General features: G+C 40.7%; 40 protein-coding genes and 2 pseudogenes (1 of these 42 running past the window's edge). 23 read left to right on the plus strand and 19 right to left on the minus strand.

All coding sequences use genetic code 11. The features are described from left to right. From AACQ81_RS03325 to AACQ81_RS03335, 3 genes are all read right to left on the minus strand, one after another. The coding region (locus tag AACQ81_RS03325; RefSeq protein WP_237386292.1) for a non-ribosomal peptide synthetase at positions 1–2,219 on the minus strand (2,219 nt) is incomplete at its 3' end. Between the two features lie 3 nt (positions 2,220–2,222). After that, entirely contained in the window at positions 2,223–16,403 is a 14,181-nt protein-coding gene (locus AACQ81_RS03330; RefSeq protein WP_237386293.1) for a non-ribosomal peptide synthetase, read from the minus strand. A 915-nt stretch (positions 16,404–17,318) separates the two neighbouring features. Next, positions 17,319–18,074, minus strand: coding sequence for a CDP-diacylglycerol diphosphatase (locus AACQ81_RS03335; protein WP_237386294.1), 756 nt, complete (start codon positions 18,072–18,074; stop codon positions 17,319–17,321). A 602-nt stretch (positions 18,075–18,676) separates the two neighbouring features. Here AACQ81_RS03335 and pdxY point away from each other — a divergent pair. After that, entirely contained in the window at positions 18,677–19,555 is an 879-nt protein-coding gene (gene pdxY / locus AACQ81_RS03345; protein ID WP_237386295.1) for a pyridoxal kinase PdxY, read from the plus strand. Between the two features lie 223 nt (positions 19,556–19,778). Here pdxY and gstA read toward each other — a convergent pair whose 3' ends face one another. Then, positions 19,779–20,387 (minus strand): glutathione transferase GstA, encoded by a 609-nt coding sequence (gstA, locus tag AACQ81_RS03350; protein ID WP_237386296.1) that lies wholly within the window; start codon positions 20,385–20,387, stop codon positions 19,779–19,781. A gap of 369 nt (positions 20,388–20,756) precedes the next feature. On the opposite strand from gstA, the gene AACQ81_RS03355 reads away from it, so the two are divergent. Beyond that, positions 20,757–20,891, plus strand: coding sequence for a hypothetical protein (locus AACQ81_RS03355; protein WP_272903014.1), 135 nt, complete (start codon positions 20,757–20,759; stop codon positions 20,889–20,891). Between the two features lie 28 nt (positions 20,892–20,919). Here AACQ81_RS03355 and fabI read toward each other — a convergent pair whose 3' ends face one another. From fabI to pspF, 7 genes are all read right to left on the minus strand, one after another. Next, a complete protein-coding gene (gene fabI / locus AACQ81_RS03360; RefSeq protein WP_237386297.1) occupies positions 20,920–21,708 on the minus strand; it encodes an enoyl-ACP reductase FabI in 789 nt (262 codons plus the stop codon). A 190-nt stretch (positions 21,709–21,898) separates the two neighbouring features. Beyond that, positions 21,899–22,708 carry a putrescine export ABC transporter ATP-binding protein SapF gene (sapF, locus tag AACQ81_RS03365; RefSeq protein WP_237386298.1) on the minus strand — a complete coding sequence of 270 codons (810 nt, stop codon included), beginning with the start codon at positions 22,706–22,708 and terminating at the stop codon, positions 21,899–21,901. After that, entirely contained in the window at positions 22,709–23,701 is a 993-nt protein-coding gene (gene sapD / locus AACQ81_RS03370) for a putrescine export ABC transporter ATP-binding protein SapD (RefSeq protein WP_237386342.1), read from the minus strand. It lies immediately after the preceding gene. Then, positions 23,701–24,588, minus strand: coding sequence for a putrescine export ABC transporter permease SapC (gene sapC / locus AACQ81_RS03375; protein ID WP_237386299.1), 888 nt, complete (start codon positions 24,586–24,588; stop codon positions 23,701–23,703). The genes sapD and sapC overlap by 1 nt, the downstream gene beginning before the upstream one ends. Beyond that, positions 24,575–25,540, minus strand: coding sequence for a putrescine export ABC transporter permease SapB (gene sapB / locus AACQ81_RS03380; protein WP_237386300.1), 966 nt, complete (start codon positions 25,538–25,540; stop codon positions 24,575–24,577). Before sapB ends, sapC begins: the two co-directional genes overlap by 14 nt. Next, positions 25,537–27,252, minus strand: a complete 1,716-nt coding sequence (gene sapA / locus AACQ81_RS03385; protein WP_237386301.1) for an ABC transporter substrate-binding protein SapA — start codon at positions 27,250–27,252, stop codon at positions 25,537–25,539. The genes sapB and sapA overlap by 4 nt, the downstream gene beginning before the upstream one ends. 278 nt (positions 27,253–27,530) lie before the next feature. Further along, positions 27,531–28,547 (minus strand): phage shock protein operon transcriptional activator, encoded by a 1,017-nt coding sequence (pspF, locus tag AACQ81_RS03390; protein ID WP_237386302.1) that lies wholly within the window; start codon positions 28,545–28,547, stop codon positions 27,531–27,533. A 216-nt stretch (positions 28,548–28,763) separates the two neighbouring features. On the opposite strand from pspF, the gene pspA reads away from it, so the two are divergent. The 7 genes from pspA (at position 28,764) to AACQ81_RS03425 (ending at position 34,829) form a co-directional block, all read left to right on the plus strand. Next, the gene (gene pspA / locus AACQ81_RS03395) at positions 28,764–29,435 is read left to right on the plus strand and encodes a phage shock protein PspA (RefSeq protein ID WP_237386343.1); all 672 of its coding nucleotides are present in this window, start codon (positions 28,764–28,766) and stop codon (positions 29,433–29,435) included. An 82-nt stretch (positions 29,436–29,517) separates the two neighbouring features. Next, a complete protein-coding gene (pspB, locus tag AACQ81_RS03400) occupies positions 29,518–29,745 on the plus strand; it encodes an envelope stress response membrane protein PspB (RefSeq protein ID WP_237386303.1) in 228 nt (75 codons plus the stop codon). Next, on the plus strand, positions 29,745–30,107 hold the full coding sequence (gene pspC, locus AACQ81_RS03405; RefSeq protein ID WP_237386304.1) for an envelope stress response membrane protein PspC: 363 nt from the start codon (positions 29,745–29,747) through the stop codon (positions 30,105–30,107). The genes pspB and pspC overlap by 1 nt, the downstream gene beginning before the upstream one ends. Before the next feature lie 164 nt (positions 30,108–30,271). Then, positions 30,272–31,669 carry a YcjX family protein gene (locus AACQ81_RS03410; RefSeq protein WP_237386305.1) on the plus strand — a complete coding sequence of 466 codons (1,398 nt, stop codon included), beginning with the start codon at positions 30,272–30,274 and terminating at the stop codon, positions 31,667–31,669. Continuing rightward, the gene (locus AACQ81_RS03415; RefSeq protein WP_237386306.1) at positions 31,666–32,769 is read left to right on the plus strand and encodes a YcjF family protein; all 1,104 of its coding nucleotides are present in this window, start codon (positions 31,666–31,668) and stop codon (positions 32,767–32,769) included. The genes AACQ81_RS03410 and AACQ81_RS03415 overlap by 4 nt, the downstream gene beginning before the upstream one ends. Before the next feature lie 128 nt (positions 32,770–32,897). Further along, positions 32,898–34,469: a transcriptional regulator TyrR gene (gene tyrR / locus AACQ81_RS03420; RefSeq protein ID WP_237386307.1), complete on the plus strand. Its 1,572-nt coding sequence runs from the start codon at positions 32,898–32,900 to the stop codon at positions 34,467–34,469. Between the two features lie 225 nt (positions 34,470–34,694). Further along, positions 34,695–34,829 carry a hypothetical protein gene (locus AACQ81_RS03425; RefSeq protein WP_272903015.1) on the plus strand — a complete coding sequence of 45 codons (135 nt, stop codon included), beginning with the start codon at positions 34,695–34,697 and terminating at the stop codon, positions 34,827–34,829. A gap of 38 nt (positions 34,830–34,867) precedes the next feature. Here the strand turns inward: AACQ81_RS03425 and AACQ81_RS03430 are convergent, their stop codons facing one another. Next, positions 34,868–35,278, minus strand: coding sequence for an IS110 family transposase (locus tag AACQ81_RS03430; protein WP_237386308.1), 411 nt, complete (start codon positions 35,276–35,278; stop codon positions 34,868–34,870). Between the two features lie 502 nt (positions 35,279–35,780). Here AACQ81_RS03430 and AACQ81_RS03435 point away from each other — a divergent pair. The 12 genes from AACQ81_RS03435 (at position 35,781) to AACQ81_RS03490 (ending at position 47,171) form a co-directional block, all read left to right on the plus strand. After that, entirely contained in the window at positions 35,781–35,906 is a 126-nt protein-coding gene (locus AACQ81_RS03435; RefSeq protein WP_272903016.1) for a hypothetical protein, read from the plus strand. A 98-nt stretch (positions 35,907–36,004) separates the two neighbouring features. Then, positions 36,005–37,591, plus strand: coding sequence for an AMP-binding protein (locus tag AACQ81_RS03440; RefSeq protein ID WP_237386309.1), 1,587 nt, complete (start codon positions 36,005–36,007; stop codon positions 37,589–37,591). 150 nt (positions 37,592–37,741) lie between these two features. Beyond that, complete coding sequence (locus AACQ81_RS03445; RefSeq protein WP_237386310.1) at positions 37,742–38,542, plus strand: hypothetical protein; 801 nt, start codon at positions 37,742–37,744, stop codon at positions 38,540–38,542. Beyond that, positions 38,539–39,414 (plus strand): hypothetical protein, encoded by an 876-nt coding sequence (locus AACQ81_RS03450; RefSeq protein ID WP_237386311.1) that lies wholly within the window; start codon positions 38,539–38,541, stop codon positions 39,412–39,414. The genes AACQ81_RS03445 and AACQ81_RS03450 overlap by 4 nt, the downstream gene beginning before the upstream one ends. Before the next feature lie 25 nt (positions 39,415–39,439). Further along, a complete protein-coding gene (locus AACQ81_RS03455; RefSeq protein ID WP_237386312.1) occupies positions 39,440–40,303 on the plus strand; it encodes a DUF692 domain-containing protein in 864 nt (287 codons plus the stop codon). A 212-nt stretch (positions 40,304–40,515) separates the two neighbouring features. After that, positions 40,516–41,709: a DegT/DnrJ/EryC1/StrS family aminotransferase gene (locus AACQ81_RS03460; RefSeq protein ID WP_237386313.1), complete on the plus strand. Its 1,194-nt coding sequence runs from the start codon at positions 40,516–40,518 to the stop codon at positions 41,707–41,709. Between the two features lie 502 nt (positions 41,710–42,211). Further along, on the plus strand, positions 42,212–42,820 hold the full coding sequence (locus tag AACQ81_RS03465; RefSeq protein ID WP_272903017.1) for an ATP-binding cassette domain-containing protein: 609 nt from the start codon (positions 42,212–42,214) through the stop codon (positions 42,818–42,820). A 60-nt stretch (positions 42,821–42,880) separates the two neighbouring features. Further along, positions 42,881–44,614 (plus strand): alpha/beta hydrolase family protein, encoded by a 1,734-nt coding sequence (locus AACQ81_RS03470; RefSeq protein ID WP_237386315.1) that lies wholly within the window; start codon positions 42,881–42,883, stop codon positions 44,612–44,614. Between the two features lie 416 nt (positions 44,615–45,030). Beyond that, complete coding sequence (locus AACQ81_RS03475) at positions 45,031–45,816, plus strand: SDR family NAD(P)-dependent oxidoreductase (RefSeq protein WP_237386316.1); 786 nt, start codon at positions 45,031–45,033, stop codon at positions 45,814–45,816. A 19-nt stretch (positions 45,817–45,835) separates the two neighbouring features. Continuing rightward, the gene (locus AACQ81_RS03480; RefSeq protein WP_237386317.1) at positions 45,836–46,465 is read left to right on the plus strand and encodes an isochorismatase family protein; all 630 of its coding nucleotides are present in this window, start codon (positions 45,836–45,838) and stop codon (positions 46,463–46,465) included. Between the two features lie 21 nt (positions 46,466–46,486). Then, positions 46,487–46,825 (plus strand): hypothetical protein, encoded by a 339-nt coding sequence (locus tag AACQ81_RS03485; RefSeq protein ID WP_339353377.1) that lies wholly within the window; start codon positions 46,487–46,489, stop codon positions 46,823–46,825. 115 nt (positions 46,826–46,940) lie between these two features. Continuing rightward, positions 46,941–47,171, plus strand: coding sequence for a hypothetical protein (locus AACQ81_RS03490; protein ID WP_237386319.1), 231 nt, complete (start codon positions 46,941–46,943; stop codon positions 47,169–47,171). Here AACQ81_RS03490 and AACQ81_RS03495 read toward each other — a convergent pair. Continuing rightward, positions 47,109–47,302, minus strand: a pseudogene (locus AACQ81_RS03495) (IS6 family transposase); the annotation flags it as partial. The gene AACQ81_RS03490 and the pseudogene AACQ81_RS03495 sit on opposite strands and share 63 nt — an antisense overlap. 457 nt (positions 47,303–47,759) lie before the next feature. Here AACQ81_RS03495 and AACQ81_RS03500 point away from each other — a divergent pair. Both AACQ81_RS03500 and AACQ81_RS19655 read left to right on the plus strand, forming a co-directional pair. Then, positions 47,760–48,974, plus strand: coding sequence for a DUF6136 family protein (locus tag AACQ81_RS03500; protein WP_237386320.1), 1,215 nt, complete (start codon positions 47,760–47,762; stop codon positions 48,972–48,974). A gap of 34 nt (positions 48,975–49,008) precedes the next feature. Beyond that, positions 49,009–49,206: pseudogene (locus tag AACQ81_RS19655) on the plus strand (hypothetical protein); the annotation flags it as partial. A gap of 73 nt (positions 49,207–49,279) precedes the next feature. Here AACQ81_RS19655 and tssH read toward each other — a convergent pair. The 6 genes from tssH to AACQ81_RS03535 form a co-directional block, all read right to left on the minus strand. Further along, positions 49,280–51,910, minus strand: a complete 2,631-nt coding sequence (tssH, locus tag AACQ81_RS03510; RefSeq protein WP_237386321.1) for a type VI secretion system ATPase TssH — start codon at positions 51,908–51,910, stop codon at positions 49,280–49,282. A 40-nt stretch (positions 51,911–51,950) separates the two neighbouring features. Further along, entirely contained in the window at positions 51,951–53,015 is a 1,065-nt protein-coding gene (tssG, locus tag AACQ81_RS03515) for a type VI secretion system baseplate subunit TssG (RefSeq protein WP_237386322.1), read from the minus strand. Between the two features lie 11 nt (positions 53,016–53,026). Beyond that, on the minus strand, positions 53,027–54,901 hold the full coding sequence (gene tssF / locus AACQ81_RS03520; protein ID WP_237386323.1) for a type VI secretion system baseplate subunit TssF: 1,875 nt from the start codon (positions 54,899–54,901) through the stop codon (positions 53,027–53,029). Positions 54,902–54,916: 15 nt separating this feature from the next. Beyond that, complete coding sequence (gene tssE / locus AACQ81_RS03525; RefSeq protein WP_237386324.1) at positions 54,917–55,471, minus strand: type VI secretion system baseplate subunit TssE; 555 nt, start codon at positions 55,469–55,471, stop codon at positions 54,917–54,919. A gap of 75 nt (positions 55,472–55,546) precedes the next feature. Further along, positions 55,547–57,268 carry a type VI secretion system-associated FHA domain protein TagH gene (tagH, locus tag AACQ81_RS03530; protein WP_237386325.1) on the minus strand — a complete coding sequence of 574 codons (1,722 nt, stop codon included), beginning with the start codon at positions 57,266–57,268 and terminating at the stop codon, positions 55,547–55,549. Between the two features lie 70 nt (positions 57,269–57,338). Then, positions 57,339–57,671, minus strand: partial view of a type VI secretion system tube protein Hcp gene (locus AACQ81_RS03535; protein ID WP_237386326.1) — the 3' portion only. The gene runs 156 nt beyond the window's last position; the window shows 333 of its 489 coding nt (coding positions 157–489); the start codon falls outside the window, past its right edge; it ends in the stop codon at positions 57,339–57,341.

Genomic DNA, 57,671 nt, shown 5'->3' on the forward strand with positions numbered 1-57,671 from the left:
AATGAAATATTGGCACAATGGGCGATGCAGTCATCGGGACCGATATCGGCAAAGCCATTGTTGATAATCAGGCGCAGGACACTGCGGTGCTCGACCATCACGCCTTTCGGCTGTCCGGTGGAGCCGGAGGTGTAGATTACATAGGCCAGATGGCGTGATGTCAGCCCCAGTGCTTGCGTATCCGGATTATTGTCCGGCAGGGTTTCAAGGCACAGCGCCTGATTATCGAGCAATATTGTCGGGATGGTGCGGGTCAGTTTTTCAGCCAGAGTGGTCAGCGTCAATAAGGCCACGGGAGCGGCATCTTCAAGCATATAAGCCAGCCGTTCTGACGGATAGGCCGGATCGAGCGGCACATAGGCCCCGCCCGCCTTGAGGATGGCGAGTATCCCCGCCACCATGTCCGGGCTGCGTTCGAGGCAAAGGGCAACCCGATCATCCGGCCGTACCCCCAGAGCCATCAGGTGATGAGCCAGACGGTTGGCACGCCGGTTGAGTTCACCATAGCTTATCCGTTGCTCTTCAAATATGACGGCGATGGCCTCGGGGCGTTGGGCGGCCTGCGCTTCAAACAGTTGTTGCAGGGTCTTGTCCTGCGGATAAGGCGCATCCGTCTGGTTCCAGCTGTGCAGCAGAGTATGATGTTCCTCATTACCGAGGAAAGTTATTGATGTATGTGGCTGGCCTGGGTTGTATGCTACCGCGTGCAGAATCCGCTCAAGCTGGCAAAGCAAACGTTGTGCCTGTTTTTCCGTCAGCCAGTCTTCACCATAACTGAATTTTATTGTTAAACAGTTATTGTGTTCGTAGGACATCAACAGAACCGGATAATCTACTTTTTCGACAGCACGGCGGAATGTCAGGGTGTGCTCTATACCTTCCTTGTTTTCGTTCGCTTCTGGAAGAGGATAATTTTCAAAGACCAGCAGGCTATGGAATAACCGTTCTCCATTAGATTGCAAGTCAGATAGAGAGATATCACTGTGGCTGTTGAGTGCGGCAATATCTTTCTGGATATTTTGTAAAACAGCATCGATACTGTCGGCTTGATCCCATTGCACCATCAGTGGCAACGTATTGATATACAAGCCAACACTGGACTCAATTCCTTCCACTGGTACATCGCGTCCTGATACGGTGGTGCCGACAATGGTTTGCTCATCCCCGGTGTAACTGTGCAGAAGTTTATGCCAGGCGAATTGCAGTGCCACATTCAGAGTGATTCCCTGCGTCCGGCACGTATCTTTTAGTTGCTCATAAGTGTTTCCCTGTATCGTGAATATCTGTTCGGCAGGTTTTTCAACGGTTTTTATCTGCATTAAATCAACACGATGACTTAACAAGGATGAAAAATCATTCATTCTGCCGAATTGTGATTTGCGTTCAGCCCAATAAGCCTCGGATTCTGATTTATGATCCAGATAATATTGCTGGGTTGCCAGATAGGCTTTATCTACCACTATTTTTGGTGTGCGTCCTTGCGTAAGTTCATTGTAATACTCATGTACTGCCTGCAATAAAATCGGGTAACTCCAGCCGTCAATAATGCAATGATGTAGCGTGACCAAAACAGTTGTGAGCTGTTCATCCTGTTTGATGAAAGTGAAACGGATTAATCCCGGCTGACTTAAATCAAAAGACAAGATACGGTCATTTTGTTGGATCGCATCAATCGCCTTGTTTCGCTCTTCTTCTGACAAGTGGCTGATATCTTTGGTCGTAAAATGCTTCGATCCAATACTGGAACCTTCTGTCACTATCTGTAATATTTTTCCTTCCCAATCAAATGCGGTTCTGAGGATAGGAAAACGCAGTGACGCCAGAGACCATGCTTGCTGATAGACGGCGAGATCCACATGAGTATGGTAATCCAACAGAAGTTGTACACGGTAAGCATCGTCCTCTGGTTGTGCCAGATGATGATAGATAAAACCCTGCTGCAAGCTGGTGGCAGAAAATATCGCTGCAATTTTATTTTTGGGCGAGATGGCAGAACCCGCCAAATCAGTGCGGTTTTCATTGGAAATAAAACGGTAAAATTCTTCTTCAGAGAAGATACTTTTTTCGTTTAAAAAATCTAATAGGCTTTCTCTTCTCTGCTTAACTTCATCAATAAGTTGAACAGGGGGAGCTTCCCCTGTAAATGCCAGTTTTAACTTATTCTCACAGACCCATACTGATACATGATTTTTGTTAAGTTCTTTAAATAGCATCAACATTTTTTATACGTCCAAAATAGTTTTCTTTTCTGAGTTGCGGTGCGGGTTTTCATGACTTACATGATCAAAGCGATGAGTAAGCTGGTTGAGTTGCTCCATCGAAACCCCCTTGATGCCGTAATCACTGGGGGTTTTTATGCTCCCGGATTGGGCCTGATTTTGACCAGTCCTGATGATGTTATTGAGTGCTTGTTCAAATGCCCTGATAAACACGGCTGTCTGAGTTTGCGGCAAGCGGGAATCCACACCGAATTGCAGTTTTCCGGCCAGTACCGCGCCATTGATGCTCAGCAGTAAATGGCTGCCGTTTTCTTTGGCTATCATCTCGCCACTATCATCGCTGGTGATGGCCCAGTCTTGATGGCTGGCACCTCCTAACTGCCCGAGGTAGTTGAAACTGATCGCCGGCAAATCGCCTGTCAGATAGCCGGCTTGATGTAATGCGCTGTAACCAATGCCTTTGTTTGGTATGCCACGCAGCATTTCTTTGGTGTGAATAATGGTTTCTGCAATATCAGCCTGCATTTCCAGACGAACAGGATACATGGTTGTGAACCAGCCGACGGTTTCGGAAAGATCCAATAAGTTATCAATCGACTCCCGTCCATGGCCTTCCAGAATGATGTAGTTTGTGGCTCGTGAGAACGTCTCCTGCAAGGCCATTGTCAGTGCGCTCAGCAGTAAGTCGTTAATTTCAGTGTGATAACCGGCATTGGCTTCATGCAGCAGGATGTCCGTCATCCCAGCAGAAATGCTCAACGGGTGTTGAGTGATGTGATCCAGCGCGAGTTTGATACTGCTTCCTGTTATCACCCGTTGCCAGTAGGACACTTCACTTTGATGCTGTTGAGCATAATGGTGGACGGCGGCTACCCATTGCCGATAACTGCTGGTTTTCGGTGGCAAGGTCATGCCCTGTAATAACAGACGCATATCTTCAGCAATAATTCGCCACGATACAGCGTCAATAATCAGGTGGTGGAATGCGAAGAACAGACGGGCGCTGCCATCAACGTATCCAGTCAGATGCCCCGCTTGCCATAATGGCCCGTTGTTGTAATCGAACCCGCTTTGCCATCGGGTCAATTGTTGATGTAGTTCTGCCTTATTTAACTCACGAATATCGCAGTATTGTAAAAGGGGGGATGAAGTGGATGTTTCCTTAGAATAATACTGACGGTAGCCGTTTTCGGTATCTAAAAAACGCGTACGCAGCATATCATGTCGCTCAGCCAGTGTTATCAGGGCCTGTTCAATCTGTATGGATCTGATATTACCCGGGATCTGAATCATAAATGCCTGATTCCAATGATGCGGATTCGATAAATTCCAGTTGAGGAATGTTTGTTGGACAGGCAACAGGCCAAATTCCCCATTCAATAAACCCTGTTCTGCAACGACTTTTTCTGTAGCAGAAGTTTGTATTAACAATTGAGCTAATTGAGCCACGGTTGGTGCTTCAAAAATCGATTTAACCTGAAGGGAGAAGCCGGCCTGACGCAGTTTAGAGACTAACTGGATACTGACAATTGAATCACCGCCAATGCGGAAAAAGTTATCCTCAATGCCGATGTGCTCCAGCCCCAATGCTTCTTTCCAGATAGCACATAGCTGGTTTTCCAGTGCATTGCGGGGCGCGACATGGTTATCCCTGTTTCCCCAACTTGGTTCAGGTAAGGCACGGCGATCCACTTTACCGTTTTGGGTCAGCGGCATGGACTCAATGCGGGTAAAACTGGCTGGCAGCATATATTCAGGCAGGCGTTCGGATAAGTGCCCAATCAGCATTTCATCTGACAACGTTCCCTCTGTGACCAGATAAGCCGCCAGTACTTTATGCCCGTTATTTTCATGTGCCGTGACTACCGCCTGCTTGACTTGTGGATGGGAGGTCAGGGCATTTTCGATTTCGCCCAGCTCAATGCGGAAACCGCGCAGCTTGACCTGAAAATCATTGCGGGCAAGGTATTCGATATTGCCGTCTGGTAACCAGCGGGCGAGATCACCGGTTTTATACATTCTGGCTTCCGGCTGGGGGGAGAATGGATCATTGATGAAACGTTCTGCGGTCAGTTCAGGGCGATTCAGATAACCGCGGGCAACGCCATCGCCCCCAATATGGATTTCCCCCGCCGCCCCGATGGGAACGGGTCGGCCCAGTTTGTCCAGAATATAAATGCGGGTATTACTGATAGGCTGCCCGATAGGGAGTGTTCCGTTTTCATTTTCATCTTCGATCACTGGAATGTCGTAGGCCGTGGCGAATGTGGTGGTTTCTGTCGGCCCGTAAACATGCAGCAGGTGGGCGGGTGCCTGTTCCGCTTTCAGGCGGATGGCGGCCCGGTGATCACTTTTTTCGCCCCCGAACAGGACATAACGCAGGCCTGACAGCGACGGGGCAATTAAACTCGCATACTGGTTAAACAGAGCGGTGGTCAGGAACAGGGCGCTGACTTTTTCTGCTGACAGGCACTGACCAAAATGGGTGGGTTGCAGCAGGGTTTTTTCCGGTATCAGCAGAAGACGGGCACCATGAACTAAACCTGACCAGACTTCCCACGTGGCGGCATCGAATGAAATATTGGCACAATGGGCGATGCAGTCATCGGGACCGATATCGGCAAAGCCATTGTTGATAATCAGGCGCAGGACACTGCGGTGCTCGACCATCACGCCTTTCGGCTGTCCGGTGGAGCCGGAGGTGTAGATTACATAGGCCAGATGGCGTGATGTCAGCCCCAGTGCTTGCGTATCCGGATTATTGTCCGGCAGGGTTTCAAGGCACAGCGCCTGATTATCGAGCAATATTGTCGGGATGGTGCGGGTCAGTTTTTCAGCCAGAGTGGTCAGCGTCAATAAGGCCACGGGAGCGGCATCTTCAAGCATATAAGCCAGCCGTTCTGACGGATAGGCCGGATCGAGCGGCACATAGGCCCCGCCCGCCTTGAGGATGGCGAGTATCCCCGCCACCATGTCCGGGCTGCGTTCGAGGCAAAGGGCAACCCGATCATCCGGCCGTACCCCCAGTGCCATCAGGTGATGAGCCAGACGGTTGGCACGCCGGTTGAGTTCACCATAGCTTATCCGTTGCTCTTCAAATATGACGGCGATGGCCTGGGGGCGTTGGGCGGCCTGCGCTTCAAACAGTTGTTGCAGGGTCTTGTCCTGCGGATAAGGCGCATCCGTCTGGTTCCAACGGTGCAGCAAATGGCGATCTTGTGCAGACAGGATATCAAGCCCGGACAGCGGTTGTTTTTGGTTTGCCACGAAGGCGGCCAGTACTTGTTGATAGATGCCAGCCAGTCTCACGATGCTGGCTTCATTAAACAGGCTGATGGCGTAATTCAGGCATCCGCTGATGTTGGCCTGTCCGTCGGACAGAAACAGGCTCAGGTCAAATTTGGCCGGACTGTATAAGTTTTCACCCATCGTAACCGGACGGAACGGAAGATTGCCTCCTTTTGGCTGGCTATCACCAAAATTTTGTAAACTGAACATCACCTGAAAAATCGGGTGACGGGAAGTGTCACGTTCGATATCCAGTGCTTCAACCAGTTGTTCAAACGGCATATCCTGATGGGCTTTGGATTCTATAACCAACTGATGAATCTGCTCAATCAGCGTTTCCACACTGGCGCTTTGTCGAAGCTGGGTTCTTAAGGCCATTGAGTTAACGAACATACCGATCAGGGGCTGGGTTTGGGCATGGTGTCGGTTATCGGTAGGTGTACCCAGCACAATGTCGTCCTGACCGGATAATTTTGCCAGCGTGACATAAAAACCACTGAGCAGCACGGTATACAAGGTGGTTTCCTGCGTTTTTGCCAGATCCCTTAACTGGTTTGATAAGCGGCTCTCCAGTGTAAAACCGAAGTCACGACCCTGATAATTCACCTGAGCCGGTCTGGGATGATCTGCGGGTAAATCCAGCGGATCATAATCGGCCAGAATTTGTCGCCAATAGGCAAGCTGGTATTCACCGGTATCACCCTGTAAATAATCCCGCTGCCATGCGGCATAGTCACCATAGGAGATATCCAGAGGCGGCAGTTGGCTGTCGCGGCCTTCTGACAGGGCATGATAAAGCGCTGCCAGTTCATCCATAAAAATATCGGCTGACCAGCCATCAAAGGCGATATGGTGCCACAACATTAACAGGTAATGCTTATCACGGGTCTGATAATGACACAGACGCAGGCTGGGTTCGGTGGTCAGATCAAAGGGAATGGCGATTTCATCCCGCACTGTGTCCATCAGCCTGTCAATATCGTCACAGGACAGTATTGGCTGTATGACCAAACGCTTGTCTAACTTATGCTGGTGGATTTGCCCATCATCACGATTGAGGTACACCATTTTTATCACTGTATGGCGTTCAGCCAATTGGTTAATGGCGGTCTCTAACAGAGGCAGAGAGTCATCGTTATCCAACTGAACCAGATAAGGAATATGGTAGGCAGAGCTGCCTTGCTCAAACTGCTCAATAAATAACATCCGCTCTTGGGCAAACGAGAGCGGGTAGTGTTCGGCATTCAGGTGAGGAATAACCGTACAGGTTTGTTGCCCCGGTTGTTCTCTATTTATAGCATCTGCCAGACCCGCGATGGTTTTCAGCTCAAACAACTGAGCCAGTGTGATATCTGTTGCCAAACGCTGGCGGATCGCCGCCGTCAGTTGAATGGCCATCAGGGAGTTGCCTCCCACACGGAAAAAATTGTCATTAATGCCAACTTTGTCCAGCCCCAGGATATCCTGCCAGATGAGACAAAGCTGGATTTCCAGTGCATTGCGGGGCGCGACATAATTGTTTTGGTTTTCCCATACCGGCTCTGGCAGGGCATGGCGATCCAGTTTCCCGTTCAACGTTAATGGTATGGAGGCAATGCGGGTAAAACTGGCGGGGATCATATATTCCGGCAATCGGGCGGAAAGGTAATTAATTAACGTCTCATCGGACAGTTCGCTGTCCGTGACCAGATAGGCTGCCAGTACATCATGGCCTTTGTGTTCACGGGCAATCACCACGGCCTGTTTCACCTGCGGATGGGAAGCCAAGATGTTTTCAACTTCCCCCAATTCAATGCGGTAGCCGCGGATCTTGACCTGAAAGTCATTGCGTCCCAGATATTCCAGCTCTCCGTTCGGTAACCAGCGTACCAAATCGCCGGTTTTATACAGGCGGGTATAACCGAGAGCCTTGTCTTCTGTACTGGCAAACGGATTCTCTATAAAACGTTCTGCCGTCAGTTCAGGCCGGTTTAAATAACCCCGTGCCAGTCCAGCACCACCGACATATAGCTCTCCGGGGGCGCCAATCGGGGCAAGATGACCGAAACTGTCCAACACATAGGCTGAGATGTCGCTTAGCGGCCGGCCAATGTTGGAGGCTGTTGCTGTATCGTCTTTTGTTAATTTTTTATAAGTAACATGAACCGTGGTTTCGGTGATCCCATACATGTTGACCAAAACGGGAGTGTGATCCCCATACTTCGCCCACCACGGATGCAACTGAACCTGATTCAGCTTATCGCCGCCAAAAATCACCAGCCGAAGATAGGGATAGGCTGCATTAGTCTTCAATGAGGTATCAACAAAGGCATAAAATGCCCCCGGGGTCTGGTTCAGGACAGTCACTTTCTGGTCTGAGCAGAGCCGGCTGAACTGAATAAAATCTTTTGTGCACTCAATGGTAGGAATGGCCAAGCGTCCACCATAGAGTAGTGCGCCCCACAACTCCCATACGCTGAAATCAAAAGTGTAGGCATGGTACAGCACCCAAGTATCATGGTGGTTAAATTGATATTGCTCTTGAGTGGCAGTAAATAAACGCACCACATTATGGTGGGTCTGCAATACGCCTTTAGGTTTTCCGGTCGTGCCTGAGGTGTAGATGACGTACACCAGATCATCCGCACGGCTCATCGGTACAGGATTCTCTCCTGAATAGCGGGTGGTCACGCTCTGGTCATCAGCTGCGATCAGGATGGGGCGATCAGACAGTGACCGGGTGTATTCTGCCAGTGCGGCCAGATAGCGTTGCTGGGTCAGTATGCACGGAGTCTGGCTATCTTGCAGAATAAAATCGACACGTTCTGGTGGGTATTCCGGCGAAATGGGTACATAAGCGCCGCCAGCTTTCAGCACGGCCAGAATACTGATGACCATTTCCAGACTGCGGTCGAGATACAAGGCAACGAGTGTATTGACTGGCATTGGTTTATGGTGCTGTTGCTGATAGTTTTCACGAAGCACTGAAGCCAGTTGATTTGCCCGTTCGTTAAGCTCGCGGTAGGTTAATGCTTCTCCTTCAAACACCAGTGCCACGTTATCCGGTGTAGCCGCAACTTGTGCTTCGAACCGTTGTTGCAAAGTCTGGTCTTGTGAATAGGGGGCAAAGTCAGTCGGGTTCCACGTGTGCAGCAGGGTATGATGTTCTTGTGCGGAGAGGATATCAAGTTCAGAAAGCGCTTGTTTCTGGTCTGTCACGAAAGCGGTAAGCACCCGTTGGTAAATATCAGCCAGTCTTATGATGGAGGCTTCGTCAAACAGACTGATGGCATAATTCAGGTATCCGCTGATGTTGGCCTGCCCGTCGGACAGAATCAGGTTCAGATCAAATTTGGCCGGGCTGTATAAGGTTTCGTCCATCGCAACCGGACTGAACGGTAACCTGAGCCTGTTTGGCTGACTTTCATCAAAATTCTGTAGGGTAAACATCACCTGAAAAATCGGATGGCGGGAAGTATCACGTTCTGTTCCCAGCGCTTCAACCAGTTGCTCAAACGGCATGTCCTGATGGGCTTTGGATTCCGTAACCAACTGATGAATCTGTCCGATCAGTGTTTCCACACTGTTGGTTTGCTGGAGCTGTGCTCTCAATATCAGTGAATTGACAAACATACCAATCAGGGGCTGAGTCTGGGTATGATGGCGGTTGTCCGCAGGCGTACCCAGCACAATGTCATCCTGACCGGATAATTTTGCCAGCGTGACATAAAAACCACTGAGCAGCACGGTATACAGGGTGGTTTCCTGTGCTTTTGCCAGATCCCTTAACTGGTTTGATAAGCGACTCTCCAGTGTAAAATTGAAGTCCCGGCCTTGATAATCGATATGGGTGGGTCGGAGCCGATCGGTCGGCAGAGCCAGTGGCTCATAACCCGCCAGGGTTTGTTGCCAATAGGCAAGCTGGCATTCACCGGTATCACCCTGTAAATAATCTCGCTGCCATACAGCATAATCGCCATAGGAGATATCCAGAGGCGGCAGTTGGCTGGTACGGTTTTCTGACAAGGCATGGTAAAGTTCTGCCAGTTCATCCATAAAGATACCGGCTGACCAGCCATCAAAGGCGATATGGTGCCACATCATTAACAGGTAATGCTTATCGCGGGTCTGTTGTTTATTGTTGATCTGATAATGACGCAGGCGCAGGCTGGGTTCGGTGGTCAGATCAAAGGGAATGGCGATTTCAGCACGTACTGTGTCCATCAGTCTGTCAATATCGTCACAGGGTGGTGTTTGCCGGATGACTAAACGGCTGTTCAGCCGCTGCTGGTGGGTTTGCCCATCATCACGATTGAGGTACACCATTTTTATCACCGTATGGCGTTCAGCCAATTGGTTAATGGCGGTTTCTAACAGGGGCAGGCAGGCATCGTTATCCAACTGAACCAGATAAGGAATATGGTAGGCGGAGCTGCCTTGTTCAAACTGCTCGATAAATAACATCCGCTCTTGGGCAAACGAGAGCGGATAGTGTTCGGCATTCAGGTGAGGTATAACCGTACAGGCTTGTTGCCCCGGTTGTTCTCTGTTTATAGCATCTGCCAGACCCGCGATGGTTTTCAGTTCAAACAACTGAGCCAGTGTGACATCTGTTGCCAAACGCTGGCGGATCACTGCCATTAGTTTAATGGCTATCAGAGAGTTGCCGCCAATCCGGAAGAAATTATCGTCAATGCCAACAGATTCCAGCCCCAGAACATCCTGCCAAATAACACAAAGCTGAGTTTCCAGTGCATTGCGGGGGGCGGAATAACTGTTTTGGTTTTTCCACATGGGTTCTGGCAGGGCACGGCGATCCAGTTTACCGTTCAGCGTTAATGGTATGGAGGCAATGCGGGTAAAACTGGCGGGGATCATGTATTCCGGCAAACAGGCGGAAAGGTGCTTAATCAGGTTTTCATCGGGCAGTTCGCCGTCTGTGACCAGATAGGCTGCCAGTACGTCATTGTTTTTGCGCTCATAGGCAATCACCACGGCCTGTTTTACTTGCGGATGGGAAGTCAGAACGTTTTCAATTTCCCCCAACTCAATGCGGTAACCGCGGATCTTAACCTGAAAGTCATTGCGTCCCAGATATTCCAGCTCACCGTTTGGCAGCCAGCGCACCAAATCGCCGGTTTTATACAGGCGGGTGTAACCACGGGCTTTATCTTCCGCACTGGCAAAAGGATTTTCTATAAAACGTTCTGCCGTCAGTTCAGGCCGGTTTAAATAACCCCGTGCCAGTCCGGCACCACCGACATACAGCTCTCCCGGTGTACCGATTGGGGATAGATTACCGTAACTATCAAGAACGTAAAGGCGGGCATTATTAATAGCCTTACCAATATTGGTAGCAATATCTCCATGTTGATACAGTTTTTCGGTCGCACAAACGGTGACTTCTGTCGGGCCATAAGAATTCAATATCTGGCTGTAACGGCTAAAGTGTTCAAGAAAATCCAGAGAAGGAGCTTCTCCCGCCGTAACCAATACCTGCAAGGAGGGAAATTCAGTTTCAGTTAATAATTTCAGTATGGCTGGCGGTAATGCAGCTATTTGAATGCCTTCTTGCTGAATGAGTTCTGCAATGGCAGGAAGGTGGCGCTCTTTTTCACTGCAAATGTAAATCGTCAGTCCATTAAATAAACTGGGGAATAATTCGAAAACAGAACCATCAAAGATATAATTGGCGAACATCAATGCCTTATTTCTGTTTGGTGCATTAAAGAATTTGGCCTGTGCAGCCGCCATATGTATGACATTTCTGTGCTCTGTCATGACCCCTTTTGGCTGGCCTGTGGTTCCAGAGGTATAAATGATATAAGCCAGATCGGTCGGTTTGTTGATCTGTAACGGATTTTCCACAGGCTGGCTTGCGATGATTGTCTGATCATCTGCCGCTATCAGTGTGGGTTGTTCAGCGAATGCTTGAGTGTATTCCGCCAGTGTTGCCAGATACTGTTGTCGGGAAATGATACATAGCGCCTGGACATCTTGCAGAATGAAATTGACACGCTCTGCCGGATACTCCGGCAAAATGGGCACATAAGCACCGCCTGCTTTCAGCACCGCAAGGATACTGACCACCATTTCCAGACTGCGGTCAAGATAGAGGGCTATTGGTGTATCTGCTTGCAAGGGTGCATCAAGCCGTTGCTGATAATGTTCACGAATAACCCCAGCCAGTTGGTTTGCCCGTTCGTTGAGTTGATGATAAGTGAGCGTTTCCCCCTCAAATACCAGTGCTACGTTATCGGGTGTCTTTTCTACCTGAGATTTAAACAATTGTTGCAGGGTTTTATTCTGCGGGTAAGGTGTATCAGTTTGGTTCCACGTATGCAGCAGGGTATTGCGTTCCTGTGCGGATAGGAGATCAAGTTCAGAAAGCGTTTGTTTCTGATTTGCGACGAATGCGATCAGCACCTGTTGGTAGATGTCGGTGAGCCGGATGATGGTGGTTTCATCAAACAGAGTGACGGCGTAATTGAGGCTGCCAATAAGGTTGGTTTGCCCATCGGAAATAAATAGGCTCAGATCAAACTTGGCCGGACTGTACAGAGGCATATTGGGCTGAACCAGACTGAATGGCAGACGGTTGTCTGACGGGTATTCTCCGAAGCTCTGTAACCCAAACATCACCTGAAAAATAGGGTGACGAGAGGTATCACGCTCAACCTGTAAGGTATCCACTAATTGCTCAAATGGAATATCCTGATGCCTCTTGGCTTCAACGATGGCTGAGTGGATTTGTCGAATCAGGACTTCTACGTTGGTGGTTTGTTGAAGCTGTGTTCTCAATACCAGTGAGTTGACAAACATACCAATCAGGGGCTGGGTTTGCGCATGATGGCGGTTATCGGTAGGCGTACCCAGCACAATGTCATCTTGTCCTGATAATTTTGCCAGTGTGACATAAAAAGCACTGAGGAGTACGGTATACAGGGTGGTTTCCTGTGCTTTTGCCAGATCCCTCAACTGGTTTGATAGTGTACTCTCCAACGTAAAGTTGAAGTCACGGCCCTGATAGTCAACGTGGGTCGGTCGGGGGCGATCAGTTGGTAAATCCAGGGGTTCATAACCCGTCAATGTTTCCTGCCAATATGTCAGTTGGCGCTCTCTGATTTCACCCTGTAAATAATCCCGCTGCCATACAGCATAATCGCCATAAGTGATATCCAGAGGCGGTAATTGGCTGTCACGGCCTGCTTGTAAAGCTTGATAAGTCTCTGACAATTCATCCATAAAAATATCAATAGACCAACCATCAAAGGCGATGTGGTGCCATAGGAACAACAGATAATGCTGATTTTTCACTTGCTGGCTTTCTACCTGATAGTGATACAGACGCAAGCCCGGCTCAGTTGTCAGATCAAACGGGGTAAGGAGATCAGTGTGTACTGTTTCCATCAGGACATTAATGCTATTACAAGACTGTGTTCTGAATGTGAGGTGACCATCTAACACATGTTGATATTCATGACCATCATCGTGAGTGCGGTATACCGTCTTCATCACGGAGTGGCGGTCAATCACCCGGTTAATTGCCTTTTCCAGTAGTGGCAGTTTGGCACTGCTATTGAGTTGTACCAAATAGGGAATATGGTACATGTTGGCACCCTGTTCAAAACGTTCGATAAACAACATGCGCTCTTGGGCAAATGACAGGGGGTAATGTTCCAACTCAAGATGGGGAATAACGGTGTCTATCTGCTGTCCCATATGGACAGCCAGTCTGGAGATGGTTTTTAACTCGAATACTTGAGCCAGTGAAACTTCTCGTTCCAATACACGCCGGATGGCGGCGATAAGCTGAATTGCCATCAGGGAGTTACCCCCAACCCGGAAGAAATTATCGTCAATACCGATACGCTCCAGCCCCAAAACATCCTGCCAGATAACACAAAGCTGCGTTTCCAATACATTACGGGGAGCGATGTAATTGTCTTGATTTCCCCACACCGGTTCTGGCAGAGCGCGACGATCCACTTTGCCATTCAGTGTTAAGGGGATAGTTTCAATATGGGTAAAGCTGGCGGGGATCATATATTCCGGCAGACAGGCGGAGAGATACCCTATTAATATTTCATCGGACAGCTCATTCTCTGTGCTTTCTGTGATCAGATAGGCTGCCAGAACTTTGTTCCCTTTATGTTCATGGTCAATCACGACGGCCTGTTTTACTTGTGGATGTGAGGCGAGGGCGCTTTCAATTTCTCCCAGCTCAATGCGGTAACCGCGGATCTTGACCTGAAAGTCATTGCGCCCCAGATATTCCAGTTCACCATTTGGCAGCCAGCGCACCAAATCGCCGGTTTTATACAGGCGGGTATAACCCTTTGCTCTATCTTCTGCGGTGGCGAAAGGATTTTCCACAAAACGTTCTGCCGTCAGTTCAGGTCGGTTTAAATAACCCGGAGCCAGACCGGCACCACCGATGTACAGTTCACCCGGTGCTCCGATAGGAACCAGATGACCGGAACCATTCAACACATAGGCATGCAGATCGTTTAACGGCAGACCAATGTTGGAGGTGGCTACTGTGTTGTCTTTTGTTAATTTCTTATAGGTAACATGGACAGTGGTTTCTGTTATCCCATACATATTGATTAAGCTTGGTGACTGATCGCCATAATTGTCCCACCAAGGCTTCAATTGCACAGGATTGAGTTTATCTCCGCCGAAAATCACATAGCGAAGATCGGGAAATTCAGTTCCCGCAATCAATGAGGCATCAGTAAAAGCATAAAATGCTCCCGGAGTTTGGTTCAGAACAGTGACTTTCTGATGCGAACAGAGTTGGCTGAATCTGGCAAAATCTTTTGTGCATTCTGCGGTTGGAATAATCAGCCGCCCGCCATAAAGCAGGGCACCCCATAACTCCCAGACACTGAAATCAAAGGCATAGGTATGATAAAGAACCCAAGTATCCTTCTGGTCAAATTGATAATGCTTTTGGGTAGTTGTAAATAAACGTGAAACATTATGGTGAGTCTGCAACACGCCTTTCGGCTGCCCGGTTGTTCCTGATGTGTAGATGACATAGGCAAGATCGGTAGACGTATTTATCTGAGCAAGGTTTTCGACTGGCTGGCTTTCCGTTAATAAACCATTATCCACAGCGAGCGATTTGGGTTGGGTAACCAGTGATTGTGTATACGCTTTCAGTGCCATTAAATACTGTTGTTGCGTTATTACACAGGGAGATTGTGTATCTTCCAGAATAAACTGCACTCGTTCGGTTGGGTATTCCGGTGAAATGGGCACATAAGCACCACCGGCTTTCAGCACCGCCAGAATACTGATAACCATCTCCAGACTGCGGTCAAGATAGAGGGCTATCAACGTACCTGCTTGCATTGGTGCCCCATTTTGTTGCTGACACTGTTCGCGGATAACACAAGCTAACTGATTCGCCCGTTCATTAAGCTGGCGGTAGGTCAGCGTTTCATCTTCAAATATCAACGCTACGTTATCGGGTGTACTTACCGCCTGTGCTTCGAACTGTTGTTGCAAAGTTTCAAGTTGCAAGGTTTCATTTTGTGAATAGAGTGGGTCAGTTTGATTCCAAGTATGCAGCAGAGTCTGACGCTCTTGTTCTAATAAGATAGGGAGTTCATTCACTAAAGAGAAAGGTTTATCAATAAGAGCAATAAATAAACGCTCAAGTCGCTCAAGCATGTTATTTACATCTGAATCACTAAAATATTGCTGTGAATAATTAATCGTTATTTTTAATTCCTGATCATTCCCATAATCCTTTAACCGAAAAATGACCGGATGGTTACTGATTGTCGGATGTATGTGGTAATGATGAATACGGGCAAATTCAGTATCAGGCTCTGAAAACTTTTCGTAAGCGATAAGGATATTAGGTAAAAAAAAACCTTGATTGTTGGCTATTCGGGCAAGATGAGACTGAGGGAATGAGCAATGTTGGTAACTACTTTTTATTGATGACTCTATTTGTTTAATTTGTTCTGCCACACTGGCTGTGTCGGAAATAGGGCAATGCACCGGATACACATTTGCCTGCATTCCGATGGTGGATTTTTCTGATTTTGTCTTTCTGCCGTGTGTAACAGTGTTAAAGGTCAATTCTTGTTGCCCTGTTAGTGCGGACATCATAATACTGACAAGACACGAAAAAGCGGAGCTAAGATTACTTTTGTTTTTTTCACAAAAAGCATATAGGGATTTTTTAACGGAAAGCGGTAATGTAATCGTTTTGTTACTGAAGCCGGTGCTCTGATAATAAGGTGTTAATTGGTGAGATTCATTTTCTTTTAAGAAATTATACCAATAGTCATTATCTTTTTTGTAATTAGGTGAGTTTAAATACTCTCTTGCTTTGGTTACAGAGTCTAAATATTGAGGAATTTCGGATAACCAAGCTGTTGAGGTCCCATTTTTAAGGCATGAATATAACTGATGGATATATTCATGCAGGCGGAATAAACCTAATGCATCAATGATGATATGATGAAATTTAGTGAAGAAATAATATTTCTCGTCGTTAATGGTGATCAATGAAGCGTGATATAGGGTTTCATTCGGAAACTTGATAGGAATATCAACTTGCTGCTGTAGCCAAAGTTTCACTTTTTCTTCAGTAGCTGACTGCATTGAAAAATCTTGAATTGTGATTATTCCTACTTCCGCTTTATTCTCAATACATTGTAGGGCTTCATGATCTGAATTAATCGACATATGCAACCGTAGTACATCGATATTCTGGTACAAAAGATCCCATGCCTGTTGCAAAATCGCGATATCAACTTCACCTTCCATTAAGGTACACCAGCCAATATTGTGCAGGGCACTGCCTTTATAGAGTGTTTGTTCATAAAACACATCTTCTTGGGCAGGATGGAGGTTATATAAATTCGAATTTACTAAATATTCAGATTTTATCATAATAAATTATACGAATGCATTCCGTTCACAAGTTAATTTCAATCCACAATACAACAAGTAGATAACGAGGTTTTAATAAATTTAATTAAATTTATTTTGATGATAAAAAGAATAGAATTTTAACTTTCTTTGTGTGAAGTGATAAATTACAGGGGGAATAATTCACTATGTTATTTAGACTAATTAATGCAGACCACAAATGAATGACCTGAAATATGAAGAATATGGGGTTCATGTTCACGCTCATATTATATGGTTTTTCCTGCTATAATTATTTTTGGTTTAAAATCTACATTAATTAAGTTCAATTAATATGATTTTGTGTTATCTGACGTTGTATAAATATGATTAACTTTGCGACCTTACAGCATTCTCCCTTATAAAAATAGTTAAAGGTTGTTTAATTTAGTGAGTAAACTGTTTCATTTTTTGATAGCTATTCTATATCATTTATTTGTTTGTAATTTTTGATGGTTATTATTTTTCCTTGTATTTCTCTGTAAGTTATTCTTTGTCCTGCAATATTGATTGTTATTCGGATTTAAGTCTATATTATTTTTTGTTTAATACGCAGTGTTCTTTAATTATCTTTCAGTTTAATATGTGTTTGTTTAATAAATCAATTGAGAAACATAGCTTAGCCGCGTGACTATTGTTATTACTCCTGTCCTGATAGTTACTCCTGATATTGCTACACTTTTACTGTACCATGTTTATTTCTTGGGTATGGGCTAACAATATCCATTAAGCCACGAATCCGTCATTGCCAATCTTCCCGGTGCCAGAGACAAGATCCGCTTGTGGCAGCTGTCGGTGTATCATTGGCTGGGTGTTATTGCCACTCTGCATCCTTTTATTGCTTCTGATTTGTGACAATAACGACCAGAAAAAATAAACTATATTAAATACATGGATTTAATTCACATTGCATTTATAGTCCAGTATTTCACCAGCAGAACCAAGGTTTAATTCTAATAAATCAAATCTATTAGCAAGTAAAACCATTGAACCATCTTTCAGTTTTGATACAGCCAATCCATAATATTCGATATCATCATCTATTCCAGAAATATAGTTCTGTAATAGTTTGAAAGGATTCTCTTTGTATAGATCATTGCTTTCCAGTTTTTTAACTAAATAGGTATGGCCTTCTAATTTAGATGGCAACACTTTCCAATCATTGCTAATAGCGTCTTTGTCTTTTTCAAGCGCAACTGAAACTTCTTTTTTCAGACAAGATAGATGAATATGTAACTGATCTTGTGATCTACCATACTTAGAGTTCACTGCTAATGAAATTCTATTATCATCTATATTTTTATTGTCTCCTTTAGTTAAATTACTTCTTTCATCCCATGCATATGAAAAAAAAGAGGGTGAAGATTTTTTTTGTAACTCAGGAGACTCAATACCTGTCACTTTATATGTTGGCATGATTAAATCGTGTTTAGGACCTTTTTCATCTTTAAATAGGACATATTTTTTATCTAAATCGACTTTTAAACAAGGTGATGGATTAGCATTTTTAATTTGATTAGGTACACATTGTTGGTTGACTATTTCCCATAATGCATTAGGGTTACTTCTTCCCCAAATATAATAGATAAGGAAGGCAATAAGAAATAGAATAAAAACAATTATTTTTATCTTATTATTTTTTAACTTGATCATTTTAACCTCTTTATGTTTTTACACTTGCCGCATCTTAAAATCCATTGGGCATATGGCATATGGCATATGGCATATATAGTAGAAATAGGAGTTAAAAGCCTATTCCAGTAGATGTTGTTATTGCTGTCAGCTTGTACATAAAAATCGATGTCTATATGAAGTATATGAAAATTTTTAGTATTGGCTAAGTTCAAAATGATTCTAATACTAGTTGTTATTATATTCAATGAATTTCAAGATACAGAGGTTTATAACCTAGCCTTTATTTTTTCATTTTTCTTCGCAATATTTAGTTACATCATAATGTTTGTAAAACAAATATTATGATGATATCACCAAATAATATGCTGTGCAGAAGGCCGTAAAATTACGATAATGTGACATGTGAACGAGGATCTGCCGATGACCTTATTTGAGACAAAATTGTTTCCATTACGGAATCAAAAAACGGCAAAAATCATCGACATCACAGAAAATTTCGACTAATTTGTCCGTAGCCTGTTCCTTCTTAGATCGGTTTGTTATTCGTCTGACATTCTGTTATTGAAACAGGCTGTTAGTTCAATTTCTTATCAAAAATTCGGGTCAAACTAAACCTTACCATGAAAAATATTCTATCAATTCAATCTCATGTTGTCTTTGGTCATGCAGGAAATAGTGCGGCTGTTTTTCCGATGAATCGTATGGGTGTGAACGTATGGCCACTAAATACGGTTCAGTTTTCTAATCACACCCAATATCCTCAATGGCGTGGTTGTGTGATGTCACCTGAACATTTAACTGAAATTGTGCAGGGAATTGGTGAAATTGATAAATTAACATCCTGCAATGCGGTATTGAGTGGTTATATTGGTTCAGCAGAGCAAGGCCGCTATGTTCTTGATATCGTTAAACAGGTTAAGCAAGCTAATCCTGATGCATGGTATTTCTGTGATCCTGTAATGGGGCATCCCGAAAAAGGTTGTATTGTTGTTCCGGGAGTCGCTGAATTTTTTTGTGAAGAGGCATTACCCGTCAGTGATATTATTGCGCCTAATTTATTGGAGCTTGAAACGCTGACTGGGCGGAAAATTGAAAATGTAGAACAGACTATATCCGCCTCACGTGAGTTATGTGAAAAAGGGCCTAAGATTGTGTTAGTTAAACACCTTAGTCGGGCAGGCTATCGGGCAGATTGTTTTGAAATGCTTTTGGTAACTAAAGAACATAGCTGGCATATTAGCCGCCCATTGATTGATACTGGTGAACGGCAACCTGTTGGTGTTGGTGATTTGACGAGCGGTTTATTACTGGTCAATTTACTGAAAAGTCTATCTTTGACTGATGATGTATTAAAAGCAGCATTAGAACATGTTACTTCGGCGGTCTATGAAGTTATGCTGGAGACGCAAGCACGGGGAGAATATGAGCTACAACTCATTGCTGCTCAGGATAAGATGGTTGCACCAACACATCAATTCAATGCAATATCAATTGACTGATATATAGAGATTATATATCCAATGGATTTCGAGTTTCAGTACGATGATAAGGGGATGAATCTCCGGTAGCGTAAGTGAGCGTTTGTTTATAAAAATGGCAATCAGAGTGAATGAGATTCACCAGAAAAGCTGCAACTTGAAAGACGAAGGGATTTAGTCTTCCTGAGCTTCCGGTAGTATATTACCGGAAGCATGTATTACCGGAAATTAAAAACTATCAGATTTAAATTAACCCTTCAGCTTTTAAAGCATCGTGAACGCTCGGACGTTGCTTAATCATGTCCATATATGCGTTTAAATGTACTAATTCAGAAATATCTAATTTAGTTCTAGGCACCCATTGACTGACGGCAAATAAATAAGAGTCCGCAATGGTGAAATTTTCTCCGGTAATATAAGGGAATTTTGCCAACACACTATCAATATAAGTGAGGCGGAGCATTAATTTTTTCATTACGATAGCAACATATGCTTCCGGTGTAGCCATTATTGGAAGTAATGGCATAAAGTTTTGATGTAATTCGCTGGAAATATAGCTTAGCCATTCGATTTGGTGGTAGTGCTCCATTGTACCGGTTGGTGCAATTAAATTTTTCTCGGGTTTTTGATCGGCAATATATTTAATAATGGCAGGTACTTCCGTTAGAATCTGATTGTTATCAAGCTGAAGCGTGGGTACTTGGCCTTTGGGACTGATAGCGAGGAAGTTATCTCCACTTTCTGTTTTTTTATTCATTAAATCGACTTTTACGATACTGAAATCCAATCCAGCTTCGCGAAGCATGATATGGGGAGAAAGTGAACAAGCACCCGGCGAGTAATACAATTTCATATGTCGTTCCTTAATTATGTTTTCAATCTAGGGATATACCCAATGGATTTCAAGATGCAGCACGACGGCAAGGGAATGAATCCCCAAGAACATAGCTAACTATGTGACTGGGGTGAGTGAGCGCAGCCAACAAAGCTGCAACTTGAAAGACTACGGGTATACAATACAACGAAAGAACACCAGTCATTTATTATGCTATTAATTTATCTTGTTATTTTATATCAATTGCCCATAAGTTGAATGTAATATCTTATTGAACCGCATTTCAAGCACAAGGCGATATTTTAATTCAATAATTAATAAAAATAAGAAATTTTTATCTGTTGTAATGTGATAATCAGGTCAAAATAAATAAGGGGTTGTGAGAGTATGATATACCCAATTAATTTAAAGGTGCAGCGCGATGGCAAGGGAGCGAATCCAACAAAACTGCAACTGAAAGATGACGGGATAGAAGGGAAGAAAATAAGCCCAGCCATGAGATTATCTTGCCGGGCTTATTGATAGATCAATCAGCTATTGGAGTGTGAGATTATTTCAGTTCTAACTCATTCATAGCTGCGATGCTGAAACCGCCATCAACGTGCAGGATTTCACCTGTAATACCACCAGACAGATCAGAGCACAGGAATGCAGCCGCATTACCGACATCTTCTGTCGTTACAGTGCGGCGGATAGGCGTAACTGCTTCACAGTGTGCCAGCATTTTACGGAAGTCTTTGATACCAGATGCTGCCAAAGTACGGATTGGGCCAGCAGAAATACCGTTAACGCGGATACCTTCAACACCCATCGCATTTGCCATATAACGAACGTTCGCTTCGAGGGAAGCTTTAGCCAGACCCATTACGTTATAGTTAGGGATCGCACGTTCTGCACCCAGATAGCTCAAGGTGAGCAGGGCAGAATTAGGATTCAGCATATGGCGGCATGTTTTCGCCATCGCAACAAAGCTATATGCACTGATATCATGTGCAATTTTGAAGCCTTCACGGGTAACAGCGTTAACATAATCACCATCAAGCTGATCAGCTGGCGCATAGCCGATAGAGTGAACGAAACCATCGAATTTAGGCCATACTTTACCCAGTTCAACGAACAATGCGTCGATACTTTCGTCTTCAGCCACATCACACGGCAGAACGATATTAGAATTCAGTGATGCGGCGAATTCTTCGACACGAGGTTTCAATTTGTCATTTTGGTAAGTAAAAGCCAGCTCTGCTCCTTGATCGTGCATTGCCTTGGCAATTCCATAAGCGATAGACAGTTTGCTGGCGACGCCAGTAATGAGAATGCGCTTGCCGGTCATGAAACCCATAGCAGTATCCTTATTGTTCTTTGTGAGCAAACACCAATAGTCATAGAGTGACAAAAATAATACCCATAATATAACTATGGTGTTTATTGTTAATAAACGGGGACGATTCTATCATGCCGGAAAGAAATGTGGTGAGTTTCACACGCTGTTCCGATCAGTGAATAAAATACATCCAGTCAAAATTACAATTTTAGATGATATCCTGTCGCCATGCTTCAGCGGGTAATGCTTCACCAAAATGACTGGCTATCAATTTGCGTGTAATATTATGCAGCGGAGAAGCCAGTACTTCGGCTGTATTCCCACGTTCAACAACGTCTCCTTGATGCATCACCAGCACTTGGTCACTGATATGTTTCATCATACCTAGGTGTTGGGTTACATAGATATAAGAAATACCGTGTTTTTCCTGTAGCTCCAGCATTAAGTTGATGATTTGGGAGCGCATCGACATATCAAGGGAAGCCAATGCTTCATCTGCGACAATAATTTGTGGTTGTAATATCAGTGCCCGCGCCAGAGCTACCCGCTGTTTTTGCCCGGAGGCGAGCATATGTGGATAATAGTTGGCGTGATCCGGCAATAAACCAACTTGGCGCAACGTCTGGTTGATTCGCTTTTCCCGCTCGGCAGGGGATAATTCTGTATTGAGAATTAACGGCATATCCAGAATCTGACCAATGCGTTGGCGGGGATTCAACGATGTGCTGGGATCTTGAAAAATCATGCGAATACGCTGGCTGCGATAGCTGTAATCTCCATAAGTCAGCTTATGGCTGTTAATCAGAATCTCACCTGATGTCGGTTCAATAACCCCTGATAACATTCTCGCCAATGTGGATTTTCCGGAACCATTAGCACCAATGATAGCCAGTGTCTTTTTAGGCTGTAGGGTAAAACTCAAGGGTTTTACTGCATCAAGATGATGACGGCGGAATAGCCCGGTTTGATAGCGAAATGTTTTAGTCAGATTTCTGACTTCCAGCAATGTTTCAAACACTTACGGCTCCTCTATGTTCAAGGGGAAATGGCAGGCAAATGTATGGTTCTTAATCACCCGTAAGCGCGGGGTTTCAATACAGGTTTTCTGGGCATAGGGGCAACGCGGCCCCAAACGGCATCCCACCGGCAGATGCTCCAATGATGGAATGGCTCCGTGCAGCGTATTCAGCCGACTCTTATGTGGTAACGGGCTGCCAAAGTCAGGAATTGAGCGGATCAGTGCTTGTGTATAGGGATGATAAGGTTTCACCAGCAATTCATCCGGTGTCGCACTTTCTACCGTCTGGCCGCAATATAGTACATTAATGCGTTTAACCAGTTTACTCATCATTTGCAGATCATGACTGATTAACAGAATGGTCATGTTGTTATTCTGATTTAGGCTCGATAGCAAACGGAAGATCTGTGCTTGAGTGGTTGGCTCCATCGCATTAGTGGGTTCATCTGCAATTAGCAGCCTTGGTTGATTGGCAAGAGCAATGGCAATCATCACTTTTTGGCATTCCCCTTCCGTTAATTCATAAGGGTAACAGTGCATAATGTCATCGTGATCTTTGATGCCAACACGATGCAGCAATTCAATTGCACGACGTTTACGCCAATTGAATCTCTGCCACCAACGACCTTTATATGTCCATCCAGGAATAGATTGGATAAGCTGTTTGCCAACATTTTCTGATGGATCGAGACATGATTGCGGTTCTTGAAAGATCATTGAAATATTGTGACCAATCACTTTACGACGTTGCCGCGGTGTTAAGCGTAATAAATCAATGTCATTGAAGCGAAAACGATCTGCGGTAACTTTCAGGTTATCTTTTGTAACACCACATATTGCTTTGGCAATCAAGCTTTTTCCTGAACCGGATTCACCCGCTAACCCGAGTATTTCACCTTCTATTAGTGAAATGCTCATTCTGTCAACAGCTTTGACGGGACCTTCTGCCGTCATAAATTCGATGGTGAGGTTTCGAATATCAAGCAATGGCATCATTCGACTCCTGCGTTAATAGCGCGATGCAAACCGTCACCCAGTAAATTAACCAGCAGGACGCTAAGCATAATTGCGGCTCCGGGCAACATAACAGTCCATGGTGCAGCATAGATCAACTCCAATGAATCTCCCAGCATGGCTCCCCATTCAGGTGATGGCAGTTGCGCACCAAGATCGAGGAATCCCAATGCCGCAATATCAAGGATAGCAATAGAGAGCGCCCGGGTTAATTCACTTACTATCACTGCGGTGATATTGGGGAAAACAGCATAGCGCAGTATATGATAATTTGAAGCACCATCCAGACGTGCCGCAATAATATATTCTTTATCCAGCACGTCATGCACGGCAGTATAAATAGTGCGCACTATTCTTGGCAGTAGTGCCAGACAGACTGCAATCATAGCATGTTGCAGGCTGGCCCCAACAAAAGCAACGACAATAATAGCCAGCAGCAGCGAAGGAATGGAGAGCAAAGTATCAAGAATATGGTTCAGGAAGGCAGATTTCAATCCATGAGTCATTCCGGCCAGACTACCGATAATTAAACCCACAATGGCAGCCACAGCGGTCACAATCAATGCGGATCCAAAGGTGGAAGAAGTTCCAATCAGAAGGCGGCTGAAGGTATCACGTCCCAAATCGTCAGTTCCGAGGAAAAAGGTGACATTGCCTTGGTGCGACCATGAAGGAGGCATAAGCTGATCTGAAAATTGCTGATCAAGCCGATACGGAGCAAGATAGTTTCCCAATAAGCTTAAGGCAATTAAAATCAGCACCCCATAAAAACCCGTCATTGCTAATATGTCAGAATAGAAAAATCGCCAGATGACTTTTAATGGCGAAGGCATTTTCTTTTCCCGGTAAACGTTATCTAAGGGCATACCATTCCTTATGCTTCAGGGGATTAGCCATTGCTCCAATAATATCTGTCAGTACATTAACTGAAATAACCAAAGTTCCTATCACCATTACACCCGCTGAAATTGCTGAATAATCCTGTTGGCGGATAGCACTGATTAGCCAATGCCCTAAACCGGGCCAGTTAAATATTTGTTCTGTCACCATAGCCAATGTAAGCATGGTTGAAAATTGTAGCCCCAGTTTGGGAATGATAGGAGGCAGCGCATTGTGCAATAAATGGCGGCGAATGATCGTCAGCCGTGATAACCCGCGTGTCGCTGCTGATTTCATATAATTTGAGGCTGATACTTCTTCAGTACTGTTGCGCATCAACCGAATGACCTCAGTCATGGGAGCAACGGCAAGAGTGATAACAGGCAGGATCATATGCAGAATAACGCTCATGATCATCTCATTACGATAAGGTGATTTTGACAACCATGCGTCAATCAGTGCAAAACCTGTCACTGATTCCATCCGGTAGAGTAAATCAAATCGTCCGGAAACGGGTAACCATCCCAGATGAAGTGAAAAGAGAAGGGTTAGTAGTAGAGCCAACCAGAATATAGGAATGGAAAAACCACACAGGGCGAATGTACTGATAATGGTATCCACTTTTTTCTTGCGCCAGACACCAGCAATAGTTCCCAAAGGGATACCTAGCAGCAACGCAATGGAAAAAGAGAGAATACAAAGCTCCATCGTTGCCGGGAGCACCTCATACAACTGCGTAATAATCCGCTCACCATTAATGTTGGAAATGCCAAAATCCCACTGAAGCAAACTGCGAAAATAGAAGATATAAGCATCAGTCAGTGATGCACCGCTTAAAGGGCCATGTGGTGTAAAGTACATTAGGCTGAAACTGATTAATGAAAGAAAAAACAGCGTCACCATCAGAAGCAGCAAACGACGCAAGATATAAATGATCATTTGCTTCGTCTCTTATTTTTTTCAGCAGGAGCAGTAGTTTCCTGTTCGCGGTAAACTCCACCAAGAGAGCTATTGCCAAATGGACTCAGAACCAGTCCTTTAATGTTATAGCGAAATATTTGCAAGCGCATTGAGTAAGCTAGTGGTAGTACAGGTAACTGCTGCGCAAGGATTTCTTGGGCAACATGATAACTTTTAATGCGTGACGCGAGTTGTTGATTCAACAACGCCTGATGAATTGCATCATCAAAAGCCAAATTACACCAACGGCTCAAGTTCGTCTGGGAGGCAATGGCGGCACAACTTAGTAATGGCCGGAAAAAACTATCGGGATCGTTGCTATCCGTAGACCAGCCTGCCAACGTCATATCATGGGTTTTATCCATCAGCTTCCTTTCCTGGAAACGTCCTTCAACAGGACGGATGGACATTTTAATCCCAACCTGTGCCAAATCCGCCTGAATAAGTTCTGCCATTTTCAAGGGGCTGGGATTATAAGATTGTGATGAAGTTGGCACCCATAATGTTAATTCCAAACCATTTAATCCCAACTCATTTAATATTTTGTGTGATTTTTCAGGATCATATTCGGTGATTTCAGCACGATTGTCATATGCCCACGATGCGCGTGGCAGAATCGATGCTGCTGTTTCAGCCGTGCCATAATAAATGGATTTCATCAGACGTTGGTTATTGATGGCATAAGCAATGGCTTGACGGACTTCCAATTTATCCAGCGGTGGTTTACTGGTGTTAAATGCAAGGTAAGCAATATTCATGCCTGACCGAAAAGTCTGACGCAGGTTTGGATCATCATGTAAAATATTCCACTGATTGGCATCAGGGTAGGCCAATACATCGCATTCCCCAGTGATCAGTTTTGAGATTCGGCCTGTTCCGCCGCCGCCAGTATCTACGACAACTTGTTCCATGCTCGGTTTACCTCTCCAATATTTATCATGACGGACAAGGCGGATGAACTGTTCTGAATGATAATCTTCTAGCATAAATGGCCCGGTTCCAACAGGTTTCCAATCTATCTGTTCCTGCCGATTCATTTGGTGCAGCTTTTCAGCATACTCCTGAGACAGTATAGGTGCGTAATAGGTTGCCAAATGCCAGATAAAAGAAGCGTCAGGGGCATGAAGGCGAAATTCGACAGTATAATCATCGATTTTTCGAATATCCTGAACAGCATTATCAAATTTCAAACTATCAAAATAGGGATAGTGACCCCCATTAACATAGTGATAATAATGTGTTTTATCGAAGACACGGCGGAAGCTGAAAACCACATCGTCAGCATTCATCGTGCGAGTCGGTGTAAACCAATCGGTTGACTGAAAAGCAACATTATGACGCAAATAAAAGCGATAGGTCGCTCCATTATCACGCACTTGCCAGTGAGTCGCCAGTTCTGGGGCCAAACGATAAGTAAGTGGGTCCACCCCCAGCAGACGATTGTAAATTTGTGCGGCAAGAGTATCTACAATTAAGCCACTGATGGCCATTTGTGGATTAAACGTATTCAGATTACCGTTGACGCAATAAATGAAGCCATTTTGTCGTAGAGCTGTCGAGATATGAGACAGATTTCCTGCTGTGGTGTTTCTGGATTCTGGAATCAGCTTAGTAGTTTCTGGAATTGCATCCTTAGCCGACAGAGTGGGAGAAGAAAGCAAGAATATTATCCAGTAAATCAAATAGCGCATATAAAACGTCAGTCATAAAAGAGAGTCTGGCTATTGTAACTTAATTAACGCTTTTTGCTCAAAAACAACGGTCAGATCACGATAGTGAGAGTTATTCTCAATTAAGTGTTTACAAAACGCATTGAGAAGTATTATCATTTGATTGTGCTTTCGGGGGAGACTCTCTTGTCATATCAAGTCTGTAATCTCAAGTAAAGCGCGACATTGCTTCCAGTATTTTATTAGCCGGCTCGGGTGCCGGCTACTTTTTTATCTATCGTTTCCTGATAGATTCTCATTTATTCGCTAACATGAATATTGATATGGTGTTTTTTGATTAATCCACGTAGTTGGTGATAAGTCAAATTGAGTTTGTCAGCCGTTCTTTTCTGATTGAATTGACTTTCTGTCAATGCCTGCATAATCAAAAGCTTTTCACTGTCATTTTGCCATTGTCTTAAATCGAGCGGTAATTTGGGAAGGCAATTATCGGTCGCGCCATCAGTAGATAATGGGGTAAAAGGGGAGGGAGTAAGCTTCTGTGATGGTAAAAAGGGATTGATAATAATAGTATTTAATTCATTTTCATTATCTCCATGCCGATAAATTGAGCGTTCTATCACGTTTTTTAATTCGCGGACATTACCGGGCCAGTGATAAGACAGTAACTGTTGTTTGGCTTCGTTGGTAAACCCGGGAAAGAATGACAAATTTAATTCCTGACACATCTGAATCGCAAAATGTTGTGCCAATAACATAATATCTGGTTGCCGTTGACGTAAAGGTGGAATTTGTACTACATCAAATGCAATCCTATCGAGTAAATCAGCCCTGAAGGTTCCACGATTGGCCATTGCAGGCAAATTTTCATTAGTTGCACAAATCAGACGCACATCAACTTGTAGTGACTGACTGCCACCCACGCGTTCCAGATGCCCATATTCAATGACACGCAGCAATTTTTCCTGTACCTGCATAGGAGCTGTAGCCAGCTCATCAAGAAATAACGTTCCACCATCTGCTCGTTCAAAACGCCCTTGATGTTTTGAACGGGCGCCAGTGAATGCACCGGCTTCATGCCCAAAGAGTTCTGAATCAAGTAAATTTTCATTGAGAGAAGCACAATTCAGGGAGATAAAAGGCCCTTGCCAACGAGGAGAAAGATAGTGTAAACGGCGTGCAATTAGTTCCTTGCCTGTTCCTCGTTCTCCTAAAACTAAAACAGGCTTATTCAACTTTGCCAGAGCGGAAACTTGTTCCAGAATTTCAATAAAACAGTTTGCTTCACCTAATAGGTTATCAATGAACTGAGACATGGTATTTTTCGCCAATAGTTGGTCAATTTAACCACGTTAAACCATTGTGGTAAAAAAACAAAGGAAAATTATTCTAGTTATTTCAATCAGATAATTAAAATATAAAAATTGGCATGTATCTTGTATTTAGTTAAATGCCTTACCGTGTATCTTGTATCCTTTTTAACAATACACAGGCATAACGTATATACATTCTAATGAAAGAGGTTTATGACTATGGGTATTTTTTCTCGCTTTGCTGATATCGTGAATGCAAATATCTCTTCTCTGCTGGATAAAGCAGAAGATCCTCAGAAAATGATCCGTTTGATGATTCAGGAGATGGAAGACACACTGGTGGAAATCCGCTCAACTTCAGCCCGTACTTTGGCAGAGAAAAAACAGCTTCTACGCCGCATCAGTATGGGTGAGAGTCAAATCGATGGTTGGCAGGAAAAAGCAGAATTGGCACTGAGCAAAGGCAAAGAAGACTTAGCCCGCGCGGCGCTGATTGAAAAACAGAAAGTTAGCAGTTTGGTTGAAACACTGACAAATGAGTTGGTGGTTTTGGATGAAACCCTTGAGCGCATTAAAGGTGAAGTGACTGAACTGGAAAATAAATTGACAGAAACACGAGCCAGACAACAATCACTGGCTTTGCGTCATCAAGCCGCGGCATCTTCCCGTGAAGTCCGCCGCCAACTGGATAGTGGTAAAATAGATGAAGCAATGGCACGTTTTGAGCAGTTTGAGCGTCGTATAGACCATATGGAAGCGGAAGCAGAAGTCGTTGGATTGGGTAAACAAAAATCGCTTGATCAACAATTTGCAGAATTGAAAGCGGATGATGAAATCAGTGTGCAGCTTGCAGCCCTTAAAGCTAAAATGAGTATTAAAGACTCACAATAATGACATAGGTCATGCATGATGGAATGTCATGTACTATTTATGTCATGCTCAATTAAATGTCATGCAAAACTAAGGAAAGATAATGGGCTATATATTTCTTGGAATTCCGCTGATCATCTTTGTACTTTTTGTTTTACCTATCTGGTTGTGGCTGCATTATAGCAACCAGAATAGTCATCGCGGTCAGTTAGGGAGCAATGAAATTCAGCGTTTAGAACAATTGACAGAGAATGCTCGGCGCATGCAGGAACGGATCAAAACGCTGGAAGATATCCTTGATACAGAGCATCCAAACTGGAGACAGTCATAATGTCGAATACATACAACCGGAAACTTTACCGTCTGCCAGAGCAGGGAATGGTTAAAGGGGTTTGTGCCGGGCTGGCAAACTATTTTGATGTGCCTGTTCCGCTTATCCGTACCATCACGGTATTGTCGCTGTTTTTTGGTCTATTTGGCATAACGGTACTGGCTTATATTATCTTGACCTTTGTTATGGATCCCGCTCCTGCGGGATATTCCGCAGAGGAAGGCAATAGAGGCCCGTCAGTACAGAACATGTTGGATGATATCGATTACCAATTGAGGGCAGGCGAAGCACGCTTGCGTCAAATGGAACGCTATATTACTTCTGATACTTATAATGTTCGCAGTCGTTTTCGCCAACTTTAGACCTTGCACAACGTTAAACCATCAATTCAATATATTAGATTTAATACATAGAAAAATATGAGAGCTGGCCAGTAACAGCGGAGATAAGATTAAATTTTGCTGACAATTATGCCGAGGTTACAGGCCGGGTTAAACAGAGTCACGGTATTCCATTTAGGAGAAACATGAAACGGTTGCAAAACGAACTGACGGCGCTTGTTAATCGTGGAATAGACCGCCACTTGCGGCTGGCGGTAACAGGGTTAAGCCGCAGTGGGAAAACTGCGTTTATTACTTCTTTGGTTAATCAGCTACTTCATGTTCACAGTGGTGCCAGATTGCCACTGTTTTCTGCCGCGAGAGATGGACGACTATTTGGTGTAAAGCGAGTGCCACAGCGTGATTTTGGTGTTCCCCGTTTTGCCTATGATGAGAACATCTCAGCTTTATACGATACTCCTCCATATTGGCCGACACCGACACGTGGAGTAAGTGAAATTCGCTTGGCATTGCGTTATCGATCGAAAGATTCTTTATTTCGTTATCTCAAAGAAACCTCCACTCTTTATCTGGAAATCATTGATTACCCGGGAGAGTGGTTGTTGGATTTGCCCATGCTGGAACAAAATTATTTGGCATGGTCACAGCAGATGGGCGGGTTACTCAAAGGAGAAAGAGCGAATTGGGCTAAAACTTGGTTGGAATTATGCAAACAATGCGATCCATTGGCTCCTGCCGATGAAAATTTGCTTGCCAGAATCGCTCAGGCTTATACAGATTACCTACACCAGTGCAAACAACAAGGTTTACATTTTATCCAACCCGGGCGATTTATATTGCCGGGCGATTTAGCGGGAGCACCGGCATTGCAATTTTTCCCATGGCCAAATATTGACCATATAGGGGAGCCTCAATTAGCAAAAGCGGGTAAACATACCAATATTGGTATGTTGCGGGAACGTTTTGCCTATTACTGTGAGCATATTGTCAAAGGTTTCTATAAAGAACATTTTCTCCGTTTTGATCGGCAAATTGTTCTGGTGGATTGTTTACAGCCATTAAACAATGGTCCGCAGGTATTTAACGATATGCGACTGGCATTGACACAACTTATGCAGAGTTTCCACTATGGTAAGCGCACTTTATTCCGGCGTTTATTTTCACCTTGTATTGATAAATTGATGTTTGCTGCCAGCAAAGCTGATCATATTACGGTAGATCAGCATGCGAATCTTGTTTCTCTTTTACAGCAATTAGTTCAGGAAGCATGGCAGAACGCGGCATTTGAAGGGATTAGCATGGATTGTGTAGGTTTGGCGTCTGTTCAGGCAACAGAAAGTGGCCTTGTAATTCATAATGGTGAAAAAACCCCAGCTATTAAAGGTAACCGTTTGTCAGATGATAAATTACTGACGTTTTATCCGGGAGATATACCACAGCGTTTGCCGAGTAATGAATTTTGGCAAAAACAAGGGTTTAATTTTGAATCATTCCGGCCAAAACAAGTTAATGTTGACACTCCGTTACCCCATATTCGCATGGACAGTGCGATGGAATTTCTTCTGGGAGACAAATTAACATGACTGAGCCTTTGAAACCGAGAATTGATTTTGATGATTTTGTGCAAACATCGCCAGCACCATCATTAAAATCGAAAAAAGAGTTTAATGAGCAAGAAAAGAAATTTTATCCAGTCCAACCAGAGCTGGAAGCAGAGGAGCAGGAAGGGGAATTTGAAGGCGCAGTGAATGCAGCCCTGAAACCCCAACGTAGTTTTTGGCGAAAAATATTTTCCAGTGCAGTATTGTTACTGAGTATCAGCGTTATCGCCCAGTTTATTCAATGGATATACCAATCGTGGCAGCAGCATGATTGGATTGAATTGGGTGTTGCTGCCGCAGGTAGCATGATTGTTTTTGCCGGAATAGGTACTGTGATAACGGAATGGCGACGTCTCTACTATTTACGCCAACGTACAGAAAAACGGGATACGGCGAAAATCTTATTGCAAAGTCATGGTATTGGCAAAGGACGCCAATTTTGTGAAAAACTGGCAGAACAAGCCGGAATTGGGCAGCACCCGGCATTACAGCGTTGGCAGGCATCTGTACATAACACACATAACGATGGTGAAATCATCATGTTATACAGCAGATTGGTTCAGCCTGTATTGGACGCTCAAGCCAAGAAAGAGATTAGCCGTTCAGCAGCAGAATCTGCGTTGATGATTGCTGTCAGCCCTTTGGCTATTGTGGATATGGCCTTTATTGCGTGGAGAAATATTCGCCTTATTAATCGCATTGCGGCACTTTATGGGATTGAATTAGGTTATTTTAGCCGCATTCGTCTTTTTCGGTTAGTTTTGCTGAATATTGCCTTTGCGGGAGCGTCGGAATTAGTCCGGGAAGTTGGTATGGATTGGTTATCACAAGACATTACTGCTCGCCTTTCTACACGTGCGGCTCAAGGGATCGGTGCGGGGCTGCTTACGGCTCGTTTGGGTATTAAAGCGATGGAATTATGTCGTCCTTTGCCGTGGATTGATGGAGATAAACCAAAGTTGGGTGATTTTCGTCACCAATTACTCACTCAGCTTAAAAGTACGTTATCGATGAAAAACATATCCTCCACCAAGACTAAAAATTCAGTGGAAGAAACAGTTGATAGCGCAGTGGTTAAATAATGTCCACTGTCATTTCTGCTTGACATTTTAATTTATTGTAAACTTTTACTGACAAGGGCTTCATCTATTGCACAGTAACAGGTAATATTTCAGTCGGTTACGAACAGCATGTAAATAAGGTCAGAACAATGCGATTGGAAATTACTTGTCAGGATCGAATTGGGTTAACTCGCGAGTTACTTGATTTACTGTTTTTACGAAATATTGACCTGAAAGGAATTGAGATTTCTCCTGCACGTCGTATTTACCTTAATTTTACTCAAGTTGATTTCAACACTTTTCGTTTATTGATGGCAGAAATTCGCCGTATCAATGATGTGATTGATGTCAGGACGGTTGCTTTCATGCCGTCAGAGAAAGAACACAGGGCGATGTGGACACTATTGGAATCGGCTCCTGAGCCTATATTTTCTATTGATATGAAAGGCAATATTGAACTGGTCAACCCAGCCTCTTTGGTACTGTTTGATCTCAGTAAAGAAAAGATCAATCAAAAAAACATCAGCCACTTAATTAGCAATTATAATTTCCTCCACTGGCTTGAAAGTGAGCAACATCAACTGCATTCGACTCATTTATCCATTAAAGGACAGAATTATGAGATGGATATTATTCCCATGCAGTTAACGGATGAGAATCAGGTTGTCAGATGTGTGGGCGCTGTGATTATGCTGCGTCCTGCGACAGAGTCATCATCCAAAAAATTAATCGTCAGTGATGATGGTGCTTTTGAGCAAATTATTGCTGTCAGCCCGAAAATGGTTCATGTCGTTGAGCAGGCACGTAAAATGGCGATGCTCGACGCACCTTTATTACTTATCGGTGAAACAGGAACGGGAAAAGATGAATTTGCTAAAGCCTGCCATCTGAGAAGTGCAAGGGGAAATCAGCCTTTCCTTGGGTTAAATTGTGCATCTATGCCAGATGATGTTGTCGAAAGTGAACTGTTTGGTTATGCAGCGGGAGCTTATCCAAACGCTCTGGAAGGTAAAAAAGGTTTTTTTGAGCAGGCTAATGGCGGCACGGTTTTGTTAGATGAAATCGGCGAAATGTCGTCACAGATGCAGATTAAATTACTTCGTTTCTTAAGCGACGGAACCTTCCGGCGTGTTGGCGAAGATAATGAAGTTAAAGTTAACGTTCGGATTATTTGTGCGACCAAAAAGAACTTAATTGAGTTGGTACAAAAAGGGGAATTTCGTGAAGATCTCTACTACCGATTGAATGTGTTAACCATCACATTGCCTCCTTTACGTGAACGTCAAGCAGACATCATGCCACTGACAGATCATTTTGTAGTACGTTTTGCAAAAGAACAAGGTTTGGTAAAACCTAAATATTCTCATGAACTAGCGCAATTTCTGTGTGGTTATCATTGGCCGGGTAATGTCAGACAACTGCGAAATGCTATTTACCATGCATTGACTCAATTTGAAGGTAACAAACTATGTCCGCAGGATATCCAGTTACCTGAATTAGAGACAGAAATGGCATTTAATGAAGATATTTTGGTCGGTTCTTTGGATGAAATCAGCAAACGTTTCGAACGTTCTGTATTGACCCGTCTTTATCGCCATTATCCCAGCACACGTAAACTGGCCAAGCGGCTTGGTGTTTCTCACACAGCGATCGCCAATAAACTACGTGAATATGGCCTAAGTGGTAAAAAACATGTGGCTGAGCATGAAGATGATGAATAATTTAAGGTAGCAAAAAGGCTTCATTTGTGATTGGATAATTGTCGCCAAACAAATCACCAAAAACACGCATGAAGCCTATGACAATTATCACTATAAAACACTAGTTAATGCAATTCTTCAATGAGGCTCTTTTAGACAAAAATTGCCCGTTGATGTGGGTTTACTCGATAGCTCAGCCCCGCATACCCTCTTTTTTCAACCAATCAAGAACTGCCCTCAAAAGGGGTGTACCGTGAATGTCGTCACCTGCGCAGCATCAATATTACTGATCAGCAGACCATCCGCGTTGCCCATGAAGTGAGCGATAAACTCAATCGGTATGACGAAGCTGTTTTCAATGTTGTCGGTATTTACGCATAATTCAATCCTACCTACCGCCCAATCTGAGCGGTAAGGCGTTATCGGATATGTTTCAATGAGGGGATTACCGGGGGATGGTCACTGAAATAAATCCTGATGAAACAGTCGCATATAGCGAGGAAATCAGCGTTTCGGGGCAGCGGGTTATCTCCCTCTTCCAAAATATCAGGCATAGCCTGCCGGAGTTGTTGAATGCCCGCAGGAATAACAATTCCCTGCTCGGCGAGCAGTGCCCGGATTTGATTAACCAGTGCAGTACATTGTTCCACCATGAGTTGCCGGACACTACGCAGTGCTTTGATATCTTGTTGCTCAATCGTTTTGACAGGGACACAATGAATCTCAGGGCGGCAGGCCGTTTCACAAATAGCCAGCGCATCATTGGCATCATTTTTCTGATTTTTACAGAGTGCCTTGTGCTGAGTCGGGAACAGCGCACTCAGTATCAAGTTAAAGATGACACTGTCTGCAATTGAAAAAGGGGACGTCCATCACATCACTACGTAGCGAGTCTTGTGTTTCGTGTTTCCGGGGGTAACAAAGGAGATGAAGCGTAGACAGCGAAACATTCGAGCCGAAACCAATGGGTGAATGTGATAGCTCTGAAATCCCTTAATCGTGTTGTGCCGATGGTGTAGGATTACCAGCAGGCAACAGCGGCTGAATGGTCACACTGGTAAATTATCCATTCAGAAGCACACACCGCCTGCCTCATCTAATCAAGATGACCATTACACTGTAATATAATGAGATTAAATATAATATTATTCATCACGGAAAAAACATTAATTTAAATTAAACACATTGTTAATAGGTCGTTTGATGACATTGAAAAAAAATCATTAGTAATTTAGTTTAGATTAAGATGAAATTTCTATATTAGAATTATTCCATCTATGTGATTTTTAATGAATCAGTCAATGTTGAAGAATTCGACTTTAAGAGGTACATATGAACGGAAAAGCTGATATTCAAGATGAACAAAATCAAGCTATTAGAGAGATTGAATCCATAGAATTAGTTGAAGTATTAGAACAAATTGAGGCAGCTGGATTGGCCTGCTTAAGCTGCTCTTAATATTATTAATAGAGGGTAATAATTACGTTACCCTCTGTTGTTCATCTATCAATATAATTAATTATTAAATTTAATAATTAAGGGAGTATTTTACCTTTATGAAAAATGTCTGTTTAGATGAGTCATTGAAAAATGATTATTTTAATTTAACTGACTTTCTTGTTTTTCGTCATATTAGAGAAGATAGGGGGGGGAATGTAGCTATATCATATAATGGAAAAAAATTTACTTACCAAGAACTATCAGACAATATTTCAAAAACATCAAACTATTTTAAGTCAATAGGTATAAAGAATAAAACTAGAGTTATATTAGCTATTCCTGATACACCTGCATTCGTAATAATTTTTTTTGCAGTTATAGCATGTGATGCTATGGCTATATTAAGTAATCCTCTTAGCGAATTGGTAGAACTAAATGATATAATAAAAAAAGTAAATTCAGAGGTATTAATCATTGACCATCAAATAGAAAAGAATATGAAATTATCTTCAGAAATAACCGATGGTATTAGAACTATTTTCACTGGAGATTTCCATTTAAATCCATCTAGTTTGGAAATAGCAATAGAAAACCAACCGAATGATTTCTTGATCAGCTATGCAAGTGCTGATAATTATGCATATGCTTTACTTAGTTCGGGTACGACAGGAAGAACTAAAGTAATACCTAGGCGTCATAGAGATATTTTGCATTGTGCTTATGCTTTTTCTGAAAATGTTTTACATATGAATTCAACTGATAGAGTACTAGCAGTTCCTAAACTAACTTTTGGTTATGCATTAGGTGGGGCATTACTATTTAGTTTCATACATGGTGCATCGTGTATTATTTTCAGAGAAAAAACAACATATGAAAAAATTATAGAATTAAGTGAAGATTTAAATCCAACAATATTTCTTGGAACACCAAGAATGATATCTGAATTACTTAGTAATAAGAGGAAAAACAAGTTAAAATCTTTACGTATATCTACTTCTGCTGGAGAGGTTTTATCACCTATTCTTTTAGAAAAATGGAGTAAAGAAATAGGAAGTCCACTTTTAGATGGTTTTGGTTCTACAGAGGTAGGCCATATTTTTCTATCTAATACTCAAGAAGATATAAAACCACAGACAGCAGGTAAATGCTTAAGTGGTTTTCAGATTAGAATAATTGATGAAAATGGAAATAGAGTTAATGAAGGAGAGATTGGTAGACTTTGCATTTGTGGTCCAAGTGTTGCTTGTGAATATTTAAATGATGTAGAGAGAAGTGAACAATCTTTTAATGACGGCTGGCATATTAGTAATGATATGTTTAGTATTTATAATGATTATTATATATATTTTGGTCGAGCAGATGATATGATTAAAAAAGGTTGTGGTGAATGGATATCTCCTTATGAGATAGAAAATGAGATATTAAAAAATGATGAAGTGTTAGAATGTGCAGTTATCGGGGAAACAAATAAAAATAATGTAATTATATTAAAAGCATGTGTTGTATGTAAAGATAAAGTAATCATATCCTCTTCCTTAGAAGAAAAGATTTTCAATTCAGTAAAAAATAGATGGATTGACTTTACACATAAACATTTAGAGAAAATTGAATTTATGGATGCTTTACCTCGAAACAACGCAGGAAAATTGCAACGTAATATTTTAGGAAGCAAAACTCTAACTGAATTTTCTTATGATTGTTAAAGGCTTGTTTATAAGTTAATTCTTGTTACAAGAAAAGATAAGTATGAATTTAGTTAAATTAATTATTATGTAAATGAGTTTTAAAATATTCTAATTAATGAAATTTAATCGTATAGCTTTAATTATGCAGTCGTATTTTTAGGAGTGATTATGAAACTTATTGATTTTGCAAGAAAAATAAACAACGAAATTACATCAGTACAAAGTATGCCTGATATGATCAATAATATTAGGAATATTGTATCTGTAGCAATTGTAGATGAAGTTTTTTTGAATGATTGTGTCAATGAGCTCATTAAAAATACTAAGAATATTCTAAATATCAATGAGAGCGAACCACTTTATATTGATTACAAAAATAAATGGAGAATGAATGTTTTTTTGTGGAATCCTAAAAGTGAAAACCATCCACACCAGCATAATACATGGAGCGTAAGTGGAGTTATGCACAATAAGATAAAAATAAAAATTTTTGAAAAAGTAAATGAAGAAATATCTGTTAGTAAAGAATTAATTGCAGTTGAAGGTAAGACTGGTTATTTAATACCACCATGTATCCATACATTGGGTAATCCCGACTTATCTGAATATAGCATTACTCTACATGTTTTCTGTGATTCAGACCTGAGAACAGATAAAAATGGCGACACCATATGGTTAGGGAAAAATGATCCTCTTGATAATATTGATTACTCAATGGTAGCATTGCGTAATTTGACTTCATGTTTATTGATTTCTGATAAATTAAGTTCAAATCTTCAATTTGATATATTGGAGAAAATATTTACCCTAGGCACTCCATCAATCAAATTAAAATCTTATAAAAAAATGATCAGGATTAATATAAATAAATCTGAAAAATATTCATCTCAGTTAGAGTCTGTTCTATCTGGTGATATTCTAATTAAAATTAGAGAAGGTAATGATAAGTTATATGGGAGAGAAGCATGATAAAAATAAAAGAAAAAGAAGCAATGATTCAATATCTGATTGGTTACTTGGTTACTAACACGCGGTCATTGGATTATTATATACACACCCAAGAGTTTGACATTCCTAACTTCAATATACCTGAGGAAATTAAAGATATTATTCACAATGTAGTCATGATTAAGAAAAAAAGAATTAGAATATTAAGCGATATTTTAGATAAAAGATTATATAAGCGTGTGCTTTTATTTTTCCCTTTGTCAGCAAAAATAATGGAAGAAGGAATGTTGAATATAAAGTGGGTTGACTTTCGTAATACATTATCCAACCATAGATGGAATGATGCTTACTTATATGCATTGGATTTTATAAAATATATCACTAATAAAAATTCGTTATTTTATTCCGAGAATGAATTTTTCGTTTCTGAAGTTATTCGTTATGAAACCAGTATTCTTGAAGTATTAAATAACGCTAAAGAAATCAGATATAGTTTATCATCAATGTCAGATTCTAAAAGAGATTGTAATTATCCTCTAGTAATGACAAATCCAGTTTATCATACTTATGATTTTGATATAGTAACGCTTATAGCAAAACTTAGAGAAAATGATGATGTAGACATAGAATTATCGTATAAAAAAATTTTAAAAAATGAAAAAAATAATATTTTAACTTATATGTCTTGGCATGACCAGAAAGTCAGAACTATAAGGATAAGTTCACTAGTGATAAAATTAATCAAAGAATGCCATTATCGATCAACTTATAAAGAAATTTGTAATGAAATATTTCCATCAGTGTTATCAGATAATGATTGTTTGAAAATAGACTTAATATTTAATAAATTAGAGTCACTTGGTGTGATTAGATGGTTTTCAAACATACATTAAAAACAAAATAGAAAAAGGAATTAATATGTTTTACAATCTTCCATACGGTATTGGGATTAACTATCGTGCTGAAATAGGTAATGATTTATTAAATAATATTGATGCTTTTGATTTTATAGAAATCATCACTGACTTGTTCTTTTTATCTAAAGATATTCCTTTATCTTTACAAAATATTTTAACCAAAAAACATTGTGTACTACATGGATTGAAATCATCGATAGGTGCCTATGAAGATATGGATTCAAAATATTTAAAAGCAACAGTAAATGTCATAAACAAATTATCTCCACTATGGTTTAGTGATCACTTGGCATATACAAAAATAAATGATTTTGATATAGATCAATTGATGCCTATTAGAAGAAATTCATATAATAAAAAAAGGATAATATCAAAAATAAAAGAAATCTGCTCATCTACTAATATACCATTTTTAATAGAAAATATTTCATATTATTTTGATTTTCCTGATAATGAGTATAGTGAGTGCACATTTACGTGTGATATTATTAAGGAAAGTAGTTGCGGATTATTGCTTGATGTAAACAATCTTTATATTAATTCTAAAAATCATAATTATGATCCTTATGATTTTTTAGAAAAAATAAATTTGAATTCAATAGTAGAAGTTCATATAGCTGGAGGATATGTCCATGATGAACTATTAATAGATAGCCATGGGCATACAATAGAAAAGCCAGTATGGGAATTACTTGAATATCTATGTTCTAGAATTGTACCTCATGGTATTGTCTTGGAAAGAGATTCTAATTTCGATATTAATGATATTTTGGAGAGTTTACACCGCGCCAGAGAAATATTATTTACTTCTCCTGCATATTGTCGTCTCACCTGTCCACGTAAATTTGGATATAAAATAGTGTAATTTTTCAACAAATAACTTATGTCATTAACATAATTCCATTGATAATAACATCATTAACTATATAGAAATGGTATGATAAATAATTAAATTTAGCATTAAACTAAGATTACTTGATATATGAGCCTGTTTTTATATTACATATTGATTTAGCATAAAAATAAAATCTCATATAGATGGTTTTATGATTTATTTAAATTAAATAGGTGATTGATATGAAATTAGCAATCAATGGCGGTGAAGCTATTCGTCTCGCCAACTTTCCTAAATGGCCTTATTATAATGAAGGTGAAGAGCAAGCGTTATTAAGAAGCTTACATCAAGGATATTGGTGGAGAAATCAAGGGAAAGAAAATAATTTCTTTGAACAAGAATTCGGTCAATATCATAATGGTTATGCTGTCACTGTCACTAGTGGAACGGTGGCATTAGAATTGGCATTATTAGCTTCTGGTATAAAACCTGGAGATGAGGTCATAGTTCCAGCTTTTACATTTATTTCTACTAGTATGGCAGTTCAACGAGTTGGTGCAATACCAATAGCTATAGATGTTTTAAAAAGCACTTATTGCATCGATCCTAATCTAATTGAAAAAAATATAACTCCCCGAACAAAAGCAATCATACCAGTTCATATGGCTGGTCATTTATGTGATATGAACAATATAATAAAAATAGCTAATAAACATGGCATTTTTATTGTTCAAGATGCCGCTCATGCACATGGAGCCTGTGGAGAAAAAGGGAAAAAGATTGGTGATTGGGGAACACTGGCATGCTTTAGTTTCCATAATCTTAAGCTAATGACAGCAGGAGAAGGCGGTGTCGTTTTGTGCCCTACTAAAGAATTACGTGATCTTGTTTTTCTTTATAGTAATTGTGGGCGTCATGTAAAAGACAAAGAATATCAACATACTATAATCGCAACAAATGCTAGACTAAGTGAGTTCTCTGCTGCAGTTTTGCGTACTCAACTAAAAAGGCTCAAAGAACAAACTCAGATTCGAGAGAGTAACGCGGAAAGTTTAAATAACCTGTTAAAAACGTTACCAGAAATTACTCTTCAAGAATACGATACTAAAATCGTAACATCTCATCCTCATTATATGTTTATGTTTACACTTAATCAAAGGATTGCATATATTGATCGTAATTACTTTGTAGCTTGTCTAATCGCTGAGGGAATACCAGCATTCCGTGCTTATAAAGCAATCTACCATGTTGATAATTATTGGCTATATCCTTGTACAACACGACATAAGCAAAAATTTGTAGACTCGTGTCCAGTTACTGAATATATTGCAAATAGAGGAGTCTGGATACATCACCGAGCTTTATTAGGGAATGATGATGATACGCTAGATATTTACAGAGCGATAAAAAAAGTGATTTCAGCATTAGAAAATTAATGAAATATTCTGTTTTTTAATCATATAAACATTAAAATAATTCATAAATAAAAAAGCGCAATAAAATAAATGAGTTATCCTCATGAGAAATAACTCAAAGGCGGTAGCTTTGTTAAACGAAAAACAAATAAAAATAGGTATGTTGCGATTATGTAAGTTAACCCGTTATATAAAGTAGAGTTTACCAGCTCTTCACTTATAAGATCGGTGATTTTAAATATAAAACACCAACATTAACACTTTCAATTAGATAAAAATAATATTTACATTAAAAAACCTTATTATCTATCACTTTTCTAGTTACCTATTCTTTAATACTAAGTCACGTTATTATTTAGTATCTTTTTATACAGGATTGAATCACAAATGATTATAATTTAATGTTTTTTATGAAATAGGTAGTTAAACAGCTTCTGTCATTAAACAATTAAAATCTATGTAGCCGGATTATGGAATTATCTATTATCGATAAATATATTTACTTTAAATTAAAATAGGTGTCATGGTGATTAAATTATCCAATATATGTAAGGAATATTCAGGGAGATTTATAATTAAAGATGCCTGCTTTACTTTTCCTGTCAATGGTATCTATTGCCTAGAAGGAGAAAATGGTTCAGGTAAATCTACTTTGCTAGAAATTATAGCTGGTGCCATTAAACCTGATTATGGAGATGTATTTTTAAGTGGGGGGAACGGTTGTAGAAAAAAACTTATAGCTTATGCTCCTGATAGCCCTTGTATATATGAATTCATTACAGGAAAAGAATTTTTAGATCTTATTTGTTCTATAAGAAAAATAAAGATAGAAAAACAATTTGATTTAATCGATGGTTTTAATTTGCATAATTATATGCATACTCATTTTCGTGATATGTCTCTTGGAACTGCAAAAAAATTCATGTTAATTTCTGCTATGATAGCAAATGTAAAAGTACTTATTTTTGATGAACCAACTAAGGGACTTGATAATAATTCACTTTTATATTTTATCGAAAATATAAAAAAATTCAGTCTATCTGGATTAGTTATAATGACATGCCATGATTTTGAAGTTAAAAAATCCCTAAAACCTTATGTTATTAACATAAATATATTTAAGGGTAATTAAGTGAATTATTTTTCATTTGTTGGAAAATAAAGTATTTTTGAAACACCATTTATTACCTCATTGCAAAATGATAACAAAGAAGCTGTAATTGTTTCTTGGATTGTTAGTGATGGTAATAACGCATACCATTATTGGTATAAAATTTTTGAAGAGGAAATTATTTTTTTGCATCTTGAAGAAATTATTTATAAAAATATAATTTCTTTTTCGGAAGAAAATTATGCCTTAAGTGCAAGTAATAACGTTAAGATTTTTTCTCTCGAAAATAATAAAATGTGTGGATTAATTAATTTAAAAAACATAAAATCAATGCAATTTGATTACAAAAAGACATTATGGTTATTATCTGGAGAAACGTTATTTAAAACCCTACCAAATTCTTTTAGTGAATATTATACTTTTCAAAAAAATGTTAAATCTTTTCTTTTAAATGAAAAGAATAACTATCTACTCTCTAGAGATGATGAAAATAATTTCACTTTAATGATGAATGATGGGGAAGAAAGTTTCATATATAGAATAGGGAAAATAAAGTGTAATTCTAGAACCCATTTTAGTATAGTTCCTACTGAATCATATATATATGTATATATACAACCAAAAGATCTAATTAGTAAAATTAATAACCATCTTATTGTATTAAATAAACATGACCTTAATTCAATCAAAAATATAAGTGTTGAGGCAGTATCTCATTTAAGTGTAAAAGATATTAATTTATCAAGATGGAAAAATAATGATGTTTTATTTGTCAGAAAGAAAAATGATAATATTTATTTGTGCCATTATAACTCTGTAAATGAACGTATAACACCTATATCTCTACCACAGCATGTGGTTATTAACTTTGTTTCATCGAATTGTTACTCTTCAATATATTATATTGCAATTGAATATTCTGCAAATAAACCGATCAGAAAGATTTTTGGAGTAACCAAATATGGTAATAAATTCACCACAAAAATTATTTTTGAAGATGTGGGATATAAATTATCAATTTTAAAAAATGGTGATTGTATTTTTTATGGATTACTGGAAAATAAACTATCAATATTGAAATACAGTCGTATTAATAGGGATGTAAAAATATTATATCAAAACAAAACAAAATATCCATTTATACCTAGTCTCAATTGGTTATCTCTAAAAAAAGATATTTTAAATATAAATTACAAAAAAGAAATCATCATTGTTATTTATTATCCCGGACCCCATAAGTTGGCAATGAGTGGCATGCAACCAAATATGTTTCAAGAATGTATTTGTCGTCTACTTACCCAAAATAAATCAAAGCATTATCAAAGTGTTATAATTAACCTGCCTGGTTCTTTTGGTTCTGTAAATAACGTTGAAACCAATAAAGAATTTAATGAAGATGATTATCTGAATGGTATAATTACAGAGTTATATGAAGTTGGCTTCAATAAAATTGTACTTTGCTCTGGTAGTTTAGGTGGTTTATCTATACTAAAGTTTTTGCATAATACTAATTCATCTATCCCAGCCATTCTTATTAACCCAGTTTATGATTATAGTGTTTTAAAAAAATCTTTAATAAGGAATGAAAACATAATAAGTGAGTTATTTACAAAGATAGACACCGATATATTGATAATTCATTCAAAAGAAGATGAGGTGACTCCTTGGGAACATTCAAAATCTTTCACAGATGCAAGTGTTAAACGTAAATTGTATACATTAGAGAATGATAATCACATATTTACACGAAGTTACAGCTGGGAGTGTTGTAATATCGAGATAGATAAATTTATTATGCATCTTGGATTTTCATAATAAATAAGGTTGTTATTAATCAATCAATTATTTAAGTACGAGAAAGAGTATTTTAAATGCTTTTTAAATTGCGATTGAGGTATTTTAAATGGTCACTGTATCTGGTAATAATTTCAGCTGGCAACAATTGAACTGGTACGATAAAGACAGACCCTAGTGTCAAAAAATGAATTAAATCATCTTCCAGAATTATTTATCCGCTGGGTTAATAACGGGGTTACCAACAATCACTGCAGGCAGGATCGCTGGCTAATATGTTAACCCCGATCGCAACATAAAGAAGTTTATGGCAACACCATTATTCCTATATGACGTGGTGATTCGGCCACTAGAAATTAAACAAATCACCTGCGATCCACGCTTAAGCATGTCGCAAATGCAGATCTCATTACACTACTGGAAAGCGATACAACAAAATGACCTTTGATAAACATTATATCGCCGTTATTACTGGCGCTTGTGGGGGGATTGGTGAGGCTGTAGCCCATTTGCTAGCAAAAGAAGGCATTTCATTAGCGCTGTTGGATAACAAGTCACAAGCATTGGAATCTCTGGTTATCGAGCTAAAAGGCGAATATACGCAGCCAATTATGGGTTTTACCGTTGATGTAGCTGATGCTCAATGTGTTGAAAAAGTATTTGCCACACTGAGTCGTCAGTTGGGGCCGGTGGGTTATTTGGTCAATAGTGCGGGCGTATTATGTCACTCTTTTGTTGCCGATACATCCCTTCAAGATTGGGAAAAAACCTTTGCAGTCAATGCAACCGGTGTATTTAACGTTAGCCGCCATGCAGCCAACCTGATGATGAAACAGCGGAAAGGCAGCATTGTGACCATAGCGTCTAACGCAGCGCGTGTGCCTCGAGCCACTATGGCGGCGTATTGCGCATCAAAAGCAGCAGCACAGGCATTTACTTATGCATTAGGGTTGGAGGTTGCACCGTATAGTATCCGTTGTAACGTTGTTGCCCCCGGATCTACCGACACACCTATGCTGCGGGGTATGTGGCAGAACGAATGTGACCAGCAAAATACCCTCAACGGCAATCTGCAACAATTTCGTATTGGTATCCCGCTCAACAAGATCGCAACGGCGAAAGAGATCGCCTCGGCAGTCTGTTTCTACTTGTGCGAAGAGTCAAGCCAAACCACGCTTTCAACATTACTGGTCGATGGCGGTGCCGCCCTCGGAAGTTGTTAATTTTGAAAAGGAAAGTAGAATGGAAAAAATATCGCCCTATCCATTACCGATAGAACTCCTATTACCGATATCCATTGCAAACTGGCAGGCTGATTGCTCACGTATAGCATTGCTCATCCATGATATGCAGCACTATTTTCTCAATTTTTTCACGGCGAATACATCACCTGTAGCACAGGTTATTGATAATACGCGTCATTTGCTGAATGTTGCCCGACATCTACAAATCCCCGTGTTTTATTCTGCTCAGCCGGGAAATATGACTCCCCAGCAGCGAGGATTGCTGCAAAGTCTATGGGGACCGGGTATGCGTGCTAGCCACGAACACAAACAGATTGTTCCACAACTAGCACCCCAGGAAGGTGAGCATATTTTAACCAAATGGCGTTACAGCGCGTTTTTCAATTCCTCATTGTTGTCTACGCTGCATAGCCTTAAACGCGATCAGCTCATCATATGCGGTGTTTATGCTCACATCGGCTGCTTGTGCACAGCACAAGAAGCTTACTCCAATGACATCGAAACCTTTTTCATAGCCGATGCCGTTGCTGATTTTTCTGCAGAAAAACATCGCTTAGCGCTAGAGCTGGCAGCAGAAACTTGTTCCGTAGTGTTATCCACTCAACAGCTCATCAACATCTTAGAATAACGCTCTGTATTAAAGGAGATAATGATGTTATCTACCAATAAAACAGCACTCACCGCTTGCAGCATCGCTGAACTCCCAGTTTATATCGCCAATCTCGATCACCCCTTTGCTTGTATTTATCGTCCGCAAGTCGATATGGCTGATTCGGTGTTATTCCTTGAGGGCAATATTGAGCAATTTCCTTCCCTCTCTGATTTAACCCTCGATACCCCGACGATAGACGCTAACATCCATCAGGTGTCGCAGTTGGTGCTGCTACCTTTTAATCAATTAAAGGAAAAGGGCTATGCTTGCATTGATGACCACGAACAGGTGATCGTTATGCACATTGATAAACTGGCATATCATCCTGTTAACTAGTTTATAGCAGCCATCGCCAATTACGATATTCAGCCGCAGAATCTTCGTTTCGATCTCGATGATCAAGAGTACGGTGAGATTGTCGATACCGTAATTAACCAGGAAATCAGCGCCGATGAAGGCAGTAATTTCGTTATTTCACGCTGATCTTGATGGTTTTAGTATCAGACACGCGCTGAGTTTATTTAAACGATTGGTACAGTCAGAATGTGGAGCTTACTGGACATGGCTATTCTATACTGGCAACCGCTATTTTATTGGCGGTACACCCGAAAAACATATTGAGGTTAACCAACAGTCTGTATTGACGCAGTTTAGAATCATCTTCCGATTTTCCCTGATGTAATTTGTCCAGCGCGGCTTTGTTCGCACCGCTTTTATCAAAATGACTTTGTTTTGTCCGTGTTGGATTATTGCCTTTTTAAAGACACGCAATGTGACCTCTTTATTCCTATGATCTGTCAACAGAAAATAAACGTGTCACCGACTGGGCTTACAGCACAGTCGTAGTGATAACAATTTCAGACGTTAATATTCTGCTGAATTTTAGCTGGAATTGGTTCAGTAAGTCGTTCTCCATCACCGATGCATTGTAGGCTGCCCTATTAACCGTGGCTCAAGGATTATGCGAGGTCAGCCATCTTTGGTGTCCAGCCGGAGTGCAAACTGTGTTATAGGCTATGCTTGGGAACCCGCTTTAACTCGGTGATAAAGAGGTTCTATAACCATCTTTGAATATGAGAAACCCAAAAAATGTGGCTCTGGTTGCCTGTATGTGTAAGCTGCTGACTACCTTGAATGCGATGGTCAAAAAGAATGAGGAATAGGATGAATCGTATCATCAAATTGCTTCATAAAAATATCGTTTAAGATAGTTACTCAATAATTAATCCATCAGTTTCTCTTGGTAATCACACTAATATAGGATAAATAAATGAGAGTTTATATTACACTTTTACTTTTTCGCCTCCGATATTATTCTAATGTCACATCTGAAATACTTAAAAAACGTATGAGTATCACGCTATTTTTTCTTTTAATTATTTCTCCTGTGGCAATGCCATTTTTATTACAGATGCGTCTGTTAGCAACTCCTATTTTAGTATTAACTGATGATCATAATATTTATCATGTGCTATTTATATGGTCTTTATTATCAATTTTATTCATTATTATTTGTAGCATCCAGACAAAAGGTATTAGTGGAGGGAATTATCAGAAATTTCTAGAGATTTTACCAATTAGTAAAAGTATTATAAATTCATTGAATTTATCTTTAATATTTATTATTGATATTCCCATTTTTCTACCATTTTTTGCTGCAATGTTATTTGGTAATGAAGGAGGTTTATATAATATTGTTTTTTTAGAAAAAGCAATAACAATTATATTGTTAATGATATATTTTTTATTTTTTCAATTGGTTTTCCTCTATTTACCATATTCTTGTTTAATTGTTTTTTTATTATCATTACTTATTCCTTTTGTAATATCCATCACATCTTTGCTCACTATGAAAATATTTTCATTTATAATGGTGTATATATTTATTTATAAGATTAAAAACTTTCCATTTATTTCTTTTAAAAAAACAAAAATCCTGAAAATAGTTAACCCAAATAAAGGATTTGAATTAAATATCGGAATGATATCATTTTATTATTTGTTTAGTTTGAAATATATAAATCAAAGAATAAATTTATTTGTTCTTTTAATTATTCCCATTTTAATACTTTCATTATTAAATTCCATGGGATTGAGTTTCTCAGTTGTTATTTTACTTGTTGCATTTTTTCATGTAATTCTCATGTTTCAAATATCAGCGCTTTTATATACAACAATTTCTTTGCATATGCCGATGCTTGGATTATTCAAGTCTTTTTGTATATCAGAAAAAAATATTTTATCTGCAATTTTAAATGTTTTGTCAATAACAATGATTGCATTAACCATTCCTCTTGTTATAACTTTATGTGTTAATAAATTAACATTTATAGCTATTTTTATTTTACCAACAACACTTTTCCTATTTAGGATTATCTGTATTTTACAAAAAAATAGATCTGGATTTATTTTTAAATTTTTACTATTCAATATATCAGTATTTACTGTATGGGAAGGAAGTTGTTTAATACATAATTTAAGTTAATAAAAGTCGTGTTTCCCCCAATAATTAATATTGTGATAAACACCTCTCTGTTGATGTGCAAAATTACCCCGATGACGTCCAATGGGAAAGAGCAAAACACCTGGGTGTCACGCAGTCAGATATCTGTCCAAGGCCCTTGCTGTTTTTCTTCATTAGCCGTGTATTGTTCCACAGGTGTAAAGCCAGGTCTGATAATAATTTCAAATTCATTAAAACAGTATCCAGTGGGTAATGTATGGGAGAGACAATGACTGTCATTATTATGAGAATTTATTATGGTGGATGTTCTCTTAATCGCACGTTTTTTATTCCATGAATTGGAATTGAAACTCACCCTGTTTGAGAGATACCTGTAGCTGATGGTATTGTTGACCACTGGCGCTGGCAGAAAGCAGATGTTGACTGATTTGTGGCAGTAAAGTGTTGGTCAGAATAGCATCGACCATCCGACCTCCTGATTCGATTGCTGTACATCGACTAACAATATGTTTAATCATGGCCTCATCAAAAAAGGCTGTAATATCATGATTTTTAAGTAAGCGTTTTTTGATCCTTTCCAACTGCAAATGAACGATATTCGTCATTACTTCATCACTCAATGGATAGTAAGGAATGACCAGTAACCGTCCCAATAAAGCGGCAGGAAAGGCTTTCAGTAATGGTTTCCGCAGCGTAACAGCGAGTGTTTCTGGATCGGGGATGGAGTCCTGTTGTATACATAGAGAACTCACTAAATCGGCACCAACATTGGATGTCAGGATAATGATAGTATTGCGAAAATCAATGTGGCGGCCCTCACCATCTTCCATCCAGCCCTTATCAAAAACCTGAAAGAAAATCTCATGGACATCTGGATGCGCTTTTTCAATCTCATCCAGTAATACCACACTATATGGGCGACGGCGAACTGCTTCGGTCAATACACCGCCTTCACCGTAACCAACATAACCTGGTGGAGCGCCTTTCAATGTGGATACGGTATGAGCTTCCTGAAATTCACTCATATTGATGGTAATTAAATTTTGTTCACCGCCGTATAATGTTTCAGCCAATGCCAGTGCTGTTTCAGTCTTACCGACTCCGGATGGCCCACATAGCATGAATACACCAACAGGCTTATTGGGGTCATCCAGTCTGGCCCGCGAAGTGCGAACCCGTTTCGCAATTAATTCCAAAGCATGATACTGACCGATAATACGCTGATTGAGTGTATCGGCTAATTGTAATACGGCATCAATTTCGTCTTTTACCATGCGACTGAGAGGTATTCCTGTCCAATCAGATACAACGGCGGAAACGACATTGCTGTCTACTGAGGCAAAGATGAGGGGATTGCCTTCTTGCAAGGCATGCAATTGCTGATGTAGTTCTGTCAGCTCTGCATGCAGAGCGTTGATATCACTGTGTTGCTGTTGTGAAGCCTCGTTGAGCTGGGTTTGCAGATGAATAATTCTGCCAATCAAAGCAAGCTCTTGCTGCCAGCGATTTTCAATCTGAGTTCGCTTCTCTTCCAGCATTGAGAGTTGACTGAGAATGTTCTCTGCCCGCAAGTGATCGCTGATACCAATTTTAGATTCCCGTTCGGTAATTTCTAATTCAATCTTTAATGCATCTATTTGGTGACGGCAGATTTCCAATTGGGGTGGTTCGGCATGTTGGCTAATTGCAACTCTGGCGCAGGCGGTATCCAGCAATGCCACGGCTTTATCGGGCAGTTGACGGGCAGGAATATAGCGATGAGAAAGACGCACAGCTGTTTTAACGGCTTCATCCAGTAAAAAAACATGATGATGTTCTTCAAGTGAATTCACCAGACTGCGCAGCATCAATAATGCTTTCTCTTCATCTGGCTCGTGGATTTGGACAACCTGGAAACGACGGGTGAGAGCCGGATCTTTTTCAATATATTTCTTATATTCTGACCATGTGGTGGCACCCAATGTCCGTAACTGACCCCGCGCTAAAGCAGGCTTTAACAAATTGGCCGCATCGCCGGTTCCTTGTTGCCCGCCTGCACCAATGAGGGTATGGATTTCATCAATAAATAGAATAATGGGAATTGGACTGGATTGGACTTCATCAATCACTTTGCGTAAGCGGGATTCAAATTCTCCCCGGACACCGGCACCCGCCTGTAACATACCAATATCCAATAACCAGAGTTGGACATTTTGCAAAGGAGGAGGAATTTCGTTTGCCACAATTCTCAATGCCAGTCCTTCAATGACGGCAGTTTTGCCGACTCCGGCTTCCCCTGTCAGCAGGGGATTGTTTTGACGGCGGCGCATCAAAATATCGATAATCTGACGTATTTCCTCATCACGTCCAGAGACGGGATCAAGATCACCATTGCGCGCCCGGGCCGTCAGCTCTTGACCATATTGCCGCAAGGCACTGTCAGAGGAAGGTTGGATTGTTGACTGAATATTGTTGGGCAATGAAGCACTATGCTTTGTTGCCTCGTCACTGCTACCGCAGATAGCATTGAAATTATCGATAAGAGTATCAACATTGATCCGGTCAAATTGTGGAGAAATGGCTTTCAACGTATTGCGCAGATTGAAGGTTTTTAACATTCCAATCAACCAATGTGAACTGCGGATTTTGTCAACGCCAAATTTTAATGAACCATATATCCAGGCACGTTCTACGGCACTGTCAATGTGTTCAGAGAGATCAGTAATTGTGCTGGCACCACGCGGCAGGCGATCCAGTGCCGCAATAATATCCTTTCTCAGCTTGGGGTCATTCAATGCAAAGTAACGGATAATCTGTTGCAGGTCATTGCCTTGCTGTTGCATCAGTTGGTGTAACCAATGTACCAATTCGACATAAGGATTACCGCGCAATTTGCAAAATGCAGTGGCATTCTCCAATGAAGTGAATAATATCCGGTTTAGTTTACCAAAAAGCACAGAACGATTGATTTCTGACATAATATAACCCGCGCTAGTAGTTGTTTATGGAGTAATCTAACTAGAGACCAACCGTTTTGAATTCGTTCTGGGAGGATTCTGGTGCATAGATTAAATCAACATAATGAGTTCGTCGGGTAACTTTCCCAAGCCAGCTATTCAGACCCAACTTTATTTTTCCTGACAGGTGCATCTCTTTTATAGCTGTTTTATCAAGTATCAATTGAATATCCCAGGCGTACTGAATGCCCAGATATTGATGGACCCAATCACGCAATTGTTGTGATTTTGGTTGTCCGGGCAGAAATAAGTCATATTCTGTTTGGGTTAATGGCCCTATCTCAATACGGAATTTATATTGCATATCGTAGAACGCAATGCCCAAAAACGTAGATTGACCTAAGCGAGGCATATGACGTCCTGCTGCTAATTGTGTCTGATCCTGCGCTTCGATTTGCAGCCATTGCGGAATATTCTGGATAATCTTTATGGGTACTCTGAAATAAAATCGCAGGATTTTTTCTAGTCCTTCCGCATTATGCGTTTGACGGGCAAGGTTACCGGCCAGTGCATAAAGACCATGACTGCTGATCGTATTGAGATTCTGTTGGGCTGGCAGCCCCATACCGATTAGGCTGGCTAAGTAATGGCAAAATTGCTGATGGTCTGGTCGATCCAATGATGTTGTCGGCTGGGCATTAGCCCAAGCCCGGTAAAACAGAAGTATCAATCGGTGGTGAAATAAATTGGTAAAAGCCGCTAAAGTGGTGTCGTGAAAATTATATTCTCGTGAATGAGCATATTCAGTCAGATGCAGAGGCAATGGCCCATTAGGGCCGAATAATCCAAAACTATAAATAAGTATTTCATATAAATTCGAATTTTTTTGCTGTTGAACTTCTGAAATTGTAGAAGGGGCAAATACCATTGAAGCTTTTTGACCTAAACGCAAGGGTTCATATTTAGGTAATGGCGCAGTGCCCAGTTTGTAATACTCTCCATATTGGGCATCAATTCGGCGAATAGTCTGGAATAAATCAAATTTCCACGGAGTCTGAGTCAGTTGTTGCCAAAAGTTATCAGGTAAGCGACATACACGATGAATCTCAACGACATCTGTTTTCATGGGTATCTCTTTTATATTAATTTTTTGCTGCCCATGCGGGCAGGCCAAAAGCCAATCCTCCCGCGTTGTTGGCTATGCAGAGTCATTTCAATAAATGAATTTATAGTTACGAGACGTGAGAATAATTTTTCCAGAACACTACCCAAAAGCCACGGGCTGATGCCTGCAAACTCTTGCTCATCCACTTCCAGATTAATACTGATGCCACGAGCAAAGGTGATTGGGCCAGGCGCGGGTGCCCTGCGATAGACTTCCTTTAATAAACAGTGGCGTATTCCATTGATTTGGCGTACTACTGCGGGGTCAGAAAGATCGGAATAGAGACTTAATAACTGCCGTAGGGACTTGATTCCTTCTTTTGAATTTTTATCCATCAAGTTCATATAGTTAATTTGAAGTAGGCTAATTAGCGTCCATGAAACCGGACCTTGTGCCAGAGAAGGATGTGGAATGGTTGGCTTTTTAAGGAATACAATTTGATTGATAGGAATGGAGTCCAACATAGCAAAATGGTTGATATCCTGTTGTCGCAACATCACAGGAAGATCGCGGTTAGTGCACATGACATCAGCACTCAGATACTTTAATGCATTAGGCCATGGAGAGTTATTTTCATCGACAATCGTGATGAATACTTCTGTTCCAATATAACTGGTACGGGTTCCATAGTGATGAGCATGTTCAGATGAAATACGGGGATCACGACGCAGGGAGAAATAAGCACCATAATTTCCCTTATCGTCACTATTTGTTGACCAAAATGGACGAAATACATACTCTTCTTTGTTTTGTGCATCAATACCATGCAGGCATTGCACAGAAAAAATTTCATAATTCAGGGGTTGGATATTATCCACGACAAGATGATATTCGGTTGAACTTTCATCAATAGAGACACGTTCAGTTCGTGCTGGAAACAAATTAATCACGGGGGTACAGTTCAATGCCAGATAGGAGGCATCGACCAAATTTTCTAAGTTACTGTCAATTTTATCCAAAAGTAAAATCAGTTCAAATTCATTATCTTTTTCAGTTTTCTCCAACAGGGATTGCATACCGCTAATACTGAAAAACCGGAAACGAGATGGAAAGGCAAAATATTCTTGGAGTTGACGAAAACCACTAAAATTGCGGGAATCATTTGGCAGCACCGCCTGATCGTCTTTAAACCCTTCATGATAGGGTGAAAGATCAGGTAATACTTGATATTGCGGATTTTTTCCCAAAGTTTGGCATACCATGCCAACAGAATGCTCCATCATCAATTCCAGTAATTTCAGGGATTGAAGATCTGGGCCTGAAAGAAAGAATGTCAATTTATTTAGGTTTAATTCATTGAGGAAAAACTTTCCGTTGCAGGTAAGGCGAATGCGCAATGCCCTGACAGCGCCATATTGATGAAGATTTAAACCCACAAGAGGAATATTGGCAGGGATTTTGCCAAGCTCGACTTTTTGTAGTTTCAGGGGTTGTAAAATCACATCTTGAGTGGTGGAATATTGAAAATCAATACCTTCTTTCTTTAGTGTTTGGCAGAACATAATAGTACCACGTGGCACTAAAAATCCGTGGCTGATATCTCCTTTAGTCATATCAGGTCGGAGTTCGGCAATTGCCATTGAAGGTGTGGGAGAGAGATAATTGGGATACAGCATTTCCAGTAAGTGCTGAGAAAAATGTTGAAACTCTGAATCCATTTTTAATTGAATGCGGGACGTAAGGAAAGCAAAGCCTTCCATCAGGCGTTCAACATAAGGATCAGCAACATCTATGCCATGCATACCCAGACGGCTGGCAATCTTGGGATAGCGCTCAGCAAACTCTTTGCCCATTTCCCGCAAATACACCAGCTCACGGTTATAATATTCTAGTAGTTTATTATCCATAATATCCTTCACTTTTTATCCGGCATCTTTTATGTTGAAATGACTATTTTCTAGATCGATATCACTAAGGAACAGGAATTCAATAGGCCAGGGAACACACCATAAAAAACCTTTTATTTCGATGGATAATATATTGTATAGCGATATTGATACTTTATCAGAAATACAATTCACTTGAAGTTCATCGGGAATAATACGGGGTTCAAAGGTATGAATGGCCTTAATGATTTTCTCTTGGATATCATTCCACTCAATTTCAGACATATTCCTGCCTGCTAAAGGTGTCAGGCCAAAGTTATAAACGGAATGACATATTTCTGGAAAAAAGAGCATTTTATTATCAGGTTCTTTATTTAAACTGTTAAGTAACCACTCTAGATCTCGTAAAATATTTTTTCGCACTGCATTGTTTGATAATAGATAATTGCTGGATATTTCTCTTTTCTTATCAGGTTCTTTATCTGTGAGTTTGTCAAGTAAAGAAGGCTGCATTCTGTCTTGTGTTGTTATACGTGCTGGTGGCCTGCGTGAACGATAACCGCCATTCAGTAAAGTTATGTTGTCATTCATTGTTTATCCATAACAATTGTGATGAAAGATAATGTTGTTTAAAAATAAAAAATGACAAGATTGGATTATACTTTTTTATTTCTCTGTTTTATTTTTAGAGTCCTTATATCGATTGATTTCTTCTTCATAAGTTTGCCGGAAATTTTCATCAAATAAGGAATCACTTTGTTCGAGTTCATCGACTGTTTTTTGATAATGTTGGATAAAGTAATCCCATAAAGCGGCTTTATAGGTTGATGATAATGACAAGCGGGGAAGCCCACTTTCGTCACGTGCTTTTTGTTCAAGAACAGAAGGCTCTAATGGTTGCAAAATATTTGCCTTGATGGTGCGTAATCCTGCAATCATACCTAATTGATGCGCTTGCAATTCTATTAAAATATCCCGCGTAGCCTGTTCTGGTGGCATAAAACCCGGCATATAATCACTAATTATTTGAATCAGTACCGCTTGACCAGAAGGCAGGAGTTTAAAAGGATTATTGGCATCTGCCATAATTTGGGGCACATCCGCATTAACTTTGTGTCTCAGCAGAATACGTGAAGCGTTTAGAGCCATAATTCCTTGGGATAATTGACTGAGTAATTTTCCCAATTTATACATAACATGTTCATCAAATTCTGGTTTTTGGATATGGCTGAGTCCCATACCGTCTAATAAGGCTGTCAGTAATTTACCTTCTAATTTAATGCCTTCTGTTTGAGCGTGAGGAGAGGAGGTCGTATGTGTCATTGGGTCAATATCAAGGCGCCGTGGATCACCATTACTATGATAAGAAGGTAAATAACTGACACCATCTTGGTGATTAATTGGGTCTGTCGTACTTCTGGTTGTTTCTTCTGTTGCGAAGAGCGGAGGCAAGGACGAAGAAGAGGGTGGTACAGAATACAATGAATTATCCTGATTGGGAGTTTCTTTTGATTCATAATCCGTTGAATTATAACCAGTCATATTGTTCTGGGGTGTTATTGGTTCTGCTTTGTCCATTAGCTGACTCAGGGGATCATTAATTTTAATTTTAATATCCTGAGTATGTTTATCGGAAAAATCATTATTTGAAAACAGCTTCAGGGGGTCAATTTCTTGCTTATCTCTTCCGTTTTCATATGGATAATTTTGTTCTAATAATGCACTGGGAGTGCTATCGCTCAGAATATTTCCTTGTTGAAAGTTATTGTCTGGCGTAAACATTGTGACGGGATCTGTAGCGCGTGATTGTAAAGTATCAAGGTTTATCTTAGTTTCCATTTGTTCGAGTGGATCAATGGGATTGCGCTCCTGATGCTGTTGGGGTTTTATTAGCGGGTTATTGTCATTTAATTCTTGACGATTTTGCAGGGGACTTTGTGCTGATCTTTCATCGGGTGTTGTGAAGATATTTTCCAGCCCCTCCCAAACTGCATTAGGGATATTTTCTGGTTGATTGGACGATGGTTGAGTTGGATTGAGTGTGCGGGTTATAGCCAATGGTGGTACACTTTGTTTGATATTCACAACCTGGATTTGGTAATCGCCAATGCCTATTATATCACCATCTCGGACTTCAATCTGACGGTCTGGTGCCATAGGCATTGTATTCAGTAAAACCTCTGAAGCAGTACCGCGATTGGTAATATGGCAATTGCCGTCAGCAGAAACAGATACAATGGCCTGCAAATGGGCTATGGTCTGCTTTTCATCAGGTAGAACCCAGTTATTGTCTGTGCTGCAACCGATAGTGCCACCAGGAGGAATAAAATCATAACTGAGTTGTGGAGGCTGATTTGTCCCGATATTTTTAACAATGGTGAATCGCATAGTTATGGATACCTATTGTTGGTGGAATAACCCCTCTGGAATTCAGTGAGGTTATTCGATTAGGAGTTATTTAGGTTACTTTGCCTGTTGTAGCATCCCATCCGTATTTGACGGCAGGGCTTGATTTACCATCTCCTGCTTGGCTGGAGTATTCTTCTTTATATGAGTTAAAGACAAGGGAGAGAGCGGAATAAAAATAACCACCCCCGAATGTCAGTTGGGATTGTGCAACAAAAACCTTTGTCATAGTTAATGTATACCAAGCTGCTCGTTCGCCTCCTTGGCGAAGCACAATAAGTGTACTCTTATCAATATGCTGTCCTTTTACGATAAATTTTCGCAGGGAGATAGCAGATTTATCGAATAGAATTTCTAAGGACAGACCCGAAACTTGTACTATACC

The organism is Xenorhabdus sp. Sc-CR9, from assembly GCF_963897815.1.
In the GTDB taxonomy this organism is placed as follows: Bacteria; Pseudomonadota; Gammaproteobacteria; order Enterobacterales; family Enterobacteriaceae; genus Xenorhabdus.

Bases quoted from the DNA above. Each gene is read 5' to 3' on its own strand.
- AACQ81_RS03330 (WP_237386293.1), bottom strand. From the start codon at position 16,403: ATGATAAAATCTGAATATTTAGTAAATTCGAATTTATATAACCTCCAT.
- AACQ81_RS03335 (WP_237386294.1), bottom strand. From the start codon at position 18,074: ATGATCAAGTTAAAAAATAATAAGATAAAAATAATTGTTTTTATTCTA.
- pdxY (WP_237386295.1), top strand. From the start codon at position 18,677: ATGAAAAATATTCTATCAATTCAATCTCATGTTGTCTTTGGTCATGCA.
- gstA (WP_237386296.1), bottom strand. From the start codon at position 20,387: ATGAAATTGTATTACTCGCCGGGTGCTTGTTCACTTTCTCCCCATATC.
- AACQ81_RS03355 (WP_272903014.1), top strand. From the start codon at position 20,757: ATGATATACCCAATTAATTTAAAGGTGCAGCGCGATGGCAAGGGAGCG.
- fabI (WP_237386297.1), bottom strand. From the start codon at position 21,708: ATGGGTTTCATGACCGGCAAGCGCATTCTCATTACTGGCGTCGCCAGC.
- sapD (WP_237386342.1), bottom strand. From the start codon at position 23,701: ATGCCATTGCTTGATATTCGAAACCTCACCATCGAATTTATGACGGCA.
- sapC (WP_237386299.1), bottom strand. From the start codon at position 24,588: ATGCCCTTAGATAACGTTTACCGGGAAAAGAAAATGCCTTCGCCATTA.
- sapB (WP_237386300.1), bottom strand. From the start codon at position 25,540: ATGATCATTTATATCTTGCGTCGTTTGCTGCTTCTGATGGTGACGCTG.
- sapA (WP_237386301.1), bottom strand. From the start codon at position 27,252: ATGCGCTATTTGATTTACTGGATAATATTCTTGCTTTCTTCTCCCACT.
- pspF (WP_237386302.1), bottom strand. From the start codon at position 28,547: ATGTCTCAGTTCATTGATAACCTATTAGGTGAAGCAAACTGTTTTATT.
- pspA (WP_237386343.1), top strand. From the start codon at position 28,764: ATGGGTATTTTTTCTCGCTTTGCTGATATCGTGAATGCAAATATCTCT.
- pspB (WP_237386303.1), top strand. From the start codon at position 29,518: ATGGGCTATATATTTCTTGGAATTCCGCTGATCATCTTTGTACTTTTT.
- pspC (WP_237386304.1), top strand. From the start codon at position 29,745: ATGTCGAATACATACAACCGGAAACTTTACCGTCTGCCAGAGCAGGGA.
- AACQ81_RS03410 (WP_237386305.1), top strand. From the start codon at position 30,272: ATGAAACGGTTGCAAAACGAACTGACGGCGCTTGTTAATCGTGGAATA.
- AACQ81_RS03415 (WP_237386306.1), top strand. From the start codon at position 31,666: ATGACTGAGCCTTTGAAACCGAGAATTGATTTTGATGATTTTGTGCAA.
- tyrR (WP_237386307.1), top strand. From the start codon at position 32,898: ATGCGATTGGAAATTACTTGTCAGGATCGAATTGGGTTAACTCGCGAG.
- AACQ81_RS03435 (WP_272903016.1), top strand. From the start codon at position 35,781: ATGAACGGAAAAGCTGATATTCAAGATGAACAAAATCAAGCTATTAGA.
- AACQ81_RS03440 (WP_237386309.1), top strand. From the start codon at position 36,005: ATGAAAAATGTCTGTTTAGATGAGTCATTGAAAAATGATTATTTTAAT.
- AACQ81_RS03445 (WP_237386310.1), top strand. From the start codon at position 37,742: ATGAAACTTATTGATTTTGCAAGAAAAATAAACAACGAAATTACATCA.
- AACQ81_RS03450 (WP_237386311.1), top strand. From the start codon at position 38,539: ATGATAAAAATAAAAGAAAAAGAAGCAATGATTCAATATCTGATTGGT.
- AACQ81_RS03455 (WP_237386312.1), top strand. From the start codon at position 39,440: ATGTTTTACAATCTTCCATACGGTATTGGGATTAACTATCGTGCTGAA.
- AACQ81_RS03460 (WP_237386313.1), top strand. From the start codon at position 40,516: ATGAAATTAGCAATCAATGGCGGTGAAGCTATTCGTCTCGCCAACTTT.
- AACQ81_RS03465 (WP_272903017.1), top strand. From the start codon at position 42,212: ATGGTGATTAAATTATCCAATATATGTAAGGAATATTCAGGGAGATTT.
- AACQ81_RS03475 (WP_237386316.1), top strand. From the start codon at position 45,031: ATGACCTTTGATAAACATTATATCGCCGTTATTACTGGCGCTTGTGGG.
- AACQ81_RS03480 (WP_237386317.1), top strand. From the start codon at position 45,836: ATGGAAAAAATATCGCCCTATCCATTACCGATAGAACTCCTATTACCG.
- AACQ81_RS03485 (WP_339353377.1), top strand. From the start codon at position 46,487: ATGATGTTATCTACCAATAAAACAGCACTCACCGCTTGCAGCATCGCT.
- AACQ81_RS03490 (WP_237386319.1), top strand. From the start codon at position 46,941: ATGAAGGCAGTAATTTCGTTATTTCACGCTGATCTTGATGGTTTTAGT.
- AACQ81_RS03500 (WP_237386320.1), top strand. From the start codon at position 47,760: ATGAGAGTTTATATTACACTTTTACTTTTTCGCCTCCGATATTATTCT.
- tssH (WP_237386321.1), bottom strand. From the start codon at position 51,910: ATGTCAGAAATCAATCGTTCTGTGCTTTTTGGTAAACTAAACCGGATA.
- tssG (WP_237386322.1), bottom strand. From the start codon at position 53,015: ATGAAAACAGATGTCGTTGAGATTCATCGTGTATGTCGCTTACCTGAT.
- tssF (WP_237386323.1), bottom strand. From the start codon at position 54,901: ATGGATAATAAACTACTAGAATATTATAACCGTGAGCTGGTGTATTTG.
- tssE (WP_237386324.1), bottom strand. From the start codon at position 55,471: ATGAATGACAACATAACTTTACTGAATGGCGGTTATCGTTCACGCAGG.
- tagH (WP_237386325.1), bottom strand. From the start codon at position 57,268: ATGCGATTCACCATTGTTAAAAATATCGGGACAAATCAGCCTCCACAA.